Annotated in this window: 53 protein-coding genes; 19 read left to right on the forward strand and 34 right to left on the reverse strand. The window is 67.8% G+C overall.

Annotation, left to right across the window (positions count from 1 at the left end):
- The coding region (locus VNE60_11370; protein ID HVB32117.1) for a carboxypeptidase-like regulatory domain-containing protein at positions 1-1,821 on the reverse strand (1,821 nt) is incomplete at its 3' end.
- Between the two features lie 68 nt (positions 1,822-1,889).
- Positions 1,890-2,933, reverse strand: a complete 1,044-nt coding sequence (locus VNE60_11375) for an acetamidase/formamidase family protein (protein ID HVB32118.1) — start codon at positions 2,931-2,933, stop codon at positions 1,890-1,892.
- Positions 2,934-3,029: 96 nt separating this feature from the next.
- Here VNE60_11375 and VNE60_11380 point away from each other — a divergent pair, with 96 nt between their 5' ends.
- Positions 3,030-3,257: a DUF2007 domain-containing protein gene (locus tag VNE60_11380; GenBank protein ID HVB32119.1), complete on the forward strand. Its 228-nt coding sequence runs from the start codon at positions 3,030-3,032 to the stop codon at positions 3,255-3,257.
- Between the two features lie 73 nt (positions 3,258-3,330).
- Here the strand turns inward: VNE60_11380 and VNE60_11385 are convergent, their stop codons facing one another.
- Complete coding sequence (locus VNE60_11385; protein ID HVB32120.1) at positions 3,331-3,831, reverse strand: c-type cytochrome; 501 nt, start codon at positions 3,829-3,831, stop codon at positions 3,331-3,333.
- Between the two features lie 210 nt (positions 3,832-4,041).
- Entirely contained in the window at positions 4,042-7,326 is a 3,285-nt protein-coding gene (locus VNE60_11390; GenBank protein HVB32121.1) for a hypothetical protein, read from the reverse strand.
- A 184-nt stretch (positions 7,327-7,510) separates the two neighbouring features.
- Here VNE60_11390 and VNE60_11395 point away from each other — a divergent pair, with 184 nt between their 5' ends.
- The 4 genes from VNE60_11395 (at position 7,511) to VNE60_11410 (ending at position 11,717) form a co-directional block, all read left to right on the forward strand.
- Positions 7,511-8,491: an SPFH domain-containing protein gene (locus VNE60_11395; protein ID HVB32122.1), complete on the forward strand. Its 981-nt coding sequence runs from the start codon at positions 7,511-7,513 to the stop codon at positions 8,489-8,491.
- Positions 8,492-8,497: 6 nt separating this feature from the next.
- The gene (locus tag VNE60_11400; protein HVB32123.1) at positions 8,498-9,142 is read left to right on the forward strand and encodes a DUF4178 domain-containing protein; all 645 of its coding nucleotides are present in this window, start codon (positions 8,498-8,500) and stop codon (positions 9,140-9,142) included.
- The gene (locus tag VNE60_11405) at positions 9,124-10,053 is read left to right on the forward strand and encodes a DUF4178 domain-containing protein (GenBank protein HVB32124.1); all 930 of its coding nucleotides are present in this window, start codon (positions 9,124-9,126) and stop codon (positions 10,051-10,053) included. The genes VNE60_11400 and VNE60_11405 overlap by 19 nt, the downstream gene beginning before the upstream one ends.
- Before the next feature lie 293 nt (positions 10,054-10,346).
- On the forward strand, positions 10,347-11,717 hold the full coding sequence (locus tag VNE60_11410) for an amino acid permease (GenBank protein ID HVB32125.1): 1,371 nt from the start codon (positions 10,347-10,349) through the stop codon (positions 11,715-11,717).
- Here VNE60_11410 and VNE60_11415 read toward each other — a convergent pair.
- From VNE60_11415 to VNE60_11425, 3 genes are all read right to left on the reverse strand, one after another.
- The gene (locus VNE60_11415; GenBank protein ID HVB32126.1) at positions 11,656-12,408 is read right to left on the reverse strand and encodes a TerC family protein; all 753 of its coding nucleotides are present in this window, start codon (positions 12,406-12,408) and stop codon (positions 11,656-11,658) included. The two genes, VNE60_11410 and VNE60_11415, sit on opposite strands and share 62 nt — an antisense overlap.
- Positions 12,409-12,509: 101 nt before the next feature.
- Entirely contained in the window at positions 12,510-14,003 is a 1,494-nt protein-coding gene (gene ahcY, locus VNE60_11420) for an adenosylhomocysteinase (GenBank protein HVB32127.1), read from the reverse strand.
- A 36-nt stretch (positions 14,004-14,039) separates the two neighbouring features.
- Complete coding sequence (locus tag VNE60_11425; GenBank protein HVB32128.1) at positions 14,040-14,987, reverse strand: metalloregulator ArsR/SmtB family transcription factor; 948 nt, start codon at positions 14,985-14,987, stop codon at positions 14,040-14,042.
- Between the two features lie 102 nt (positions 14,988-15,089).
- On the opposite strand from VNE60_11425, the gene VNE60_11430 reads away from it, so the two are divergent.
- The gene (locus VNE60_11430) at positions 15,090-17,183 is read left to right on the forward strand and encodes a family 20 glycosylhydrolase (GenBank protein HVB32129.1); all 2,094 of its coding nucleotides are present in this window, start codon (positions 15,090-15,092) and stop codon (positions 17,181-17,183) included.
- A gap of 74 nt (positions 17,184-17,257) precedes the next feature.
- On the opposite strand, the gene VNE60_11435 is transcribed toward VNE60_11430, so the two are convergent.
- Positions 17,258-19,309: a M13 family metallopeptidase gene (locus VNE60_11435; protein HVB32130.1), complete on the reverse strand. Its 2,052-nt coding sequence runs from the start codon at positions 19,307-19,309 to the stop codon at positions 17,258-17,260.
- Positions 19,310-19,768: 459 nt separating this feature from the next.
- Here VNE60_11435 and VNE60_11440 point away from each other — a divergent pair, with 459 nt between their 5' ends.
- Entirely contained in the window at positions 19,769-20,374 is a 606-nt protein-coding gene (locus tag VNE60_11440; protein HVB32131.1) for a YceI family protein, read from the forward strand.
- Between the two features lie 83 nt (positions 20,375-20,457).
- Here the strand turns inward: VNE60_11440 and VNE60_11445 are convergent, their stop codons facing one another.
- Positions 20,458-22,035, reverse strand: a complete 1,578-nt coding sequence (locus VNE60_11445; GenBank protein ID HVB32132.1) for an ATP-binding protein — start codon at positions 22,033-22,035, stop codon at positions 20,458-20,460.
- Between the two features lie 316 nt (positions 22,036-22,351).
- On the opposite strand from VNE60_11445, the gene VNE60_11450 reads away from it, so the two are divergent.
- The 4 genes from VNE60_11450 (at position 22,352) to VNE60_11465 (ending at position 27,730) form a co-directional block, all read left to right on the forward strand.
- Positions 22,352-23,398, forward strand: coding sequence for an ATP-binding protein (locus VNE60_11450; protein ID HVB32133.1), 1,047 nt, complete (start codon positions 22,352-22,354; stop codon positions 23,396-23,398).
- Entirely contained in the window at positions 23,395-24,057 is a 663-nt protein-coding gene (locus VNE60_11455; protein ID HVB32134.1) for a response regulator transcription factor, read from the forward strand. The genes VNE60_11450 and VNE60_11455 overlap by 4 nt, the downstream gene beginning before the upstream one ends.
- Positions 24,058-24,182: 125 nt before the next feature.
- Positions 24,183-25,244 carry a deoxyribose-phosphate aldolase gene (gene deoC, locus VNE60_11460; GenBank protein HVB32135.1) on the forward strand — a complete coding sequence of 354 codons (1,062 nt, stop codon included), beginning with the start codon at positions 24,183-24,185 and terminating at the stop codon, positions 25,242-25,244.
- An 86-nt stretch (positions 25,245-25,330) separates the two neighbouring features.
- Complete coding sequence (locus VNE60_11465; protein HVB32136.1) at positions 25,331-27,730, forward strand: aldehyde dehydrogenase family protein; 2,400 nt, start codon at positions 25,331-25,333, stop codon at positions 27,728-27,730.
- A gap of 55 nt (positions 27,731-27,785) precedes the next feature.
- On the opposite strand, the gene VNE60_11470 is transcribed toward VNE60_11465, so the two are convergent.
- From VNE60_11470 to VNE60_11490, 5 genes are all read right to left on the reverse strand, one after another.
- Positions 27,786-28,799 (reverse strand): DUF72 domain-containing protein, encoded by a 1,014-nt coding sequence (locus tag VNE60_11470; GenBank protein HVB32137.1) that lies wholly within the window; start codon positions 28,797-28,799, stop codon positions 27,786-27,788.
- Positions 28,796-30,163 carry a cation:proton antiporter gene (locus VNE60_11475; protein HVB32138.1) on the reverse strand — a complete coding sequence of 456 codons (1,368 nt, stop codon included), beginning with the start codon at positions 30,161-30,163 and terminating at the stop codon, positions 28,796-28,798. The genes VNE60_11470 and VNE60_11475 overlap by 4 nt, the downstream gene beginning before the upstream one ends.
- The gene (locus tag VNE60_11480; protein HVB32139.1) at positions 30,160-31,410 is read right to left on the reverse strand and encodes a hypothetical protein; all 1,251 of its coding nucleotides are present in this window, start codon (positions 31,408-31,410) and stop codon (positions 30,160-30,162) included. The genes VNE60_11475 and VNE60_11480 overlap by 4 nt, the downstream gene beginning before the upstream one ends.
- A gap of 130 nt (positions 31,411-31,540) precedes the next feature.
- Positions 31,541-32,623, reverse strand: coding sequence for a bifunctional DNA-binding transcriptional regulator/O6-methylguanine-DNA methyltransferase Ada (gene ada / locus VNE60_11485; GenBank protein HVB32140.1), 1,083 nt, complete (start codon positions 32,621-32,623; stop codon positions 31,541-31,543).
- Between the two features lie 64 nt (positions 32,624-32,687).
- Positions 32,688-33,299 carry an NAD(P)(+) transhydrogenase (Re/Si-specific) subunit beta gene (locus VNE60_11490; GenBank protein ID HVB32141.1) on the reverse strand — a complete coding sequence of 204 codons (612 nt, stop codon included), beginning with the start codon at positions 33,297-33,299 and terminating at the stop codon, positions 32,688-32,690.
- Between the two features lie 426 nt (positions 33,300-33,725).
- Between VNE60_11490 and VNE60_11495 the strand changes: the two genes are divergently transcribed.
- From VNE60_11495 to VNE60_11505, 3 genes are read left to right on the forward strand one after another with little or no spacing between them, the layout of a single operon-like run.
- Positions 33,726-34,853, forward strand: coding sequence for an NAD(P) transhydrogenase subunit alpha (locus tag VNE60_11495; GenBank protein HVB32142.1), 1,128 nt, complete (start codon positions 33,726-33,728; stop codon positions 34,851-34,853).
- A gap of 17 nt (positions 34,854-34,870) precedes the next feature.
- Positions 34,871-35,179, forward strand: a complete 309-nt coding sequence (locus VNE60_11500) for an NAD(P) transhydrogenase subunit alpha (protein HVB32143.1) — start codon at positions 34,871-34,873, stop codon at positions 35,177-35,179.
- Positions 35,180-35,189: 10 nt separating this feature from the next.
- Positions 35,190-36,626, forward strand: coding sequence for an NAD(P)(+) transhydrogenase (Re/Si-specific) subunit beta (locus VNE60_11505; GenBank protein ID HVB32144.1), 1,437 nt, complete (start codon positions 35,190-35,192; stop codon positions 36,624-36,626).
- 25 nt (positions 36,627-36,651) lie between these two features.
- On the opposite strand, the gene VNE60_11510 is transcribed toward VNE60_11505, so the two are convergent.
- From VNE60_11510 to VNE60_11540, 7 genes are all read right to left on the reverse strand, one after another.
- Complete coding sequence (locus VNE60_11510; protein ID HVB32145.1) at positions 36,652-37,182, reverse strand: putative metal-dependent hydrolase; 531 nt, start codon at positions 37,180-37,182, stop codon at positions 36,652-36,654.
- An 8-nt stretch (positions 37,183-37,190) separates the two neighbouring features.
- Positions 37,191-37,931 carry a glycine zipper 2TM domain-containing protein gene (locus tag VNE60_11515; GenBank protein ID HVB32146.1) on the reverse strand — a complete coding sequence of 247 codons (741 nt, stop codon included), beginning with the start codon at positions 37,929-37,931 and terminating at the stop codon, positions 37,191-37,193.
- 197 nt (positions 37,932-38,128) lie between these two features.
- Complete coding sequence (locus VNE60_11520; protein HVB32147.1) at positions 38,129-38,815, reverse strand: deoxynucleoside kinase; 687 nt, start codon at positions 38,813-38,815, stop codon at positions 38,129-38,131.
- 66 nt (positions 38,816-38,881) lie between these two features.
- On the reverse strand, positions 38,882-39,409 hold the full coding sequence (locus VNE60_11525; protein HVB32148.1) for a Rieske (2Fe-2S) protein: 528 nt from the start codon (positions 39,407-39,409) through the stop codon (positions 38,882-38,884).
- 23 nt (positions 39,410-39,432) lie between these two features.
- The gene (locus VNE60_11530) at positions 39,433-39,936 is read right to left on the reverse strand and encodes a DUF6644 family protein (protein HVB32149.1); all 504 of its coding nucleotides are present in this window, start codon (positions 39,934-39,936) and stop codon (positions 39,433-39,435) included.
- Between the two features lie 138 nt (positions 39,937-40,074).
- On the reverse strand, positions 40,075-40,527 hold the full coding sequence (locus tag VNE60_11535) for a Rieske 2Fe-2S domain-containing protein (protein ID HVB32150.1): 453 nt from the start codon (positions 40,525-40,527) through the stop codon (positions 40,075-40,077).
- Between the two features lie 64 nt (positions 40,528-40,591).
- The gene (locus VNE60_11540; protein HVB32151.1) at positions 40,592-41,104 is read right to left on the reverse strand and encodes a hypothetical protein; all 513 of its coding nucleotides are present in this window, start codon (positions 41,102-41,104) and stop codon (positions 40,592-40,594) included.
- A 327-nt stretch (positions 41,105-41,431) separates the two neighbouring features.
- On the opposite strand from VNE60_11540, the gene VNE60_11545 reads away from it, so the two are divergent.
- Positions 41,432-42,328 carry a TIGR01777 family oxidoreductase gene (locus VNE60_11545; protein ID HVB32152.1) on the forward strand — a complete coding sequence of 299 codons (897 nt, stop codon included), beginning with the start codon at positions 41,432-41,434 and terminating at the stop codon, positions 42,326-42,328.
- Here the strand turns inward: VNE60_11545 and VNE60_11550 are convergent.
- The 4 genes from VNE60_11550 to VNE60_11565 form a co-directional block, all read right to left on the reverse strand.
- Positions 42,325-42,807: a LytTR family DNA-binding domain-containing protein gene (locus tag VNE60_11550; GenBank protein ID HVB32153.1), complete on the reverse strand. Its 483-nt coding sequence runs from the start codon at positions 42,805-42,807 to the stop codon at positions 42,325-42,327. The two genes, VNE60_11545 and VNE60_11550, sit on opposite strands and share 4 nt — an antisense overlap.
- Before the next feature lie 217 nt (positions 42,808-43,024).
- A complete protein-coding gene (locus tag VNE60_11555; GenBank protein HVB32154.1) occupies positions 43,025-44,977 on the reverse strand; it encodes a hypothetical protein in 1,953 nt (650 codons plus the stop codon).
- Between the two features lie 14 nt (positions 44,978-44,991).
- Positions 44,992-46,152 carry a prepilin-type N-terminal cleavage/methylation domain-containing protein gene (locus tag VNE60_11560; protein HVB32155.1) on the reverse strand — a complete coding sequence of 387 codons (1,161 nt, stop codon included), beginning with the start codon at positions 46,150-46,152 and terminating at the stop codon, positions 44,992-44,994.
- A gap of 9 nt (positions 46,153-46,161) precedes the next feature.
- Positions 46,162-46,512, reverse strand: a complete 351-nt coding sequence (locus tag VNE60_11565) for a hypothetical protein (protein HVB32156.1) — start codon at positions 46,510-46,512, stop codon at positions 46,162-46,164.
- 397 nt (positions 46,513-46,909) lie between these two features.
- On the opposite strand from VNE60_11565, the gene VNE60_11570 reads away from it, so the two are divergent.
- The 3 genes from VNE60_11570 to VNE60_11580 are packed head-to-tail and all read left to right on the forward strand — an operon-like array spanning position 46,910 to position 49,346.
- Positions 46,910-47,731 carry a helix-turn-helix domain-containing protein gene (locus VNE60_11570; GenBank protein ID HVB32157.1) on the forward strand — a complete coding sequence of 274 codons (822 nt, stop codon included), beginning with the start codon at positions 46,910-46,912 and terminating at the stop codon, positions 47,729-47,731.
- Between the two features lie 30 nt (positions 47,732-47,761).
- A complete protein-coding gene (locus VNE60_11575) occupies positions 47,762-48,316 on the forward strand; it encodes a hypothetical protein (GenBank protein ID HVB32158.1) in 555 nt (184 codons plus the stop codon).
- A 34-nt stretch (positions 48,317-48,350) separates the two neighbouring features.
- Entirely contained in the window at positions 48,351-49,346 is a 996-nt protein-coding gene (locus VNE60_11580) for a tetratricopeptide repeat protein (protein HVB32159.1), read from the forward strand.
- Between the two features lie 27 nt (positions 49,347-49,373).
- Here the strand turns inward: VNE60_11580 and VNE60_11585 are convergent, their stop codons facing one another.
- The 4 genes from VNE60_11585 to VNE60_11600 all read right to left on the reverse strand — a co-directional run bounded on the left by VNE60_11585 (position 49,374) and on the right by VNE60_11600 (position 53,710).
- Complete coding sequence (locus VNE60_11585; protein ID HVB32160.1) at positions 49,374-49,961, reverse strand: type II secretion system protein; 588 nt, start codon at positions 49,959-49,961, stop codon at positions 49,374-49,376.
- Positions 49,962-50,171: 210 nt separating this feature from the next.
- Positions 50,172-52,118: a pilus assembly PilX N-terminal domain-containing protein gene (locus VNE60_11590; GenBank protein ID HVB32161.1), complete on the reverse strand. Its 1,947-nt coding sequence runs from the start codon at positions 52,116-52,118 to the stop codon at positions 50,172-50,174.
- Between the two features lie 15 nt (positions 52,119-52,133).
- Positions 52,134-53,294: a prepilin-type N-terminal cleavage/methylation domain-containing protein gene (locus VNE60_11595; protein ID HVB32162.1), complete on the reverse strand. Its 1,161-nt coding sequence runs from the start codon at positions 53,292-53,294 to the stop codon at positions 52,134-52,136.
- Between the two features lie 5 nt (positions 53,295-53,299).
- Positions 53,300-53,710, reverse strand: a complete 411-nt coding sequence (locus VNE60_11600) for a prepilin-type N-terminal cleavage/methylation domain-containing protein (protein ID HVB32163.1) — start codon at positions 53,708-53,710, stop codon at positions 53,300-53,302.
- A 139-nt stretch (positions 53,711-53,849) separates the two neighbouring features.
- Here VNE60_11600 and VNE60_11605 point away from each other — a divergent pair, with 139 nt between their 5' ends.
- Positions 53,850-54,380 (forward strand): hypothetical protein, encoded by a 531-nt coding sequence (locus VNE60_11605; GenBank protein HVB32164.1) that lies wholly within the window; start codon positions 53,850-53,852, stop codon positions 54,378-54,380.
- Here the strand turns inward: VNE60_11605 and VNE60_11610 are convergent.
- From VNE60_11610 to VNE60_11630, 5 genes are read right to left on the reverse strand one after another with little or no spacing between them, the layout of a single operon-like run.
- A complete protein-coding gene (locus VNE60_11610) occupies positions 54,373-55,416 on the reverse strand; it encodes a dihydrodipicolinate synthase family protein (protein ID HVB32165.1) in 1,044 nt (347 codons plus the stop codon). The two genes, VNE60_11605 and VNE60_11610, sit on opposite strands and share 8 nt — an antisense overlap.
- Positions 55,416-56,456, reverse strand: coding sequence for an NAD(P)-dependent oxidoreductase (locus VNE60_11615; protein ID HVB32166.1), 1,041 nt, complete (start codon positions 56,454-56,456; stop codon positions 55,416-55,418). The genes VNE60_11610 and VNE60_11615 overlap by 1 nt, the downstream gene beginning before the upstream one ends.
- Entirely contained in the window at positions 56,453-56,692 is a 240-nt protein-coding gene (locus tag VNE60_11620; GenBank protein HVB32167.1) for a CDGSH iron-sulfur domain-containing protein, read from the reverse strand. Before VNE60_11620 ends, VNE60_11615 begins: the two co-directional genes overlap by 4 nt.
- An 8-nt stretch (positions 56,693-56,700) precedes the next feature.
- Entirely contained in the window at positions 56,701-57,138 is a 438-nt protein-coding gene (locus VNE60_11625) for a DUF6526 family protein (protein ID HVB32168.1), read from the reverse strand.
- A 32-nt stretch (positions 57,139-57,170) separates the two neighbouring features.
- On the reverse strand, positions 57,171-57,626 hold the full coding sequence (locus VNE60_11630; protein ID HVB32169.1) for a SufE family protein: 456 nt from the start codon (positions 57,624-57,626) through the stop codon (positions 57,171-57,173).
- Between the last annotated feature and the right edge of the window lie 45 nt (positions 57,627-57,671).

Below are 57,671 nucleotides of genomic sequence, written 5' to 3' on the forward strand. Positions count from 1 at the left end.
GCTGTTGGGCGCATGATCGGTGCGGGCGCCGAATGCGGAGGCCACGGCGGGGTTGTAGGCCGGCGCGTCAGTGAAGGCGTTGCCCTCGAGACGCGCGCCGTACATCACCTGGAGCGTCTGGTTGACGCGCCAGAGATCGCTGAGCGCGGCGAAGGCGTTCCACTCGCCGCCGGTGCGGGTGGGGGCGTTGAGGGTGCGCGAGAACGACGCCGGCCGGTTGGCGGCCAGGTCGGCGAGCGAATTGTACGCGAACGCCCCGAGTTGGTTGCCCAACATGTCCTGCGAGTAGGTGTCGAGGCGCGCGTCGGCGTCGAGCTTCACGCGGTGCGCCGCCAGGCCCTGCGGATAGAACTGCAGGTCGGTGGTCGTCTCCCAGGTGAGGTTGCGTGTATCGCTGTTCAGCGCGCTGTTGCCGCCGAATTGGAGGGCGCTCACCCCGCCGGTGCCGCCGGGGAAGGCGGACGACACCAACACCTGGCCGTTGGGAAGCTGCAGGTACGGATTGGACTGGTTGCGGTTGTATGACACGCTGCTGCGAACGTCGCCCAGGTAGTCGCGGCCGAAGTAGAACGAATACTCGCCCTGCAGCGATCCGATGGTCTGCTTGGAGTCGCCCGTATGCGCCGGCGTGCTGGTGGGGCCCATGGTGAGGGCCTGCGCGTGCGCGTACTTGGCGTAGCCGGTGATGCCCCAGGTGTTCTTGGCCTGGGTCAGGCTCACGGCGTCGAACGGCGCGTGGTCGATGCGACCGATGAACGCCACGTTGTCGTTGATCGAGGCCGACGGCACGTTGGCGGCGCTGACGGGGATGCCGGCGCCCTGCATCAACTGGAGAAAGTGCGCCACCGAGTCGGCGGCCACGCCGGAATGCGCGAGCAGATCGGGGTCGGCGGTCACCAGCGACGCGACGTCGGCCGAACGGCGGCTGCCCTGGAGCCCGTAGTTGTAATAGAAGGTGTTGTCCACGAGCTCGCCGTCGCCGCCCACGCTCGCCTGCGCATTGGTGAACCGCTGGCCGAGTCGCGACGAGATGGGGTCGGAATACTGGAGCGCCGGGGCATCGAGCGTGAGGTGCGACCGCCGGGAGCTGAAGATGTTGCCGGGGGCGAGTTCGACGTTGGTGCGAGCGCCGCTGAACCACCCCTGGGACGGATCGTACGACGATGCCGAAACGCGCACGCGGGTGTTGGCGTCGCGTGGAATGTCGGCGCCGGCGAATGCCATGCCGTTGAGCGTAGTGCTGTTCTGCCCGGGGCCGAGGCCGAGCACCGAGATGCCGCCGCTCGTGGGCATGACGCCGGGAATGGTGCTCGCGATCGAGGCGAGGTCGCCCGCCAGGTCGGGGGGCAGCGCGCCATCGACGCCCGACGCGATCTGTTCCGAGGCACCGACGCCGGCGCCGAATGGCGCGCCGCGGGTGGGCTTGGGATTGCTCGCGCGGGAAACCACGGTCTCGAGCTGCTGGGCCTTGAGTTGGGGGGCGAGCTTCACGTCCACCACGAACACCGAGTCGGCGCCGACGCGCGTCACGCGTTTGCGAAAGGTCTGGAAGCCGACGGCGGATACGTGGACCAGGTAGTCGCCCGTCCCCTGATCCCAGGTGATCGTGTACCGGCCCACGGAATCGGTATTCGTGGACTCATATGCGCGGTCCGGCGCGCGCGTCACGATGACCTCGGCGCCGGCAAGCGCCCGGCCGCTGTCGGAGGTCACGGTGCCCCGAATCACGTCGTGGTGCGTGGCCGGGGTCTGGGCCGCGATCGCCGCCGGCGCGATCGAGAGGGCGACGGCGAAGCCGAGCCGTCGGGAGAGGATCGACATGGAATGAGGGGATGGAGAGTGACGCCCCGTTCGACACGCCGGCGGGAAAGACCGTTGCCGCCGGCGGGTCAGTGCGTGAAGATCGCCTTGGGAATCATCACGTGGACGCCCACATTGCCATCCACCAATTCCGTGATATCGACGTCGGACGAGACGCTGACGAGCATATATGCCTCGTCGCGCGTGAGGCCCTTGGTGGTGACCAGGAAGTTGATGGCTTCGCGGATGGCGTTCTTGGTGGCGGTGACGAGATCCTTGTCGATCCCCATGGCGATGTAGTGCGTGGGCGTCTCGGCGCGGGGCCATTGGGCGTGGAGGTCCTTGCGCACGATCAGTTGGAACCGGCCTCGCAGCGACGTCTCCATGGCCGTGATGTCCACCTCGCCGTTGCCCTGGCCGGCGTGGCCGTCGCCGATCTCGAGCAGCGCGCCCTTGGTCCACACCGGGATGTAGAGCGTGGTGCCGGCCACGAGTTCCTTGTTGTCGAGATTGCCGGCGAAGATGCCCGGCGGCGCGCTGCTCACGCGGCCCATGGCGGCGGGTGGAGCGTCTCCGATGCTGCCGAAGAACGGGTGCAGCGGGATGTCGATGCCCGGCGCGAAATGGGCGACCATCTTGTCGCGGTCGAGGGGGATGATCTTCATTCGCGAATACGGGAAATCCTCGGGCAGGAAGCCGCTGCGCGGTCCGAAGGCGTTGTAGGCGTACGGGATGGCGAGGTCGATGGACTCGATGCGCACCTCGAGCACGTCGCCGGAATCGGCGCCCTCGACGTAGATCGGACCGGTGAGGATGTGCCCGCCGGGCCCGTGGTCCTTGACGTTGTCGACGATGTCGCGCAGGGACTGCTGCACGTCGGCGGAATCGACGCCGGCGCCCTCGAGACGCGACGGGGTGGAGGTGATGAGCGTGCCGACGTCCACCTCGTCTCCCGACTGGACGCGCAGCACCGGCTTGGCGGCGGCGTCGTAGTAGCCCCAGGCGACCGTGGTGGGCGTGGGCATCAGGTGATAGAGATGGCCCGGGCGCGGCGGCACCGCGGCGGTCTGTGCCGTGGCGGCGGTGGCCAGCAGGACGCAACTTGTGAGGGACCCGAGAATGAACCGATGCACGGCGAAAGCCCTGGGTTGAAGGTGGCCAGCGTTGAACCGGCGGTGCGTACCGAGCGCCCCGTATCTTGCAGTCTCGAACCCCGGCGGGCCAGTGGAATGGTGAGACCATCTGCGTGGGTGAAGCTCACGACGTACAGCTCGGCGCTCGACGCCGACGTGGCGGTATCGCAGCTGGAGGCCGCGGACATTCCGGCGCTGGCCCGGGGCAACGACATCGTCGGCCTCTTCGGGCCGGGGTTCCAGGGGGCCACGGCGCGGGGCGTGGACGTGCTCGTGCCGGAGGCGGCGCTCAAGGATGCGCGTGCCGTGCTCGAGCTGGACTAGCGCCGCCACATAGCCGACACGCCGGGCGCGGATGGCGCCCGGCGTGCGGCCTGTCGTGCAACGCACCAACCGACTACGGGGCGAGGAGCGCCTTGTTGGGCTCGTTGAACCCGCGGTGGCAGGTGACGCAATCGATGTGCGGCCACATGCCGCGCGGGTTCTTCAACTTCACCAGATAGGCGTCGTTGATCGAATCCGTCATCTGGATCATCATCCGCGCCGTCTGCTTCTCCTTGCGCTTGTCGCTGTCCCAGTGATCGGGAACGTGGCAGAAGTTGCAGTTCCGGCCGAGCGCCTTGCCGTAGTCGTTGTTCATGAGTTCGAGGAATTTTCCGGCCGGCATGTCCTTGAGCAGCTTGACGTTCTTGAAGACCTTGCCGGCGGGCTCGTTCTCACGCCCGGCGATCGTCTTCATGACTTCGTCCACGAGGCGCTGGCGATCGGCGGTAGCGGAGTCGCGCCGCGCGGCACGCTGCTCGGGGGTGAGGGGGACTCGGCGGAAGCGGAAGCGCTCGCCGGGCGGCAGCTCGCCGCGGCCACCCGGGGGACCTTCGTCTCCGCCGCGTTGAGCCACGGCCTGGTTTCCGGCGGCGGCCGGAGCGGGCGCCGGGGCCGGGGCGGGCGTTGCCGAGCGACAGGAGAGTCCGGTGGCCAGCAGGAACGGCACTATGAAACGAACACCTCGATGCATATGGGTCCTCGTGAAGGGAGCGATTAGAAAGAGCCCGCCGGCACGAACCGTGCCGGCGGGTTCCTTCGTGATTCACCTGGCCTGCGACGACAACTACGGATCGCGACGGTCGCCGGTGCCGAAATCGAAGCCCGCGGCCCCGCCGCCGCTCAGCCGGTCGACGCGAAGGATCTGCTTCTGCGTCTGGCCGTCGACGGTGATCGAGACCATGTAGTCGCCGGAGTCAACGATGTTCCCGCCGGCGCCGCGACCGAACCCGCCACGGCCGCGCATGCCGAACAGCTCCGACATCTGACGGAAGCCGCCCGGGAATGCCCCCATGACATCCACGGCAGCGCCGCCGCGTCCGCCGCGAGCGGGCGCACCGGGCACCGGACCTTCGGCCGGACGGGCCACGAATCCGGCTTCCCCGCCACGGCCGGCGCGTCCGCCGCCTCCACCGCCGCGGCCGAACAGGCTGGTCAGATTACCGCTCGTCACGGCAGTGCGCAGTCGACTGATCACCGCCGTGTCCATGCCCGCCTTCTCGAGGGAGTCGATCACGCGGACCGTTCGCTGCGCCTGCACCACGCTGTCGCGAAGTTCCGACGGCGAGAGCTTGGGTGCCGGGGCCCGCTTGGTAGACTGGAAGTTCCAGGTGACCGTGTGGAATCCGGCGCTACCCGGCCCGGTGAGCGAGTCGACGGTGTCGCCGGCGATGTCGGTGACGACGACGTGCACCGGTCCGTGCACGGCGCTGGCCAATCGATAGCCGATGACCGCTCCGTATTCCGGGCTGGGCGCTTCGAACACTTTCTGGCCCTGTCCGTTGGCGGACGCGCCCACGGCCGGACCCTGGCCGTACTCGTAGGCCGTGACCGGCTTGTAGAGGTGCGCGGCCGAGGCGAGCACCTTGGCGTCGGTCTGCTCCAGGGGCGCCACGTTCACGATCCAGATGCCGCGGCCGAACGTGGCCGCGATGAGATCGTGATCGCGCGGCTGGATCTTGAGGTCGTACACGGGCACCGTGGGCATGCCGGACATGAACCGCGTCCAGTGCGCGCCGCGATCGATGGAGGCGTACGCCGCGCGGGAGGTGCCGACGAACAGCAGGTTCTGGTTGAACGGATCCTCGCGGATCACGTGCACCCAGTCGGTGCCGCCCGTGGGCAGGTCGCTGGCGATGGAGTGGAAGGTCTTGCCGCCGTCGTTCGTGGCGTAGAGATACACGCCGAAGTCGTTGGTGCGGTGATTGTCGAACGCGATGTAGAACGTCAAGCTGTCGAAGTGCGACGGCTCGATGCGGCTGACGTAGGCGCCTTCGGGGAGCCCGGGGAAGCGGCCGTTGAGCTTGTCCCAGGTGGCGCCGTCGTTGCGCGTCATCCAGGCGTTGCCGTCGTCGGTGCCGGCGAACAGCCAGCCCGGCTTCATGTACGATTCGGCCAGCGACACGACGGTGCCGAAGTTCTCGGCGCCAGTGGCGTCGTTGGTGATGCCGCCCGTGGTGACGAGGCTGACGTGGATCTTGGCCTGGTCCTGCATGCTGAGGTCGGGCGAGATCGGGTAGAGATTGTCGCCGCGATCCATGGACTTGAGCACGCGGTTGCCGCCCATGTAGAACACGCGCGGGTTGAACGCCGAGATGATGAAGGGCGTCTCCCAGTTGAAGCGCATGTCGAGCGCCGCGGAGTCGGTCTTCTCGGCGGTGCGGAGTTGGGCGATCTGCTGTTTCTGCGCGGCCGTCTCGGGCTTGGTGGTGTCCCCGCGCACGGCGAGGATGGAATCCTCGTAGATGCGGCGGCTGTCGTGCCAGTCGGGCTTGCGCAGCGAGGTCCGCTCGCCCGTCTTGAGATTGGTGCGCACCACCCCGCCTTCCTGCGACTCGCCCCACACGATGTTGGGATCGTTGGGGTCCTGCGCGGTATAGAAACCGTCGCCGCCGGAGATGGTGAACCAGTAGGCGTTGGTGACCGGTCCCTGCTTGCGCCGGCTCGGACCGCACCAGCCGCCGTTGTCCTGAGCGCCGGCGCACACGTTGTACGGCGTGTCGAAATCGTAGCTCACGTCGTAGAACTGGGCGAGCGGGAGGATGTTGAGGTAGTCGAAGTTGCCCCCGCGGTCCCACGTCTGCGCCACACCGCCGTCATTGCCGATGAGCCAGTGCTGGCCGTCGGTGGGGTCGATCCAGATGGCGTGGTCGTCCACGTGCACGCTGCCGGTGGTGGTCCGCGCCGTCTTGCCGCCGTCGTCGGAGAAGAGGAACGGCGTGGAGGAGAAGTACACGCGGTTGGGGTTCTGCGGGTCGACATCGACGCGCGAGTAATAGAACGGGCGCGTGTCCTGGTCGTTCATCCACCGCCAGGTCTTGCCGCCGTCGTCGGAGCGGTAGAGGCCGCTCAGCAGCCGCTGCTTGACCGGGGCCTTGGGCTTCTCGCCGACCGAATCGCTGGCCGGCGCGAGGATGGCGTGGTCCTTGCCGCGCAACGAGTCGGCCTCGACCAGCGCGTACACGACGCTGGGGTTGCTGCGCGCGAACGCGAACGTCATCCGGCCCTTCTCGGTGGACGGGAATCCGCCGCCCTTCACTTCGGTCCAGCTGTTACCGCCGTCGGTGCTGTGCCAGAGGGCAGAGCCCGGTCCGCCGGATTTGAGGAAGTAGGGACCGCGAATGCGCTCCCAGCTCGCCGCGAAGATGTTGTTCGGGTTGGACGGGTCGATCTTCACGTCCACGAACCCGGCTTTGTCGCTGACGTACTTGACGCGCTTCCATGTGGCGCCGCCGTCGGTGGTCTTGTAGAGGCCGCGCTCGCCCTTGGTGTCCCAGGCGTGGCCGAGTTCGGCGACGAAGACCACGTTGGCGTTGGTCGGGTCGATGGCGATGTTGCCGATCATCTGCCCGTCCTTGAACCCCATCAGCTTCCAGGTCATTCCGCCATCGGTGGACTTGTACACCCCGTCGCCGGGCTCGATGGTGTTGCGGCTGTTGGGATCGCCCGTGCCCGCCCAGATCACGTTCGTGTCGGAGGGGGCGATGGCGAGGGCGCCGATGGACGCCACCGGCTCGTTGGTGAACAGCGGCCGGAAGGTGGTGCCGGCGTTGGTGGACTTCCAGACGCCGCCGGCGGCTGCGCCGACGTAGATGGTCTTGGAGGGGCCGGGGATGCCGGCGATGGCGTTGACGCGGCCGTCGAAGTTGGCCGGTCCGATCTCTCGCCAGCGCATGCCGGCGATGGTCGGGGAGTCCACGCTCTGGGCGGCCGCGAGGTGCGGCGCGGCAGCGAGCAGGGCTCCGGCGAGGAAGGGGAGAAGCCGGTAGCGATACATGGTAGGTCCTGTGAGGTGGCGGAACCGCTCGGTGAGGCCGAGCCGCGGCGACCCGGGCGGGTCGGCGCCTGACACGACAATACCGTATACGGCAGGCGGGGCGCGAGTGTTGGGCGCGCCGGCTCGCCCCGGCCGGGCGCGGCCCACGCCCATGGGCAACGTTGCTGTGACCCCAGCAATTCCTTAATGTGGAGCCACCGGGCGTCACTCCCGGCGGATCCCTCCCTCCCCCTCCCCCTCCGCCTCCGGAGGCTCCACGATGTCGTTGGGCGACTTCATTAAGAAACAATTCATAGACGTCATCCAGTGGACGGAAGACGCCGACGGCACCCTGGCGTACCGGTATCCGATGCGGGACATGGAGATCCAGTACGGCGCGCAGCTCACGGTGCGCGAGTCGCAGATGGCGCTGTTCGTGAACGAGGGCAAGGCGGCCGACACGTTCGGCGCCGGCCTCTACACGATCGAGACCCGCACCCTGCCGGTGCTCACGAACCTCATGAACTGGGACAAGCTGTTCAAGTCGCCGTTCAAGTCGGACGTGTACTTCTTCTCGACCCGCATCCAGACCGACCAGAAGTGGGGGACGCAGCAGCCGATCACCATCCGCGACAAGGATTTCGGGATGGTGCGTCTGCGGGGATTCGGCATCTACTCGTATCATCTCGTGGAGCCGCTGAAATTCCACCAGAAGCTGAGCGGCACGAGAGAGCTGTATGCCGTGTCCGACCTCGAAGGGCAGCTCCGCAACACGATCCTGGGCCAGTTCGCGGATGCATTCGCGACGAGCGGCGTGCCGTTCCTGGACATGGCCGCCAACCAGGGGATGCTGGCCGACAAGATGAAGCAGACGGCGGCGCCGGCATTCGGCGAATACGGCCTGATGCTCGACTCGTTCGTGGTCGAGAACCTCTCGCTGCCCGACGAACTGCAGCAGAAGCTCGACGAGCGGATCGGCATGAACATGGTGGGCAACATGCAGCAGTACACCCAGTACCAGGTGGCCCAGTCGATGCCGATCGCGGCCGCCAACCAGGGCGGCGGCGCGGGGCTCGGTGCGGGGCTGGGTGCCGGCATGGCTATGGGCAAGGCCATGGTCGACGCGGTGAGCGGAGGCGGGGCGCCGCCGCCGGCCGCCGCCGCCGGCGATGCGACGGCGACCAAGTTCTGCATCGCGTGCGGCAAGGCGATTCCCAGGAGTTCCAAGTTCTGTCCGGAGTGCGGCGGCACGCAGGGCTGACCTGGCATGCCAGCGCCCACTGCCAACTGCCCGAATTGCGGGGCCGCCATTCGCTTCGAGTGGTCGCGCGCCGTGCAGACCACCTGCCCCTACTGCGGGTCGGTTCTGGTGCGCGGCGACGTGGATCTGAAGACGGTGGGCAAGGTGGGGGACTTTCCGGCCACGAGTTCTCCGCTCCAGCTCGGGGCCACCGGTGTCGTGCACCATCACCGGTTCACCGTCGTGGGGCGCGTGGTCTACGAGTACGAGCGGGGCTCGTGGAACGCGTGGCATGTCCACCTGGACGACGAGAGCGGCGGATGGCTGAGCGACGCGGGGGGGGAGTACGCGTTCTCCCAGGAAGCCCCGAGCCACGACATCCCGGCGCCCGACCATCTGCATCCGGGCGCGAACTTTCCGTGGGAGAAGCGCATCTACAAGGTCATGTCGGTGACCACCGCGCGCTATGGCGCGGCGGAGGGTGAGCTGCCGTTCACCACGTGGGATCGCCGGGAGGCCACGCACGCCATGCTCGACGCGAACGACGGTCATTTCGCGACGATCGACTACCGCGAGTCACCGCCCACGCTGTACCTGGGCGAATGGACGTCGTTCGAGGCGCTGCAATTGGATGGCCTGCGCGAGGTGGCCGGATGGCCGCGCCCAGCCTAGCCGGCCTCAATTGCCCGAACTGCGGCGCCGCGATCACGATCCGCGCGCTCCAGCAGACGCAGACCGTGGTGTGCGCCGCCTGCCACGCCGTGCTCGACGCCAAGGACCAGCAGTTGAGCGTGCTGCAGGCGTATCAAGCGCAGATGACGTTTTCCCCGGACATCCCGCTGGGCACGCGCGGCACGCTGCGGGGGGACGCGTACGAGGTGAGCGGCTTCCAGGTGCGGAGCGTCCGCCACAACGAGGTCGAGTACTTCTGGCGCGAGTACACGCTGTGGAATCCGTACAAGGGCTACCGGTACCTCATGGAGTACAACGGCCACTGGTGCGATTTCGCCGCGTCGCGTATCGCGCCGTCGGAGATGGTGAGCGGCCGCCAACCGTACGTGACCTACCAGGGCGAGCTCTTCCGCCACTTCCGCACGACCACGGTGACCACCGTGTTCATTCTCGGAGAATTTCCCTGGCAGATCCGGAGCGGGGACCGCGTCACGTCGCGCGATTTCGTAGCGCCGCCGCGCATGCTCTCGGAAGAGGTCTCACCCGACGCCACGGGGTGGTGGGTGGGCGCGTATCTGCCGGCCGCGGTGGTCTGGCATGCGTTCGCGCTGCCGGGAGCGGCACCGCAGGCCACGGGGATCTTTCCCTGCGAGCCCAATACCGACGCGCCGCGTGCGCGCGCCGGCCGCGTACGCGCGCTCTGGTTGGCGGTGCCGGTGGCGGCGGCACTGTTGGCGCGCGCGCTGTTCGCTGCGCCGAACACGGTGTTGGGACAGCGCTGGCCATACCTCGTCCTGCTCGCATTGCTCGCACTGTTCGCGGTGCCGGCGATCGTCGACGGCATGCGGGCGTCGGCGTTCGAGCGCGCGCGGTGGTCGGACAGCGATTACGCGGCCGACAACACGGACTGAATCGCATCTTGTGTTCTCGCGCAGAAACGACAATTGTTCTGGCGTGTGACGCGCGTTTGCACATCACGCGCGGTGCGTCGTCATCCTGGGATCGTCATGCTTCCGGGAGCATGATGCGTAGACGGATCGGCTGCGGGGGCCGGCTCGCTCTGCGCGAGATCCGCAAGCAGCCCCGCGGCAACGCGACATCGCTTGCGGATCTCGACCCAGTGATGCGCGCCCCCTGACAGGCCCTCGAAGCGGGTGCATCTTTGGGCGCGCCGGCGGGCACACAGGGCGCGTGGAGGCATGGCGTGACCGAATCAGACGCGGCGCCCGGCACGGCAGGGCCAGCCCTGGCCCGCCGGTTGGGCGTGTTCGACGCGACGATGATCGTGATGGGCGGAATCGTCGGCGCCGGGATCTTCATCAATCCGTACGTCGTCGCACGCCAGGTGCACACGCCGGCGCTCATCCTCGGCGCGTGGGCCGCGGGCGGGTTGATCGCGCTCGCCGGCGCGTTCGTGTACGCCGAGCTGGCGCAGCTCCGGCCGCAGGTGGGCGGACAATACGCCTATCTGCGCGACGCCTTCCATCCGATGGTGGCGTTCCTGTACGGATGGGGGCTGTTGCTCGTGACGCAGACCGGCGGCATGGCCGCCGTGGCCGTCACGTTCGCGAACTACTTCCGCGAACTGACCGGCACGGGCGTCTCGCCGGCAACACTCGCCGTGCTGGCGCTGGCCGCGCTGACGATCGTGAACTGTCTGGGCGTGCGCTCCGGCAGCAACGTGCAGAGCGCCCTGATGGTGACCAAGATCGTCGCCGTGCTGGTGCTGGTGACGATCGGGTGGCTGGCGGTGGGCGCGCCGCCGAGCGTTGCGGCGCCCGTGGCGCCGGGTGGCGACAAGCCGGTGCCGATCGCGTTCGCGGCGGCGATGGTGCCGGTGTTGTTCGCATACGGCGGCTGGCAGACGTCGAGCTTCGTGAGCGGGGAGTTGAAGAACCCCACGCGCGACCTGCCGCGGGGCCTGCTGATCGGCGTCGCGGGCGTGATCCTGCTTTATCTCGCCGTGAATGTGGTCTGCCTGCATGCGCTCGGGCCAGACGGGCTGGCAGCCACGACGACCCCGGCGTCGGAGGTGATGCGGCGCGCGCTCGGCGCGCCGGGCGCGAAGTTGATCGCCGCCGGCATCGCGATCTCGACGGTGGGATTCCTGAGCCAGGGGATGCTCACCGCGCCGCGCGTGTACTACGCCATGGCGCGCGACGGCGTGTTCTTTCGCGCCGTGGGGTGGCTGGACCCGCGCTCGCGCGTGCCGACCGTGGCCATCGTGCTGCAGGGGGTGTGGGCCGCGGTGATCGCCCTCTCGGGGCGGTACGAGCAGATCCTCAACTATGTGGTGTCGATGGACGCGGTGTTCTTCGGGCTCACCGGCGCGGCGCTGCTCGTGCTCCGGCGGCGCGAGCGGCGCGACGGCGCGGCCAACTCGGGGATGGGCGCCGTGGGCCTGCGCATGCCGGGCCATCCGTGGACCACGTTGGCCTTCGTGGCCGCGTTCTGGGCGCTCGCCGCGAGCACGATGATCCAGTTCCCGAAAGCCTCGGGCGTCGGCGTGCTGATCATGCTGGCCGGGGTGCCGGTGTACTGGGTGTGGGCGCGGCGCCAGCGGGCCCCTTTCTGATGCGGAGATTGAGCATCTCCACGCCCACCGAGAAGGCCATCGCGAAGTAGGTGTACCCCTTGGGGATGTGCTGCCCCAGCCCCTCGGCCACGAGATTGGTGCCGATCAGCACCAGGAACGACAGGGCGAGCATCTTGACCGTGGGATGGCGCTCGACGAAGTCGCCGACCGGAGCTGCTGCGACGAGCATGAAGCCGAGCGCGAGGAGCGTGGCGGCGACCATGATCCAGATGCTGTCCACCATGCCGACCGCGGTGATCACCGAGTCGAGCGAGAACACGATGTCGATGAGCATGATCTGGAGCACCACGGCCATGAGGGGCTTCACGATGGGCTTCACCCCTTGGGGGCGGCCGGATTCCTCGAGCTTGCCGTGGATCTCGAACGTCGCTTTGGCGATCAGGAACAGTCCGCCCGCGACGAGGATGATGCTCCGCCCGCTGATCGCCACGCCGAGGACGGTGAACAACGGGCGCGTGAGCCGGACGATCCAGACGATGCTCGCCAGCAGCAGCATGCGGGTGAAGAACGCCCCGATCAATCCCAGCCGCCGGGCGCGCAGTTGATGGTCGGGCTCCACCTGTCCGGCAAGGATCGTGATGAACACGATGTTGTCGACGCCGAGGACGACCTCGAGCGCGGTGAGCGTGAGCAGTCCGATCCAGGCATTGGGGTCGGTGAGAAAGGACATGGCGAAGGGGGTTCGGGGTCCGATTCACGCTTCGGGGTCGATCCATGCAACGCGGGCCGGTCGGTTGGACCGGCCCGCGTGGATCAGATGCCGCGCAGGGCCTAATACCGGTAGTGATCCGGCTTGTAGGGACCCTGGGGGTTCACGCCGATATAGCCCGCCTGCGCGGGAGTCAACCTGGTGAGTTGCACGCCCAGCTTGTCGAGGTGCAGGCGCGCCACCTTCTCATCGAGGTGCTTGGGGAGCGTATAGACCTTCTTCTCGTAGCTGGCCGCGTTGGTGTGCAGTTCGATCTGCGCCATCACCTGGTTGGTGAAGCTGGCCGACATCACGAAGCTCGGATGGCCGGTAGCGCATCCCAGGTTGAGCAGGCGGCCCTCGGCCAGGATCATCACGCTGTGGCCGTCGGGAAAGCGGTACTCGTCGTACTGCGGCTTGATGTTGATGCGCTTCAGCCCCTTGATCTTCTTCAGGCCGGCCATGTCGATCTCGTTGTCGAAGTGGCCGATGTTGCCGACGATCGCCTTGTCCTTCATGCGGGCCATGTGGGCCGCGGTGATGATGTCGCGGTTGCCGGTGGCGGTGATGAAGATGTCGGCCGTCGGGACCATGTGCTCCACCGTATTCACCTCGAATCCTTCCATGGCGGCCTGGAGCGCGCAGATGGGATCGATCTCGGTGATGATCACGCGCGCGCCCTGGCCCCGCAGCGCCTGTGCACACCCCTTGCCCACTTCGCCGTAGCCGCACACCACGGCCATCTTGCCGGCGAGCATCACGTCGGTGGCGCGGTTGAGGCCATCGATGACCGAGTGCCGGCAGCCGTAGATGTTGTCGAACTTGGACTTGGTGACGGAGTCGTTGACGTTGATGGCCGGGAACAACAGGGTGCCGTTCTGCATCATCTCGTACAGACGGTGCACGCCCGTCGTCGTTTCCTCGGACACGCCACGAAGGGCCGCGGCGACCCGCGTCCAGCGGCCGGGACGCTTCTTCTGCTCGACGCGGAGCAGGTCGAGGATCACGCCCCATTCCTCGGGATCGTTGGCCGCATCGAACGCCGGCACCCTAGCCTTCTTCTCGAACTCGGCGCCCTTGTGCACGAGGAGCGTGGCGTCGCCGCCGTCGTCGAGCAGGAGGTTGGGGCCGGCGCCGTCGGGCCACATGAGCGCCTGTTCGGTGCACCACCAGTACTCCTCGAGCGTCTCGCCCTTCCATGCGAACACCGGCGTGCCCTTCGGTTTGTCGGGGGTGCCGGTGCGCCCCACCGCCACGGCGGCTGCGGCGTGATCCTGCGTGGAGAAGATGTTGCACGACACCCAACGCACGTCGGCGCCCAGATCGACCAGCGTCTCGATGAGCACCGCCGTCTGCACGGTCATGTGCAGCGAGCCCATGATGCGGGCGCCCTTGAGCGGGCGCTTGCCCTTGTACTCCTCGCGGAGCGCCATGAGGCCCGGCATCTCCTGTTCGGCCAGGCGGATCTCCTTGCGGCCGAATTCGGCGAGCGCGAGATCGGCCACCTTGAACGGTGGGCGATCGTCCTGGGCTGGGGCGGACTTGGCGGACTTTCGGACTTTGACGGCGGTGCTCATGGGTATGGCCTCGACAGGGTCAGGAATGGACAGTAGTCACTTGCGCCCGCGTCGCGCGAGGGCCGAGAAGAGCGTCGGTCCCTGGGCGGCGGGGTCTGCGGGGAGATGCCGGTAGCGCACATCGGGGAATCCGGCGTCGTGCAACCAGGCGCCGAGCTGCGACTCGTCGAACCCCTGCCACACGTGTCCCATCTCGACCGTGTAGTTCTCCCGCTCGTGGGGCGTGAGGTCGATGATGAGCAGGCGGCCCCGGGGCTTGAGGGCGCGCCGCACTTCGCGAAAGACCCGCGCCGGATCGAGCACGAAGTGCAGCACGAGGCACATGACGGCCACGTCCAGCTCGCCGCGGGCGACCGGCAACGCCTCGAGCGATCCGGCGCGCACGTCGATGTGGTCCGTGGCGGCCAGGCGGCGGCGCGCCGCCGTCAGCATGGCGGCCGACTCGTCCACGGCGATGACGCGGGCCACGGCGGGGGCGAGCGCCTCGGCGATCTGGCCGGTGCCGCAGCCCAGGTCGCCCACCACGAGGTCGGGATCGAGCAGGTCGAGCAGCGCCAGCAGATCGGTGCGGGCGCCGATGAGGTCGGCGCGCACGCGATTCCAGTCGCCGGCCGCCGTGGTGAAGTAGCGCTTGGACTTCTCGCGGCGGTCGCGCAGCACGCTCTCCAGCCGGCGGGCGTCCTGGCGCACGGGCGCGGTGTCGGCCACCTGGCCGCGCACGACCGTCCAGAGCTTGTGCGGAAACGGATCGAGACGCGCCGGCGCCATGCGGTAGAAGCGGCTGGTGCCGGCGTCGCGGACCGCCACCCAGCCGTCGTCGCTCAGGATCTTGAGGTGGCGGCTGACCGTGGACTGCGGCAACTGCACCACGGCGCACAGTTCGCGCACCGTGAGCTCGTGGGCTTCGAGCACGGCAAGGAGGCGTGTACGCGTGGAGTCGGCGAGGGCCGACAGGCGGTCGAAGACGGGCGCGGCGGAATTCATCGCTATATCCGGATTAACGGATTGAATTTGGCGGCGGAAGGCCCGCCCGGCAAGGCCGGCCGGGCGCATTGCCAGCCGACCGCCGTCCCTGCATCGTTCGGCATGCGATTCTCCATCCTTCCGGTCCTGCTCGCGGCCTCGGTGGCCGGCGCCCAGACCACCGACAGCACGCTCGCTCTCATTCCGCAGCCTCGGCACCTCAGCCGCGTGCACGACGTCCCGCTCCGGCACGGCGTCTCGATCGATCTCCCCCGGGACGCCGCCGATCGGTTCGCGGCCCGCGACCTCGGCGACGCGCTCAAGGCGCTCGGCCTCCGCGTGGTGTACGGCGGATCGGCGTCGGCGCGCGTGGAGTTCGTGCGGAGCGGCACGGCCCGGGCACGCGAACTCCTGCGCTCGGCCAAGCTCGAATGGTCGGCGCCGATGGATGACGAGGGCTACGCGATCGTGTCGGCCGGCGCGCATCTCACCGTGATCGCGAAGACGCCGTCGGGGATCTTCTACGGGGCGCAGACGGTGAAGCAGCTCGTGGACGGCGAGCGGACGAGCGCCGTCCTGCATCTGGTGGACGTGCGCGACTGGCCGGCCATGCGATATCGCGGATTCCACGCCGATCTGTCGCGCGGCCCGATGCCCACGCTGGACTTCCAGAAGCTGCAGATCCGGACGCTGGCGGCGTACAAGGTCAACGTCTACTCGCCCTACTTCGAGAACACGCTGTACTACGCGTCCAATCCGTTGCCGGCGCCGCCTGGCGGCGCGATGACCCCGGACCAGGTGAAGGAGCTGGTCGCCTACGCCGCCCGCTACCACATCGATGTGATCCCGGAGCAGGAAGCGTTCGGCCACCTGCACCACATCCTGAAGTACGACCTCTATTCCGGTCTGGCCGAGACGCCCCATGGCCACGTGCTCGCGCCGGGCCAGCCCGGCTCGATGGCCCTGATCAAGCAGATGTTCTGGGAGATCGACTCGCTCTTCCCGAGCCGGTTCGTGCATCTGGGCGCCGACGAGACCGTGGAGTTGGGCAAGGGCCAGACGCGCGATCTCGTGAAGTCGGAGGGCTTGGGGCAGGTATACATCGACTTCCTCAAGTCCATCGATTCGACCCTCCAGCCGCTGCACAAGCGCCTGCTGTTCTGGGGTGACATTGCGAGCGGCAGTCCGGAGTTGGTGAAGACGCTGCCCAAGGACATGGTCGCCGTGGCCTGGGGATACGGCCCGTCGAAGCACTTCGACGACGCCATCAATCCCTTCCGGCAGGCGGGCATGGAAACCTGGGTGGCGCCCGGGGTGAGCAACTGGAGCCGGGTCTATCCCGACAACGACGTGGCGCTGCGCAACATCCAGGGCTTCGTGCGCGACGGCCAGCGTCTGGGCGCCACCGGCGTGCTCAACACGAGTTGGGACGACGATGGCGAGGCGATCTTCAACCAGACCTGGTACGGCGTGCTGTTCGGCGCTGCGGCGGGTTGGCAGGCGGGTGAGTCGAGCATTCCCGCCTTCGAGCACGCGTATGGGCGCGTGTTCAACGGCGATACCACCGGCAAGATCGACGACGCGCAGATGAAGCTGTCCGAGGCGCACGCCCTGCTCAGCAAGGCGGGGCTGGGCGATGCGAGCGACAACCTGTTCTGGGTGGATCCGTGGTCGAGCGAAGGGCAGCGCACGGCGCAGCAGATCCGGCCCGTCGTGCACGATCTGCGCATCCTGGCCGAGTCGTCGCTGGTGCTGATCGACCAGGCCCGTCCGTTCGTGCACCGCAATCAGGACGCGGTGGATGCGATGGCGCTCGGGGCGCGCAAGATGGACTTCATCGGGATGAAGTTCGAATTCGCCGATGAAATGGTGCAGATGTACGCGCGCGCCGCCGATACCACGACGCCGCCCGCTCAGCGCGTGCAGTCGCCGGCCGCCGAGCTGATCGACATGTCGAGCATGAACGGCCGGGCGCAGGATCTGCGCGACGGCTACTCGCTGATTCGCGACCTGTACGAGCAGGCGTGGCTCAGGGAGAACCGCCCGTACTGGCTGCACAACGTGCTGGCGCGGTATGACATGGCGACCCAGCTCTGGATCAGCCGGGGAGACCGGATCACCGACGCGCGGGCCGTGTTGGGTCGCACCCACCACTTGCCGCCGGCTGATGTGGTTGGCATTCCTGCGAGTATGCCGGGGTTGGGAGTAGGACGGTAGGACGGTAGGGGAGTAGGACGGATAACTGCGGAACGCCGTTTACCCACGACCGTCCTACCGTCCTACCGTCACTCTTACCAGATCTTCGGCCTGAGACTGTCCGGACGGACCATCGGATCGCCGTCCTTGCAGCCCCAGGCCTTCCTGAATTCCGGCATGTTGCTGAGCGGCCCGTTCACGCGCCATCGGGACGGCGAGTGCACGTCGGCGCTCACGAGCATGCGCGCGTACGCCGGCCGGTCGAGTTCCCGCCACACCTGGGCCCAGGCCAGGAAGAAGCGTTGCTCGGGCGTGAAGCCGTCGATCGTGGGGCGCGGTCCGTTGCCGAGCGCCTTCTCCATGGCCGCGTAGGCCACCGTGAGTCCGCCGAAGTCGGCGATGTTCTCGCCCAGGGTGAGTTGGCCGTTCACGTGCGTCGTGGAGTCGAGCACGGTGTAGCCGTCGAACTGCTTGACCACTTTCTCGGCCTGCGCGTTGTAGCGTTCGGCGTCGCCCTTGGTCCACCAGTCCCTGAGGTTCCCGTTCTTGTCGTACAGGCGGCCCTGGTCGTCGAACCCGTGGGTCATCTCATGGCCGATCACGGCCCCCATGGCGCCGTAGTTCACGGCGTCGTCGGCGGTGGGGTTGTAGAAGGGCGGCTGGAGAATGCCCGCCGGGAACACGATCTCGTTCATGAGCGGATTGTAATAAGCATTCACCGTGGGCGGGGTCATCCCCCACTCGGTGCGATCCACCGGTTTGCCGATCTTGGCCCAGTCGCGGGCGCTCCCGAACTGGTCGGCGGCCATGACGTCGGCCAGATAGCGGCCCGGGGTGACGTCGAGCCTGGAGTAGTCGATCCAGTGGTCGGGGTATCCGATCTTCTTCGTGTACGCCGCGAGTTTGGCCAGGGCGCGCTGCTTGGTGGTGTCGCTCATCCAGGTGAGCTGCTCGATCCGGTCGTGGAGCGCATCCACCAGATTGTCGACGATCTTCACGGCGCGGGCCTTGGCCGCGGGCGGGAACGCTTCCTTCACGTACTCCTGGCCGAGCAGTTCACCCAATCGCTGGTCGGTGGAGTTGGAGCAGCGCTTCCAGCGCGGGAGGTTCTCCCTGGCGCCGGTGAACAGCTGGTTGAACTTGAAGTTCTCGGCTACGAACGGGGAACTGAGCGCGAATGCGGTGGCGTGCACGGCCCGCCAACGGAGGAGCACCTTCCAGTCGGCCACGGGGACGGTGGAGAACATGCCGTCCACCGCCTTGAAGAATTCGGGCTGGCCGACGTCGATCGCGGGCACGCGGGGGGCGCCCTGCGCGATGAAGAACGCGTCCCAATTGAAGTGTGGGGTGAGGCTGTCGAGTTGGGCCAGCGTCATCTTGTGGTAGTTGGCGTTGGGGTCGCGCAGTTCCACCGGCGGCTTGGAGGCGAGGGCGAGCCGGGTCTCGATGGCCAGCACCGTTCGGGCTTCGGCGGCCGCGGTGTCCGCGGGATCACCCATCAACTGGAACATCCGCGTCACGTGGGCCACGAACTCGTCGCGAATCTTCTTCGAGGCATCGTCGGTCTTGACGTAGTAGTCGCGGGTAGGCAGCGAGAGTCCGCCCTGCGAGAGACTGGCGATGACCGCGGTGGCGTCCTTGGCGTCCTGTACGGAGCCGTCACTCCAGGGGGCGAGGCCCGCGGTGTGCTCGAGACTGCCGAGGGCCCGCTCGAGGTCGGCGGGTGTCTTGATGGCGGCGATGCGATCGAGCACCGGCTGGAGCGGCGTGATTCCCTGCCGGTCGATCGCGACCGTGTCCATGCAAGCCGCGAAATAGGTACCGACTTTCCACGCGGCCGAACCGGCGGCGAGCTTGCCGCCAGTTGCCTCGTTGGCGTCGCGGTCGAGGATGGTGTGCAGGACGTCCCAGTTGTGATCCTGGACCGCGTAGAACGCGCCCCACGAGGGGTAAGCCGAGGGGATGGTGTCGTGCTTGAGCCATCCGCCGTTGGCAAACTGGTAGAAGTCGGTGCAGGGGGCGCACGTGGTATCGAGGTTGGCGCGATCGAGCGGTCGCGGGGTCTGGGCGCGTGCTGGCGAGAGACCGGCCGTTGCAAGGGCGAGCACGACCGCGAGGGCGGCGGAGAGTCGGCGCGTGATGGTCATGGCTGGTGGGTGTGTCGGGTGAGAGCGGTGTGTCGATTCGGGAGAAACTACGGTGTGGCGTGCCGGCTGGTGTCCGGGAAATGCTGGGGGGTCGGGCGGGGTGATGTGAGGATTATTGGAGTCCAGCGATTGCCCCACACGTGAGCCAGAATTAGTAGCCATCTGCATATATTTAATTGATCGGAAGTATCTGTCGTATATGATCTTACGACATTGCACGCGTTCTGGGCCCCCATTGGTTGCGAGCCATATTGTAGGCAATTGCCCTACACTCTCGTGAGATTTGCGACTAAAAAGATACGGTTATTCCGTGCATGGCCGGGGCATATCACCCGACGCCGGGCCCGTTCGGTGTTTCCTAGGTTAAGCACACGATCTCAGTAGTTCCTTCAGTCCTGGTTGCAGGAGCTCTCCATGAAACGGCTTTCCCTGACTCTCGGTTTCGCTGCCCTGACCCTGATGGGCGCGACCGCCAAGGCACAGGATGGGCGGGGTACCCGCCTCGTCCTGCGCGATTCGAGCACGCTCTCGCTGGACGGCACGTCGACGATGCACGGCTTCACCTGTCGTACCCAGAACATCGAAGCGCTCGTCGAGGTGGATTCGAGCTACTCCATCGTACCATTGAACACTCTGGCGCATCCCATGGATCGGGTCGAAGTGACGATTCCCGTGAAGTCGCTCAAGTGCGGGCATGGCCAGATGGATGACAACATGTACGGCACTCTGCGCGCCAAGGACTACCCGAACATCACCTACGTGCTGCGCGGCTACGACCTGGTGTCGGCGGAAGCCGCGGCCGACAGCTTCGTGGCGAAGACGCACGGCGTGCTCACGATCGCCGGAAAGGCGAATCAGGTGGACATGACGGTGGTCGGCGGGCGGAGCCCCAACGGAGTGGCCCGCGCGACCGGCAGCCTGGAGCTCAAGATGTCGGATTTCGGCATCAAGCCCCCGTCGTTCTTCTTCGGGACGCTGCGGGTGGGCGACAAGATCGTGATCAAGTTCGACCTGTCGGCTGATCAGGCGGCCGCGGTGGCTGCCGGGATCCTGCAGCAGCAATGAGGACCTCCGGGTGTCGGGAGCGGCGGATCCCCGTGGGGGATCCGCCGCTCTTTCTTTGGCTACGCCGGTCCGAGGGAGTGCGCCTACCGTGGCAGGGTGAAGCGGAACGTCGCGCCCTCGCCCGGAACGCTCTCGGCCCAGACCTGGCCGAGATGAGCTTCCACGATCGTCTTGGCGATCGGCAAGCCCAGGCCGGCACCCCGATTGCGCCGGCTCGATTGCCAGTAGCGATCGAAGATGTGCGCCAGGTGCTCGGCGGGGATTCCCGGACCGGTATCGATCACCGACACGAGCACGCTGGCCAGGTCGGCGGACGCGGTGACGCGAATGCAGCCGCCGGACGGCGTGAACTTGATCGCGTTGCCGACGATGTTGGAGATCACCTGGGTGATCCGCTCGGGATCGACCTGGACGTCGGGCAGCGGTTCCTGCCACTCCGTGACGAGCGCCACGCCCTTGTTCGCGGCCAGCGGCGCGAGCGTCCGCAGCGCATCACGGAGCAGGGTGGCGCAGGGCACGCTCCGGAGATCGACGGCGAATCGCCCGGCTTCGGCGCGGCTCATGTCGAGGAGGTCCTGGATGAGCGTGTCCATCTGCTGGGCCGCGCTCTGGATGACGCTCACCTGCTCGGTGATCTCGGCGGGAAGGCCCGCGCGATCGGCCGCCTGCAACACGGCGCCGGCGAGCATCTTGACGGCATTCACCGGATTGCGCAGGTCGTGCGACACCACGCTGATGGTATCGTCCCGCGCGCGCACGGCGCGGTGGAGCTGCTCGTGCAGCCGCGCGTTCTCGAGAGCGACGGCGGACCGGTGCGCGAGGTCCTCGGCGAGAATGAGATCATCGCCGGCGAGCGGGCCGGCACGATCCGCGAAGAGCGTGATTCGGCCGAGCAGCCCGTCACGATGATGCAGCGACACCACCATGGCCGTGCGCGGGGCGAGCGCTTCGACGGCGGCCCGATGCGGCGGGGCCACCGCTGCCAGCGCGACGTCCACCGGCACGCCGCCTACCGGCTGCGTTCGCGAGCCGTCGACGCCCTCGATGGCGGAGAATCGTCTTCCGGCGAGCGTCACGATGTCCGAGTGCTCGACGGTGCCGTCGGCGGACCGTGCCGCCCGCAGATGGTAGAACTCGCCGCGGTGCACCATCTCGACGACGGCGAGATCGGCGAACGACGGGATCCACAGCCGGGCAAGCAGCTGGAGCGTTTCGTTCAACTCGAGCGACGCCGCCAGCAGCGTCGATGTCTCGAGCAGGAAGCGCTGCCGGGCTTCGGCCCGCTTCTGATCGGTGACGTCGCGGAGCACGACCGAGGAGAGGATGTCGTCGCCGTACGCCAGTTTGGCGATGGCTGCTTCAGCCGGGAACTCCTCGCCGTTCTTGCGTCGGCCTGCGATCGGGCGGCGCTCTCCCATGCGACGGGAGTGGACCGGGGAGTTGGCGAATTGTTCGACGTGGTGGTGGTGCGTGGCTCGGGCGCTGGCCGGGAGCAGCATCTCGAGGGGCTGCCCGAGCACCTCACCGGACGTGTAGCCGAAGATCCGTTCGGCACCTTCATTGAAGAACGTCACCCGCTGGTCACGACCGACGCAAATGATCGCATCGGCGGAGATTCCGATGATTTCAGCTAGCAGTGAGCCGGGAAGCGGTGCGGTCATCGAGGGCCGGAGAGTGTCTTGCAGGAATCTTAATCCAACGCACGCTCTCGTAGGGGCTTGGGTCGTCAGGCATTTCCCTACAATGTTCCTGAAAACCCCTGAGCACAAGCCCGTTCATTCCCGACAGTTTGACACCACTCCAAAAACTACGTTCGAGTCGGACCCACCTCCAGCCGGCAGACCGCATGACCCACATGGGGATCACCCACTGCAGCTCCGCATCGCGAGCTCTGAGCCACGGCGCCCATCAGCGCCGCCGGGCCCGGGCGTTGTTCGCGACCACGGTGGGGCTTCTGTGACGCCGGTTCCAGTCCTGATGTTGGCGAGCAAACCGTTGGCGGACGCGGCCTCGGAGGTCTCGGGGCGGCACGCGCTGGGGCGGCGGCTGCTTCGCGTGCCATTGATCGGCAAGCTGTTGGGCGCGAACATGCTGATCGCGGTCGCGGCGATGAGTGCGGCGGCGGTATTCGGACATCCGGGACTGTTCGCCCTGGTCTGTCTCGCGTTGACGATCAGCTTCGTGGCCAATGCCCTGTTGGTGCGGCTGGCTCTGCTGCCGCTGGACGGGCTTCAGGACGCGGCTCAGCGGGTGTCCGAAGGGGACTTCTCGGCGCGGGTGCCGGGGTCGGCGATCGCCGACCGGCAGATTGCACGGCTCGGCGAAACGTTCAACCGGCTGCTGAGCCGGGTGGAGAGCGACCGGGCGCGGATCCGGCATCTGGTGCGGCAGAGTCTGCGGGTGCGCGAGGCGGAGCGGGCGGGGATCGCCGACGAACTGCGGGAAGCCACCGCGCAACAACTGTCGGCGCTGACGATGCATCTGGCGGCCGCGATGCGCGAATGCCGCGACCCCGACGTGGCGCCGATGCTGTCGGCGGCGCGAGACATCGCCTCGCACATGGTGGAAGAGGTGCAGGGCGTGGCCGAGTCGGTGTATCCCGGGTTGCTCGGGGAATTCGGGCTGCCGGCGGCGCTGGAGGCGCTGGGGCGCCGCGTGTCGCGGCGCACGAATCTCGACGTCAGCGTGACGTCGGATGGGGTGGACACGCCGTTGCCGCTGGCGCTGGTGACGGCGCTGTATCGGGTGGCGGAAGAGGCGGTACGGAACGTGGAGGCGCATGCGCATGCAGGATCCGTGTGGCTCAGCCTTTCGCGTGAGGACCATACGATCCGGCTGCAAATCGAGGACGACGGGCGGGGGTTTGACGTCGCGGCGGCGGATCGGACATCGACGGGGATCGGGATCTTCCGGGCGCGGGAGTTGCTCGCACATGCGGGCGGCGATCTGCAGATTTCAAGTGCCCCCGGAAGCGGAACCAGCGTGGTCGCGACGACCACCGTGCAAGAGGGATTGAATCAGTGACAAACGACATCATTCGCGTCGTCCTGGCGGACGATCACACGGTGGTCCGCGCCGGGTTGAAGGCGGTGCTCGGCGGAGCGAAGGACATCCAGGTGGTGGGAGAGGTGGCCAACGGCACCGATGCGGTGGCGATGACCGAGAAGCTCGATCCGGACGTCTTGGTGATGGACCTGTCGATGCCGCAGATGGACGGAGCGGAGGCGACCAAGACGCTCTCGGCGGCCGGCACGCGGACGAAGATCCTGATCCTCACGATGCACTCGCCCGACGAAGCGTTGGTGCCGCTGCTGGAGAGCGGGGCGAGCGGATTTCTGCAGAAGAGCGCGGCGGACCGGGAGTTGGTGGACGCGGTGCGGGCCGTGGCGCACGGCGACACGTATCTGCAGCCGTCGGCGGCCCGGGTGCTGGCGGGCGGCTTGCGGAAGAAGGCCGAGCACATCGACGAACGCACGAAGTACGAGCGGCTCACGCAGCGGGAGCGTGACGTGTTGCGGTTGGTGGCGCAGGGCTATTCGGCGCCGGAGATCGGCGAGCGCCTGTTCATCAGCCCGAAGACCGTGGACACGTACAAGCAGCGGATCCAGGAGAAGCTGGGACTCCAGCACCGGTCGGAATACGTGCAGTTCGCGTTGCATCTGGGCCTGCTGACCGAGGAGTAACCTGGCCCGCAGCCGGGGCCATCCGGCGCGTCGGTTCCCGGGGCGGCGGGTGCGGAAGCGGTTTGCCGACATTAGTATAAGGGTCCATCCGGGCATGGCGTCCGCGATGTAGCCGAGCTGCTTCAATGACCGCCAATCGCAACCTCGAGCCGGCGTCCCGCGTATCGACGGAGCACGCCGGCCACGGATCACGGCCCGTGCTGGTCACGTCCGATCGCCCCAAGCCACCGTCGGGGCACGTGGACCGGAATCCGGGCGTGCCGCTCGATCTGGACGTCGTCCGCTCGATCCGGGTGAACCGGAGCGCGGTGGAGCGTCGTGCGGCGACGATTCCCACGCGCCGCACCGTGAAGAAGGAATGGCAGGCGGGGTGGCTGGTGCGGGCGATCACGCTCATCGATCTGACGACGCTGTCGGGCGACGATACGCCGGGCAACGTGCGCCGCCTCTGCGCCAAGGCGGCGCACCCGCTGCGCGAGGAGATCGCGCGTGGGCTGGGGGTGGAGCATCTGGGGATCACGGTGGGCGCGGTGTGCGTGTACCACGCGATGGTGAAGACCGCGGTGGACGCGCTGCGCGGCACGAACATTCCGGTGGCGGCGGTGTCCACGGGGTTTCCGGCCGGCCTCAGTCCTCTGGAGCAGCGGATCGAGGAGATCCATGCGTCGGTGGCGGCGGGGGCGCGGGAGATCGACATCGTGATCACGCGTGGCCATGTGCTCACGGGCAACTACGAGGCGCTCTACGACGAGGTGAAGGCGTTTCGGGCCGCCTGCGGCGATGCACACATGAAGGCAATTCTCGCCACGGGCGAGTTGGCCACGCTGGGCAATGTGGCGCGGGCGAGCATGGTGGCGATGCAGGCCGGCGCGGATTTCATCAAGACCTCCACGGGCAAGGAGGGGGTGAACGCGACGTTGCCGTTTGCCCTGGTGATGAGCCGCATGATCCGCGAGTACTTCGACGCGACGGGGTACGCCGTGGGATTCAAGCCGGCGGGTGGCGTGCGCACGTCCAAGCAGGCGTTGGAGTTCCTCTATCTCATGAAGGAAGAGCTGGGCAGCCGGTGGTTGCGGGCTGATCTGTTCCGGTTCGGAGCCAGCGGGTTGCTCACCGACATCGAACGGCAGTTGGAGATGTTCCTCACGGGGCGGTACGCCGCGGGGTACCGGCAGCCGATGGGGTGAGCCATATGGTAGGACGGTAGGAGGGTAGGACGGTAGGACGGACACAGCGTTCACGCGTTCACACGGCGCTCCAGCAATCCCCGACCATGGCGACAGTTTCCTCGATTTTCGAGACGATGGAGTATGGGCCGGCGCCCGAGAGCAGCGCGGAAGCGACGGCCTGGCTCGGCCGGCACGGCCGGGCGTTCGGGCATTTCATCGGCGGCAAGTGGACCAAGCCCGGCAAGACGTTCGACGTGATCGATCCGTCCACGGCCGAAGTGCTGGCCGGGGTGTCGCAGGGCAGCGCCCGTGATGTGGACGCCGCGGTGGCCGCCGCGCGGCGGGCGCTGCCGGCGTGGCAGGGACTGAGCGGTCATGCCCGGGCCCGGTTCCTGTACGCGCTGGCGCGCGAGGTACAGAAGAACTCGCGGTTGTTCGCGGTGCTCGAGAGCATGGACAACGGCAAGTCCATCCGGGAGACGCGCGACATCGACATCCCGCTGGTAGCGCGGCATTTCTACCATCATGCGGGCTGGGCGCAGTTGATGGAAACGGAGTTCGCCGGCTACGGCGCGGTGGGCGTGGTGGGGCAGATCATCCCGTGGAACTTTCCACTGCTCATGCTGGCGTGGAAGATCGCGCCGGCGATCGCTGCGGGAAACACCGTGGTGCTGAAGCCCGCGGAGTTCACGCCGCTCTCGGCGCTGCTGTTCGCCGAGGTGGCGGAGCAGGCGGGCATTCCGGCCGGCGTGATCAACGTCGTCACCGGCGACGGTGACACGGGGCGCGCGATCGTGGAGCATCCGGAGGTGGACAAGATCGCCTTCACGGGCTCCACCGAGGTGGGGCGGATCATCCGGCGTGCCACGGCCGGGAGCGGCAAGAAGCTGAGCCTCGAGTTGGGCGGGAAGAGTCCGTTCCTGGTGTACGAAGACGCCGACCTGGACAGTGTGGTGGAGGGCGTGGTGGACGCGATCTGGTTCAACCAGGGCCAGGTCTGCTGCGCGGGGTCGCGTCTGCTGGTGCAGGAGGGGATCGCCGACCGCCTGATCGCCAAGTTGCGGGCGCGGATGGAGACGCTGCGCCTGGGGTCGTCGTTGGACAAGGCGGTGGACATGGGGGCGATCGTCGCGCCGGTGCAATTGAAGCGGATTCGCCAACTCGTGGACCAGGGAATTGCCGAAGGGGCCACGATGTGGCAGCCATCGTGGGCGTGTCCCACGGAGGGTTACTTCTATCCGCCCACGCTGTTCACCGACGTGGAGCCGGCATCGACGATCGCGCAGGTGGAGATCTTCGGCCCCGTGCTCGTGGAGATGACGTTCCGGACGCCCGACGAGAGCGTGGCGCTGGCCAACAACACGCCCTACGGGTTGGCGGCGAGTGTCTGGACGGAGAACATCAACCTCGCGTTGGACATCGCGCCGAAGATCAAGGCGGGTGTCGTGTGGATCAACTCCACGAACATGTTCGACGCGTCGGCCGGGTTCGGCGGGTATCGCGAGAGCGGATTCGGCCGGGAGGGCGGGCGCGAGGGGATGTGGGAGTATCTCAAGGCCGAGTGGGAGCACCATGCGCCCGCGAAGGGCTCGGTGCGCAGGCGTGCCGCGTCGAGCGCGGGGCAGAGCGCCGAGACGCCGGCGCGCGGCGCGCTGCCGGCGATCGACCGGACGCCCAAACTGTTCATCGGCGGCAAGCAGGCGCGGCCGGATGCGGCCTACACGCGCCGGATCGTGGGCGCCGGTGGGCGCGTGGTGGGCGAAGTGGGAGAGGGCAACCGCAAGGACATCCGCAACGCGGTGGAGGCGGCCCACAAGGCGTGGACGGGCTGGGGCAAGGCCACGGGGCACCTGCGGGCGCAGGTCCTGTACTACATCGCCGAGAATCTCGCCGTGCGGGCCGACGAATTCGCGGCGCGCATCGACGCCATGACTGGCGTGGGCAAGCGCGCGGCGGGGCAGGAGGTGGAGGCCTCGATCTCGCGGCTGTTCACCTATGCGGCGTGGGCCGACAAGTACGACGGCGCGGTGCACAACGTGCCGATTCGCGGCGTGGCGCTGGCGATGAACGAGCCGATCGGCGTGATCGGCATGGCCTGTCCGGAGCCGCACCCGCTCCTCGGCCTCGTGTCGCTGGTGGCGCCGGCGGTCGCGACGGGGAACGCGGTGGTCGCGATCCCGTCGGAGCGCTTTCCGCTCTCGGCCACCGATTTCTACAGCGTGCTGGAAACGTCGGATGTGCCGGCGGGCGTGGTGAACATCGTCACCGGCGGCGCGCTGGCGCTGGCCAAGGTGCTGGCCGAGCACGACGATGTGGAAGCCATGTGGTATTTCGGTTCACGGGAAGGCGTGCAGACGGTGGAGCATGCCTCGGCGTCGAACATGAAGCGCACCTGGTGTTCATGGCGCGAGCGTGATTGGACCGACGGGAGCCAGGGCGAGGGACGCGAATTTCTGCGGGCGGCGACGCAGGTGAAGAACATCTGGATTCCGTATGGGGAGTAGGACGGTAGGGGCGTAGGACGGTAGGACGGATAACTGCGGAACGCGGTTATCTGTCCTACTCTCCTACCGTCCTACCGTCAATCAGCATTCCCGCCAGCTCCGCGGCATTCGTGGTGCCATAATTGGCATAGCAATTATTGAATACCAGGTGGATCTCCTCGGCGCGGTCGGCAAGCTCGGCGATGCGGGGAAGCCATTCGTCCAACTGCGCGGCGTCGTAGAGGTAGCGGAAGCGTTCGCTGACCTTGGCCACCGGACCTTCCCAGAATGCGGCGCGGCGGCCGTGGAAGCGCACGATGGCGAGGCGGTTGGTGACGGCGGTCGCCGGCGGCACGCTGCTCTCGAGTCCCTGCGGCTCGTCCACGCACACGTATGCCAAGCCGTTCCGCTGGAGCAGGGCGAGCGTGCGGTCGCGCGTGCCGTCGGCGAGCCAGTCGCGATGGCGGAACTCGACGGCCGCCGGGCGATCGCCGAGCCGGCGTCGGGCATCCTCGATGAGCGCGGCGCTGGCGCGCGAGGGGCGCACCCAGCGCGGATACTGCAGCAGGATGGCCCCCAACTTTCCGGCGGACCGGAGGGGCTCGAGGGCATCCAGAAACATGGTCCACGCCAGGTCGAGCAATTCGGGTGGAAGATCCTTGGCGTACAGGCGCGATTTCTCGCGTACCGAACCGGGCAGCGCCTCGCGGATCGCGTTGGGCAGGCGCGACGTCTCGGTGGGCTGGCCGGTCATGAGGGCGTGCGCCTTGATATTGAACAGGAAATGCTCGGGGGTGCGCTCGGCCCAGATGGCGCCCATGCGCCGGGCGGGGATCGCGTAGTAGGTGGAATCGACTTCGACGAGCGGGAAGCGCGAGGCGTAGTAGCGGAGCCGCGCTTCGGGCGTGGCGACGCCGTCGGGATAGAAGACGCCGGGCGCGACCATGGTGGGGTCGGTCCAACTGGCGGTGCCGATGCGGATGTGGGCGTCGTGCGCGGCGCGCAGCACCGGAATCTCGCCGGCGCCGGCGGCCTCACTCCGGCGCATCGCTTCGGCCGCGCCGGGATCGTGCGACGGTTCGTCGCTCATTCCGACGTGGCGCTGCTCGCTGTGGCTACGGCGGGCACGGCGAGTGGCGCATCGGGAGCATTCGCCGCGTCGGCGCGGGGCTCCATCTCGCCGGCGCGGCTCAGCGCCCGCCGGAAGAGGATCGGTCCCAGCGTCTCATTCACGGCGATGACCCCGATCACGGTGGACTGCATCGCGAGACCGACGTCCGGGAAGCGGTCGGCGACCAGCGTCGCCAGTCCGAGCGCCACGCCGGCCTGCGACACCAGCCCCATCCAGCCGTAGCGCCGCACCGGCTCCTCGGCCCCGGCCCACTGGGCGCCCAGTCCGGCGCCGATCACGATCCCGACGAGCCGTACCGCCGAGAGCACGAGAATGACGACGGCGAGCGGTGCCGCTTCACGAAGCTGCAGGTCGGCGCCGGCGAGCGCGAAGAAGATCACGAACACGGGATTGGCGGTCTGATGGAGGGCGTGCACGAGCGGTTCGGCGCGAACCGGCGCGACGTTCTCGATCAGGAAGCCGGCCACGACCAGGGTGAGCAGCAGCTCGAAGTCGAGCGCGCTGACGAGCGCGGCGGTGGCGAAGACCATCACCACGGCGAAGACCACGATCTCCCGCTTCACAAAACGCAGATAGAGCGTGAACAGCACACTGATCAACGCGCCGACGAGGAACGACCCGCTGATTTCCCAGACCAGGCCGCGGAGGATCGTCCACGCGTGGACCTGGCCGGCGGTGAAGCCGGCCTGGGCGAGACTGAGCGCGATGGTGAACAGGAAGATCACCACGACGTCGGCCACGAGCACCACCCCGAGCGTGGTCCGGGCGACGGGGCCGTTGGCCCTGGTCTCTCGCAACAGGGCGATGGTGACGATGGGGGAGTTGACGGTGAGCAGCGTGGCGAAGAGGAACGCGATGAGGAGCGTCTGGCGCGTGTCCAGGCCCGCGACGAACGGAACGAAGTCGCGACCGATCACCACCGCGGCGACGATCAACCCGAGCACGACCACGGTCTGCGTGCCCAGGATGGCGAGGATCTGTTTCCAGCGGTCGCGGATGTCGCTGAGCCGGAGTTCCGCGCCGGCGAGCAGACCGATGAGCCCGAGCGCCAGCCGGTTGGTCATCGAGAGGTCGCTCACCACCGAGGCGGGCACGAGCCCGCCGACCGACGGGCCGAGGGCCACGCCCGCCAGGAGGTACCCCAGGATTCTGGGCAGCCCCATCTCGTGCGCGAGGAGCCCGAGAGAATCGGCGGTGAGCAGCAGGAGGCCGAACATGAACAGCGAACGCGGCGCGATCACGCCCTCGGTGGGCACGCGGAGCGGTTCCATGAGCACCGCCCCGCCGATCAGCAGCAGGATGACCAGGATGCGGCGGATCACGTGACGGGCTCGTTGTCGGGCACGGGCTGGGCGGGCGTGGCGAATGGCGGACGTTCGATGAACCGGGCCGTCTCACTGGCGGCGATTCCCTCGAACACCAGCACGGACAGCAGCGCCGCGGTGAGCACCAGATTGGGGCGGAACGAGGGATATACCTGGCCGTAATTGAGCGCCAGAGCGACGCCGATGGCCCCCTGCGCGAGCAGCGCCCTGCCGAGCGCCGGGGCGCGGACGGCGCGATCGGCGGCCCACCGTCCCGCCACCCATCCGCCGACGTAGCGGGCCACCAGACGCACGCCGATGAACGCCGGGGCGAGGAACAACAGTCGCGGATCGGGCGCGGTCCACATGGCGCCGGCGAAGATGAGCAATGCGAGATACACCGGGCGTTCCGTGCTGAGCAGCAGTTGGCGCACATCCTCGTGGGCGCGTCCCGTATTGACGAGCACGAACCCGAGGATCATGCTCGTGTAGATCGGCGACAGATTCAGATAGTACGACGCACCGCTCGCGATCACGATCACCGCCGAGAGCGCGACGAACAGCTGGCTGCGATCGTCGGGGTTGCCGGTGGAGGGCGCCCGCCCCAGGAACAGGTGAAACAGGACGCCGCTCACGACGCCGACGGCGATGTTGATGACGGCCCATTCGGTGGCGGTCGGCGGACGGATGTAGGGGGCCACCGCGCCCTGGTGAAATACCGCCAGCACGAGTCCGAACGTGACGATGCCTACCAGGCCGTCGATTCGCGCCGTGAATTGCAGGACGGGCATCAGCGGATGGCCGGCCCACCTGGGTTGACTGGCGAACGCATCGATGGCCGCGGGCGCGCTGAGCGCGGCGATGGCGCTGAGGGTGGAGGCCAGCAGGGCCGCGGGTGCGATGGGCAGTCCCGCCAGATAGTGCAGCGCGGTGTACAGGAGTCCGAACGCGATCGCCAACGTGGTGATCGCCTCCGCGAACGCCGTGCGCGGCACGCCTTCCTCGAGCTTCATCAACTCCGGCAGCCGGAAGTAGGTGCCGAGCGACATGCCGAGCCAGCCCATGGCCAGACTGGCGATCGGGGTCAGACTCCGAACGGCCGTATCGCTGAGCAGTCCGGAGACCTTGGGTCCGAGCAGGAATCCGAGGATGACGTACTCCGCACCACCGGCGTATCCGAAGCGGACGCGCAGACGGTCGAACACGAAATACGCCAGGACGTATCCGACGCTCAGGACGGCGAGCGCGGCCAGCGTTGTTTGCACGCGGACGCCTCCGATTCATCGTGCACGGATTTTGTCAGACTAACCCCCGCCAAGTCCGGCGGCAACCGGCTCGCCGGGGGCCGCGAGCGGATCAGGCGTGGCGAGCGCGGCGAATACTCTCGAGAACCGGCTACTTGCGCGCCGCCAGCCGCTCGCGTTCGAGCAGCTTGGCCTTCACGTCGGCGCCCCAACGATAGCCGCCCAGTTCGCCGGAACTCTTCACCACGCGGTGGCACGGTACGGCGACCGCGACGGGATTCCGCGCGCATGCGCTGGCCACGGCGCGCACCGCGTTGGGGTTGCCGATGCTGCGCGCCACCTGGGCGTATGACCGGGTCTCGCCGAGTGGGATGCGCTGCAGGGCCTTCCATACCTTCCATTGAAACGCAGTGCCCTGAACGTCGAGTGGAACCGCGTGTGCGGCCGGCCGGCCGCGAGCCTGGTCGACGATCGTCGTCACCCACGCGTTGGCGCCGGCATGGATTCGCGCGATGACGGCGTTCGAGAAGTCGGCGCGCAGCACGCGTTCGAGCGCGTCGTCACTGGCGCCCAGCTCCACGGCGCACACGCCTTCGTCGGTGAAGGCGACGAGCAGCCGTCCCAGTGGCACGGCGACCGTGGTGAATCGGATCTGGCGGCCGGTGGCCTTGCGCCGGAACACGGCGGGGGTCATGCCAGCGCGGACTTCACGGCGGCCGTACACGCGGCTGCTCGATCCATAACCGGCTTCATAGGTGGCGCGACTCACGGTATCTCCGGCGCGGAGCCGCTCCACGAAGCGGCGTTTGCGCAACGCGTCCTGGTATTCGCGCGGCGAGATGCCGACGGTCTGTTTGAAGCCGCGTTGCAGGTGAGAAGGACTGAGCGCGGTCTCCACGGCGAGTTCGCCGAGCGTGACGCGGCGATCGGCGTGGGCCTCGAGGTATGCGATGGCGCGCGCGATCGCGGCCTGCATGCGCGATGGCTGCTCCGAGCCAGGCCGGCAGCGCTTGCAGGGACGAAAGCCGGCGGTGCGCGCGGACTCGGCGTCGGCGAAGAACCGCACGCGATCTCGCCGCGGCTGCCGCGATGGGCACGACGGCCGGCAGAACACGCCGGTGGACGAGACGCCGTACACGAAACGGCCGTCGAAGCGCGTGTCGCGCTCGACGACGGCGCGCCACGCGGTGGCGGCGGATGGGATGCGGGGGGCGGAGGGCGGCGTTCTGGTCACGCGACTGAAACTAGGGCGCCGGGCGGGGCGCGCTATCCGAAGCTTGCGCGCCAATCGAATCGTCCTACGGTCTGCGCACGAGCAGCCACACGATGAACCCCGACAATCCGGCGAGCAAGCCGACGAGGATCAGGATGCCGTCGGTGATCGCGAATCCGGCGGCGCACGCGGCGAGCCCGGAACATGCGTTGAGCAGCGCTACGGCTCCCGGCGCTTCCGCGCGGTCGATCGGGATCAGGAGCAGGATGCCGAATACGAAGGCGAGGGCAATGGTCGTGTAGAACACCCACGCGGTGGGCGGATAGACGATCAGGTATACGAGCATCCCGAGGATGAACGCGCCGAGCGACCCGGTGATGAACTCCCGGCGGCGGTACGCGACGGGTCCCGACGTGACCCGTGCGCGGAGTTTCCCGATGGCGACGAGGGTGCCTGCGACGGTCACGGTGCCGAGCAGGACCTCGAAGCCGATGGCGGCCATCTCGACGCGCGAGATGAACTGGCCCGACGTGATGTCGGCGTGGTATCCGATGAGGCCGTCGAGCGCCCTGGCAAAGGCGATCAACGTGAGCGCGAGGGCGATTCGCCGCGGTGTGGACGTCATCGATGTCGCATGAGCTGAAGGAGACGGGCGGAAGGAATCCCACGGCGAGTCGCACCGCTGCAAACTCGACACACGCGATGTCGGGCGCCAGATCCGCGCGATGCTGGGCGCGCCGCGGTATGTGGCGCGCGGATCGGACGCAAGCAGGGAATCGGAGGAATTCCGTCGTCTTCGGTCCGACGATTTCTTCGGTTTTCGCCGACAGTGGGTGGCGGGATGTGCTGCTTGATCAGGAACTCCCTATTGGCGGGTGCATCATGTTATAGTTCGTGCGCCTACCCGTCCTGCCGCCGGTACCCTCGGCGGTGCTCAACGCGAGATGACGGTGGTCTGTCGCCGGCTCCGGCCGGTTGTGCCCGGAGCCGATCCAGGTCCGGGGCTCTGCCGACGGGCGTGGGCAGTCGGTGTCTTCCAGCCTGGTTGGCGGGGGACGAGGCGAGCGGCGCGGCCGGCGAAGGACCGGCCATGCCCACCAGCACCGGATCGATGGAGCGTTTGATGTCACTGAAAGTCGCGGTACTGAAAGAGACCCGGGCCGGCGAGCGGCGTGTGGCCATGGTGCCGGCCGTCGTCGACAAGCTGGTGAAGCTCGGCGCCGAGGTTCGGTTGCAGGCCGACGCGGGCGCGGCGGTGAGCCTGCCGGACAACGCCTACCGGAACGTCACCATCGCCACGGATGTGTCGAGCCTGGTCGGTGATGCGGACCTCGTGCTGGCCGTGCAGCCGCCGTCGCTCGAGGTCGCGCGCGCGATGAAGGAAGGCGCCGTCCTGATCTCGTTCGTGTACGCCCACCGGGAGCCCGAGCTCGTGAAGCTGCTCCGCGACCGGCGGATCACCTGCTTCGCCATGGAGCTGGTGCCGCGGATCACGCGCGCGCAGGCGATGGACGCGCTGTCGAGCCAGGCGGCGCTGGCCGGATATTACGCCGTGCTCCTGGCCGGCACCGAACTTCCGCGCATTTTGCCGCGAATGACGACGGCCACCGGCGCGTTGCGGCCGGCGACCGTGCTCGTGATCGGGCTGGGCGTGGCCGGGCTGCAGTCGATCGCGACCGCGCGGCGCCTGGGCGCGGTGGTCGAGGGGTACGACGTGCGGCCCGAGACGCGCGAAGAGGCGGCGTCGCTGGGCGCGAAGTTCGTGGACACCGGCGTGGACGCGCGCGGCGAAGGCGGCTATGCGCGCGAGCTGACGGCGGAGGAGAAGGAGAAGGTGGCGGCGGCGCTGACGCGGCACATCCAGCAAGCGGACGTGGTGATCACCACCGCCGCGGTGCCGGGCCGGCCCGCGCCGAAGCTCATCAGCAAGGCGCAGGTGGACGGCATGAAGAACGGCGCGGTGATCATCGATCTGGCGGCCGAGGGTGGCGGAAACTGCGAATACACGAAACCGGGCGAGACGATCCGGATCGGACAGATCACGATCGCCGCACCGCTGAACGTGCCGTCGCTGCTCGGGGAACACGCGAGCGAACTCTACGCCAAGAACGTGCTGAACCTCCTGGAGTTGCTGGTCAAGGACCAGGCGCTCGCGCCGGATTGGGAGGATGAGGTCGTGGCGAAGACGGCGTTGACGCATGCGGGCAAGATCACGAACGAAGCGGCCCGAGCGGCCGTGGAATCGGCTTAGCGCACGGAGACAGCTTCATGAACGTGGAAACGGGGATCGTCGGGTTCGTCGCGCTGTACATCTTCATGCTCGCGGCATTCACCGGCTACGAGGTGATCGGGAAGGTGCCGGCCATCCTGCACACGCCGCTGATGTCGGGTTCCAACTTCGTGCACGGCATCGTCGTGGTGGGCGCGATGTATGCCCTGCTCAACGCCAGTTCGACGCCAGAACAGGTGATCGGATTCATCGGCGTGTTCCTCGGAGCGGCCAACGCGGCCGGGGGCTACGTGGTGACGGAGCGCATGCTGGAGATGTTCAAGTCCAGCGGTCCCGCCAAACACTAAGGACGCGACCATGAACCCAGTCTGGATCATCCAAGCGACCGACTTCCTGGCCGCGTTCCTGTTCATCTACGGCCTCAAGCGGATGTCGTCGCCGGTGACGGCGCGATCGGGCATTCGCGTGGCCGGCTACGGCATGCTGCTCGCGACGCTGGCCGGCTTCCTCTACGTGTTCGGCATCAGCGACGCGGCGGCGCCGCACCTGGCGGCGAACCTCGGGCTGACGCTGCTGGCGCTGCTGGTGGGCGTGGGTTGGGCATGGCGCAGCGGCAAGCGCGTGGCCCTCACGGACATGCCGCAGATGGTGGCGCTCTACAACGGCATGGGCGGCGGCGCGGCGGGCGCGATCGCGGCCGTGGAACTGCTCCGCGGCAGACCCGACAGCGCCACGCACCTGGCGGTCACGCTCGTGGGCGCCGTGATCGGGTCGGTGTCGTTCTCGGGGTCGCTCGTGGCATGGGCCAAGCTCGACGGACGCATCAACAAGCCGTGGCGCGTGAACGGCCAGCACCTGTACAACGCCTTCGCACTGCTGGTCACGCTGGGCGTGGGCATCGCGGTGGCCGTCGGCGTGGCGGGTGTGCCGACGCACGTGCTGATCGCCGTCTTCTTCGGCCTGGCGCTGCTCTACGGGGTGATGGCGACGATGCCGATCGGCGGCGCCGACATGCCGGTGGTGATCTCACTCTACAACGCGCTGACGGGCCTGGCCGTGGGGCTCGACGGCTTCGTGCTGCAGAGCCCCGCGCTGATGATCGCCGGCATGGTGGTGGGATCGGCCGGCACGCTGCTGACGCTGCTGATGGCGCGGGCGATGAACCGCTCGGTGAGCAACGTGCTGTTCAGCAACTTCGGCGACGTCAGCCTGGAGCATCACGGCGAGATCAAGGGGCGGATGAAGCCGGTGGAAGCGAGCGACGCCGGCGTGGCCATGCGGTACGCGGGCAAGGTGATCATCGTGCCGGGCTATGGCCTGGCGGCGGCGCAGGCGCAACAGAAGTTGTATGAGTTCGTGAAGGCGCTGCAGGCCGCCGGCGTCGAGGTGAAGTTCGCCATCCACCCGGTGGCGGGCCGCATGCCGGGCCACATGGACGTTCTGCTGGCCGAGGCGGGCGTGCCGTATGATCTCATCGCCGAGCTCGACGAAGTGAACGATGAGTTCTCCAGCACGGATGTGGCGTTGGTCATCGGCGCGAACGACGTCGTGAATCCGGCGGCGCGCACGGACAAGACGTCGCCCATCTACGGGATGCCGATCCTCAACGTCGATTACGCCCACCAGGTCTACGTGATCAAGCGCGGCCAGGGCAAGGGCTACGCCGGGGTGGAGAACGAACTGTTCTACGCCGATAACTGCAACATGATCTATGGCGACGCCCGCGCGGTGCTGGTGAAGATGCTCCAGGCGGTGAAGGATCTGGGCGAGGAAGGCGCGGAGTCGGCGGCGTAGCAGCGCCGCCCGCGCGGCACTGACCTCAGGCCCAGCCCATCCGCTCGCGGAGAGCGGTGATGTGCGCCACGTGATGGCGCCCGTGCCAGGCGTAGAGCGCGACCATCGTGTCGAGGGACATCGGCGCACCCGGACGTTCGGGGTGCACGAGCGTGCGCGCGAACTCGGCCGGCGTCATGGCGCGCAGCAGCGACACCCACCGCGCATGCAGCGCCTCGAGCAGCGCCAGCGACTCGGCGACGAGTGGTCCCTTGGCATCGGGCAACTCGGCCCAGCGAGCCTCGTCGTACGGCTTGATGGTGGGCTGCTCCTCGGTGAGCGCCAGCCGGAACCGCACGTACGAGTTGAGATGGCTGTCCGGGACGTGGTGCACGACCTGCCGCACCGTCCAGCCTTCGGGGCGATACGGTGTATCGAGCTGGGTGCCGGACAGGCCTCGGACGGCGGCGCGGAGGGCGGCCGGCGTCGCGGCGATGGTGTCGATCAGCGCGCTGCGCTCCGGCGGGGTGAGTTGCGCGGGGCGTTCGAACCGTCCAATCGGGTAGCGGAGATCCATGGAATGCCTCAGTTCATGGTCACGGGGGAGCTCAGCGTGAGCGTGAGCGCGGAACCCTCCGGCAGGCAGGCCTGATAGCTCTGCTGCGCCTTGGCCACGACCGCACCGGTGGCCGCGCCGGCCGCGGCGCCAATCACCGTGGACTTGGTGTTGCGGCCGAAGATCTGGCCGAGAATGGCGCCGGCAATCGCGCCGCCCACGACCTTTTCCTTGTCCGAAGGGCCGGTGGATGGCGCCTCGACCCGCTGCGGCGGCGTGGTGGATACGATGTCCCCGGTGGCGGGATAGGCGACGCCGCCGACGTAGATGGCGGCGGGCTTGAACACGATCCCGCCGCCGTCGGGCGAGTCTGCCGGTCCCACCTGCGCCACCTCGAGCACGACACGCGATCCGGCGGGAACCATCGCGCCGCCGGACCCGGTGACAGGACTGGTCACCGTGGCCACCAGCTTGTCGCCCACCTTGTTGGTGCCCGTGCAGACGCGCATTCCCGAAGTGAGCGCGAGTTGCGTGCCGGTGTCGATGACTCTGGCGATGGGGGCCGGCGCCGGCGCCGCGCCAACGATGACCGTCGAATCCGGCTGTTGGGCCGGCTGCGTGTCTGGCGGCGGCGCCGCGACGGTGGCCGCCGGCTGTGGTGCCGAGGCCGGCGTGCTCGCGGATGCCGGCGGTGGGGCGGGCTGCGGCTGCGCCTGGTTGGCTACGGCGGTGTCCTGGAGGGCCGGCTGGCCATTCATCTGCCCAGCCAAGGCTAGATCGTGCGAGAGGTCCGAATCGGCACGTTCGGCGGTTCGGCGATCGGAGCAGGCCGTGGCAGTCATCACTGCGCCGGCCAAGGCTATCGCGCGAAAAAGGCTGGAAGATGGCATGGGCATGGGGCGGTCCTCGATGACGCGGGCGATGCAGGCTGTGGAATGATACACATCCCGTGGCTCGGCGTTCTCCGTCAGGAGGCGCGGCGGTCCGACCGGTGGTGGTGCGCGGGCCAGAGCTCGGTTTGCGGGAGCTCTTCATCGAGGCGGCTGCGCACACGCGCCGCGACGTCGTCGATCGCGTCCGGATCGGCGACGAGGTCGTACTCGCGCACGTCGAGGCGCAGCACCGGACAGTGGTGGAACCCGGCGATCCACCGCTCGTAGCGGCCGTGGAGGGCGCGCCAGTATTCCGGATCCGTGTCTCGCTCCTTGGGACGGCCGCGGGTGGCGATGCGCTCGACGATCGTCTCGAGCGGTCCGTGCAGGTAAAGGAGGAGGCGGGGTGGGCGCGCGGCGGGTGCGTGCAGCAGTTCGGCGTAGAGCTGCTGGTAGAGCCGCCATTCGTCGGGGCTCATGAGGTCCTGCTCGAACAGGCCGCGGGCGAACACCTCGGCGTCCTCATACCAGGTGCGGTCGAGCACCCAGCTGCCGCCGGTACCGACGATGCGGCGCATGGCGGCGAATCGCGTGGCGAGAAAGTGGAGCTGGAGGTGCATGCCATAGGCACGCATGCCGTCGGGGCCCGCGTAGAACCGGTCGAGCCAGGGGTTCTCGTCATCCACGCTCTCGAGGGCCAATTGCAGGCCGAAGCGGGACGCGAGGGCGCGCGCGAGGGTCGTCTTGCCGGACCCCACCATGCCTGCTACACCGAGCAACATGGAGGAAAGGTAGTGAGCGCCGGCGACGGGCGGAGGGGGCGCGACCAGCGACCCCTCCGCCGCGCGTTACAGCGTGAGGAAGGCGGCCTTCCAGAGGTCGGGATCCGAATCTTCCTGATACAGCTTGTCCAGATCCACCGTGACGTTGCCGCCGTTCTTCTGCACGGCGAAGCGGTCCATGCTGCGCGTGGCGCGCCCGTCGATGAACACGCCGTCGGCCGTGTATTCGGAGTGGTGCTTGGGACAATGGAATTCCTGGTCCGCCGGGTCCCACCGCAGGGCGGTGTTCTGGTGCGGACAGGCCAGCGAGAACGCGAACAGCTTGCCTTGGGTGCGCGCGATGATGACCGATTGGTCCTGATCGATGTTGACGCTGTCGGTGCCGGGGATGGCGTAGCTCTTGAGCTGGTCGCCGCTGTGCACGGCGCGGATGAACCGCGTCTCGAGCGCGGCGGCGTTGGCGGGCAATGCGCCCAGCGCGACGAGGGTGCCGGCCACCATGACCGCGGCGTCGCGCAGGAACTGCCGGCGTCCTCCCACCGCGCAGCCTGCACACGCGTCGTCGACGCCGCCGGGAACGTGCTTCGTATCCATCACTCCATTCTCCAGAATGCGCATTACATGTTCGCCAGGATGATGCCGGCGAGTGAGATGGTGAACCAGAGGCCGATGCTCGCGAGCGCGGTGCGCCGCAGCGTGGCCCAACGCTCGACGCCATTGGCCGTGCCCTCGCGCAACCCGCGTTCGGTGCGCTGCATGACGTAGCCGTTGACGAGGAGCGCGACGATCAGCGCCATCTTGGTCCAGAACACCCAGGAACCGAAAAACGTCTTGACGTCGGCGGCGAACAGCAGCAGTCCCGAGATTGCCGAAACGGCGAGCCCGCCGATCACCCACGCGTGCACGGTACCCATGTCCTCGAGGTGCAGGGCGCGCACCGAGTCGCCGGCCTTGATGGCGCGGAACGTGTCACGGTCGGTGGACAGGGCGAAGCCGCCGGCCAGCACGAGCGCGCCAACGTGGAGGAAGGTGACCACCGTGGGCACCACCTTGGAACGGTCGTAGAACTCGGCCCAGGGCTTCAGCAGGTGTACCACCAACTCGGGTGCGGCGAGAATCATAGGGAGAGGTGTTGGGTCCGGGTCTGCACTGAGGCGCCGGGTGGATGGAGCGGCACGAGCCGGGCGGCTCGCGCGACGTTGGATAACGCGTGGAGGTCCGGAATCGTTCGCGGGTCGTGCGCGTGGCGTGTCACGACGTCACGACCCGATGGTCAGCAGGTCGGTGGTCGCGTCATAGGAGGTGCTGTACTGCGTGAGGGCCCGGTTGGCGGGCCCGCGCGTGACCTGGCCACTGCTGTTGAACGACGCCCCGTGGCAGGGGCAGTAGAACGCGTTGCTCTGCAGGACGGTGAGGCAGCCCTGGTGGGTGCAGACCATGGAGTAGGCGGCGAAGGTGGCGGCTCCGGTTCGTTTGACGGCGCGGTAGCTGTCCACCTGGACGAGTCGGCCGACGGTGGCGAGCCCGGCGTAGTTGCCGACCTTGAAGCCCGGTGCCGTATTGCCGCCCGATGAGCCGTTGCCGTTGGGAACCGTCACGGCCGTGGGCCCGATCTGCCCGTTGCCGCATCCGACGACGACCGCGGCGGCCGCGGCGGCGAGCGCCGATTTGGCGAGAAACTCCCGCCGGCTCACGCAATCCTCACATCCCATGGGTGCTCCCGGTGTCATGCATCATGTGTGACGTCCACGCGGCGGCCGCCGAGCGGACCGCGCGTCAATGATTGAAGAAGGTCATCATCAGACTGCTGGCGAGGGTGAGGCCCATCGCCGAGATCGTGATCGTGCGGTGCAACTGGCGTTTGGCGAGGCTGTTCTGGGCCTGCGTGGCCACCGTGCTCCCGGCGTAGCTGAACGCCCCGTCGGCGATCAGCATCGTGAGCGTGTGCACGATACGCATGGTCCGGTGATCGGGAACGTTTCGCGAGTCCCAGAGGTTCCAGAGACCGGTGACCGTATTGACGGCGAACACGCCGACGAGCGCCGTGGCGAACACGCGATGTCCGGTGATCGCCCAGGTGGGCGCGTTGCGCGACTCGGCCCACAGGCGCCGGCCAAAGACGTACTCGCCGGCGAACAGCGGGTAGATGGCGTAGCTCATGTCGCGGTGGATCGCGAGGCGCGAGTAGTACGCGTCGCTGAGTTCGATGGCGCGGGGACGCGGCCTCCGGCGCACCGTGTCGCGCGGCGCCGGGACGACGAACGGCGCCGCGGGCTGCGAGTCTCTCACCGGGACCGGGTTCGGCGGCGTGGTGTCGGCGAACGCGCCCGTGGATAACGTCAGTGCGAGGACGGCGTGAACGAGCATCGGAGCCCAGGACGGAGGGATGTCAGCGGCCGCGCAGCGCGCGCGCGACCGACGCCATGACGAGGGTGCGGGACAGTACCCCCCACCCGGAATGTTTGATCCATCACCTAATCTATGCCCCGGCCGCCGTTCGGGTTCCCGGGAGGGGACGCGAACGGCCCGCCGGCGGGGCTGCGATGCCGGGACGGGTGGGCGCGCGGCCTGGGCAGGCCGTGGACAATGCGGTACCGACACCGTAATTCGCAGCGTATGCAGATCGCACTGTCGGGGTCGTCGGGATTTCTGGGGCGCCATCTCGAGCGCCGTCTGGAGGATGCCGGGCACGTGGTGCGGCGCCTGGTGCGCACGGCCGATGCGCGCGACGGCATCGTGTGGAACCCCGAGGCCGGCGGGCTCGATCCGGCGGCCCTGTCGGGCATCGACGTGGTGGTTCATCTGGCCGGCGAGCCGATCGCGCAGCGGTGGACGCGGGAGCGCAAGCGTCGCATTCGCGAGAGCCGGGTGCGGGGCACGGAGACGATCGCGCGGGCGATGGTCGGCGCGCGCGATCGTCCGCGCGTGCTGTTGTCGGGCTCGGCGGTGGGGATCTACGGTGATCGCGGGGACGAGGTGCTGGACGAGCGCAGCGGGCGGGGCAAGGACTTCCTGGCCGCAGTGGCCACGGAGTGGGAGCGGGCCACCGATCCGGCGCGCGACGTGGGCGTGCGCGTGGTGCAGCTTCGGACCGGGTTGGTGCTGGCGGAGGATGGCGGCGCGCTGGCCAAGATGCTGCCGCTGTTCCGGGCCGGCGTGGGGGGGCCGATCGGGACGGGGCGGCAGTGGATGAGTTGGATCACGCGGGAGGATTTCGTGCGGGCGGTGCTGTTCCTGCTCGGCGCGGAGGAGGCGGCAGGGCCGGTGAACGTGGTGGGGCCGCATCCGGCGCGCAACGCGGAATTCGCGCGGCTCCTGGGGCGCGCATTGCACCGGCCGGCGGTGCTGCCGGTGCCGGCCGTGGCCCTGAGGCTGGCATTCGGGGAGATGGCGCAGAGCACGCTGCTCGCCAGCCAGCGGGCGCTGCCGCGGCGTCTGGGAGAGCTGGGGTTCCAGTTCCGGTTCCCGCTGCTCGCCGACGGGCTGGCGTTCGAATTGGGGCGGACGGTCTAGCCGATCAGCGCGTCGAGGCGGTCGCTGAACACGCGGCTGGCCGAGAGCCGCGTGCCGTCGTCGAGGATCACCACGTATTCCCCGTGCAGCCAGGGCTGCAGCTCGCGGATGCGGTCGACGTTGACGATGGCCGATCGGTGGATGCGGACGAAGACGGCGGGGTCGAGCCGCGTCTCCATGTTCTTCATGCTCTGGCGGAGCACGTGCGCGCTGCCGCGGACGTGCAGCCGCACGTAGTTGCCGGCGGCCTCCACCCATTCGATCTCCTCCTGGCGGAGGAAGAGCAGGCGGCGTTCGGAGCGCACGACGATGCGAGAGCGCTGGCGTTCGGCGCGCAGCAGTTCGAACACCGTGCGGGCGATGGAATCGACGCGGGACGGCGCGGTGCCGGCCCGGTCGCGGTTTGAAACGTCGGGACGGAGCGCGTCGCCGTGTGGATCATCCTCGGCAAGGCTCAGCAGTCGGGTGGATTCCGTCATGGGACAGTTCCGCAAGGGTGAAGGGATGCGGGGCGCGAGACACGGGCCTCAGGCACTTAGACACCGTTCCCTACGGATTGGTAGCCGTTCTGGTGTCCGTAATCTGTAAAGACATGGTGAACGATACCCGGCGTTGGTCGGAGGCCGCGGTGCGGAACGACGAACGCCCGCGACGCGAGGTCGCGGGCGTTCCACGTGCATCTGGACCGAGGTGCGCTCAGGGGCCCGGGGTGAGGCTCTGGAACAGCGAGACAACGTTGAAGCCCACGGGATTGAGCTCGAAGTACCGGTTATCCTGGAACCTGCCCGTGGTGGGGAAGTACGGGGGCGGGTTCACCGCGGCGCAGCGGTCATAGCTGTATTGTTTGATGTACCCCTGGCCGGAACTGTAACCCACGGGGCCGCGGTCCTGCTGGATCAGCCCGCCGGTCAGGTATAGGCAGCCGCGGCCGTCGGAGTTGCCGGCACACGTCTGGCCGCTGCTCGGACCGGTGGTGTAGTTCTGCACCATGAACGACGTGTTGAGCGCCATGAGCACGCCCTGGATGTACAGGTCATGCGAATCGTCGAACGACTTGTACGACCCCGTGAAGCTCTGCGGGGTGTTGATGGCGTTGTCGGCCACGACGATGTTGTTGTCGGCGAGCAGACCGAGGATGTCGGCGCAGGTGCCGAGGGCTGGATCGTCGGCGTCTCGCATGTCGTCGAGGATCACGATCGTGCCGCCCTTGGCATACATGGTTTCCCGCCCGCGGAGCGTGCCGCTGACGCCTACCGTGCCGGCGAAGGTGACGACGCCCTTGACGTTGATGTTGTATCCGCGGTAGAGCGGGAACAGATACTTGGCGTCGACGCGCCTGGCGGAGACGGCCGCGTTGGGCGAGTTGGAATAGAGCGACCATGCGCCATACTGGTCTTTGGGCGTGAACGTCGTATCGCTGCCGCCCTTCTGGATGGCGTTGGTGGTGTAGTTGGATCCGGTGCCGGGGTCGAGGATGCTCGTGGTGCGCGCCACGGCCACGAGGTGCGGATCGCCGCCGAGATAGCAGCGGGCATTGGCATGCCCCATGATCGTGGAGGCGGACGCCGAGCCTTCGCTGTTGGCCTGCGTGGAGTTCATCGTGCCGCCGTTCGCAGTCAACATCGCGCTCTTGAACCAGGTGGTGTTGTGCACGGAGATCGGGAAGAACACGCTCACGCCGTTGACCACATGCCAGTCGCCGCAGTTCTTGGTCTCGTTGGCAGCGTCACCGCGCAGCCACGCGGTCTGGCCAGAGTTCGCGGTGTACACGCGGAAGAAGCCATCCTGGATGGCCAGTGAATCGCCGGTGCCCATGATGTCGGTGGCCACGAACTCGACGCGCTGTCGGACCGTGGTCTCATCGCCGCTGGTGGGTGGAGTGAACGCATACCCGGCAAGGCCGGCGTATCCCGTGAGGCTGGCGAGATTGGCCGTGGAAGGCAGCGAGATCTTTGGGGCGTTCTGGTGATACCCCATGAGGAACGTGCCGTAGCCGATGCCGCTGATGGTCTGGGCCGTGCTGACGTCGCTATGGAACTTGGCGCCGCCGCTTCCGATGTGGATGACGTCGTTGGAATAGACGGGTCCCCAGAGTTCGTCGCCGCTGTTGAAGTAGATGGTCACTCCGCCGCAGCAGGTCTCGGAGTTGGTGTAGTAGGCGAACTTGGCGAAGCTCTCCTGATCCAATTCGAGTCGCCGGACGAACCCCGAGCCGCGGTTGTCCACGGCCTGGGCAACCACGCTGGCGAACCGGCCGAACTGGCCGGTGGTGGATCCCGTGGGGCCCACCCAGACGTTGACGCTCACGTTGGGCAGCGTCGTGCCGTCGGCCGCGTACACCGGCTGGTTGGTGATGATCTGAGTCTCTCCGCTGTCGGGGAGCGAGGCGGGATCGTAGTTGAGCCGGCTCTTGCCAATCTGCAGCGCGGCTTCGGCCGCGTACCGCATCTCCGTTTGCCGGTCGGTGGCCTTGGCCATGAGCGTGGCGTTGGACGAGAGCACGATGGCCGAGGTGGCGAGCGCCCCGATGGCCAGCGTGAACATGAGCGCCAGGCCCAGCGCGAAGCCGGGCCGATTCCGGGCGCCATGTGAGGGGCGGAGCCGGGTGTGCGCCAACCGGGCGCGCGAGGTGGTACGATGTGAGCGCATAGGATTCCTTCCTCTCATGGCACGACGATCGTGCCGGTCGCGCCGATGGGCGAGCTGGATGGCGTGCAGTCCTGCGCCGACACGCCGTAGACCCAATTGTCGCCGGAGGCCACGTTGTTGTCGGTCCACGAATACGTCGCCGACCCGGCCGGAACACTGGCCACGGGTTGGTTGAACGTCGGAATGCCAGGGGGGCGTCGGTAGATCGCGTAGCTCTCCACGTCCTTCTCGCCGCCGCCGTCGTCGCCCGACGCCGGCCACGTGAGGGTGATGAAGGGCGTGGACGCGCCGGCCGTCGAGGTGGTGTAGCTGACGGTCACGCCGAGCGGGGGATTGCCGCACGTGGTGGCATTCACGAGGCCGGCGTTGAGAATGCGGAGCGTGCTGCGGATGGTCCGCGTCACGATGCTGGTTGGCTGTTTCGGGTCATGATACACGGCGACGAGCTTCAGCTTCACCATCGTGACGCTGTCCACCAGCGCGAACTTGCCGGTGTCGGAGATGGCCCCGTGAATCGTGGCCTTGTGGTACAGCGGGAGCGACGACATGGGAATCGCCGTGAGCTTGCCCGTGGTGTCTTCCTTGAAGAACTGGAAGACCGTGTCCCCGGCCGTGTATTGGATGCCCCGGGCGATGATCTGCGGCGCCGTGGCGTTCACCCGCCGGTACAGGTTGTACTGGTTGCTGTAGCTCGAGGTGGTGTCCTTTCCGAGGTAGTAGGCGATCGTTTCGGCGCCGCTCACCGTGCCGCTCGGCTGCACGTACGTGGAGTTGGGGTAGAAGACCGACATGCCCGGGAGGAGGAGCTTGTTGACGGACTTCATGGCGGACACCGAATTGGAATCGGCATTGGTGTCCACGTACACGGCGCCGACGTCGCCCAGTGTGCGCGAGATGAGGTCGACGTTGAACACGATGGCGGTGGTGTCGGCTTCCACGAGCAGTGGTTGGCCGGCCACCGTACCCACGCCGGCGACCCGCAGGTCACGGTCCAGGGTGGTGACCGCGAAGCGGGCGTTCTGCTGCGCCTCGAGGCGTCCGCCCTGGGCGCCGAGCAGATTCGAACTCTTGCGGAAGGTCTGCACCGTGGTGGCCATGATGACCATCAGCAGCATCATGGCGACGATGACTTCGACCAGGGTGAAGCCGCGGCGGGCCTGGAGTCGGGGCGACATATGGGTTCCCTAGAAGGCCGCGATGGCGGTGGTCTTTTTCACCGGCGCCGACATCACCGGATCGGTGACGATGACGGTGACGATGCGGTAGTCCACGGAATCGGCAACGCCGCCACCGACGTGCTTGACCAGTGTCTGGCGCTTGAAGCCGACATAGTCCGGGGATCCGGCGATCGTGGACTCGGTGATCGCGCAGGTGTCGATGGACGCGTAGTTGGTGATCGACTTGATGCTCTCGATCCGATTGGTGACGAGTTCGGTGGCGGTGCCGAGGAGTCGCGAGTCACTCGTGGCGTGCGCCATCCGGGACACGAACAGGGCGAGACCGAGGAGCGCGGCCGTGAGGATGACGAGGGCCACGAGGACCTCGGCGAGCGAGAAGCCCGCGCGAGCCCGGAGGGCGCGTGAATTACGTGCAGGCTGACGGGACAACATGACGCGTGAGGCGTGATCGTCGTCTCCCAACAGGGAGACTACGTGTGTACGGTTGCGCGTCGCGTTGAAGAGAGCCATAACGAAAGGTCGAAATGAGGAGCCAATACTTCGAGCGGTTCGGACCGCGGGTCATTGGTGCTACGAAGATCTGATCACGAGGGTAACGCCTCAGGTGATCCTGGCCATCACGACACAGGCATAGACCATCACATTGTGTGATATTCGGCCTTGCTGGTGATGGTCATCTGCCCCTACCGTAGAGGCGAACTCCGGGCGAACGGCCCGGGGGATGCCGATTCAACCACGCCGATGTGGGGGTCGTTTGGGCGTAATTGCCACGCTGTTGCCGCAGGCGGGACATCTGCAACGCCTGCGCGCCGCCATTCGCGACCGACACGAACTGGTGCCGTGCGCGACATGGGACGCGTTGGCGGAGGCGTGCGAGATGCAGCCGGTGCGTATTGCGGTGGTGGATTTGTACGCGACCGGCGAGGCGAACTTCGAGCGCATCCGGCAGCTCAAGCAGCGATGGCCAGGGCTGTCGCTGCTCACGTATTCCACGATCACGCTCGACCGAATCCACGACGTATTCGATGCCGGTCGTCTGGGCATGGATGCGCTCATCGTCGCGGACCACGACGACACCCCTCGGCAGATCCTATCACGGGTCGAGCGGGCGGAGTCCCGGAGCCTGGGCGGGGAGGTACGCCTGGCGCTGGGCGAAGTGGACGTGAGCGTACGTGATGCCGTGCTTTTGGTGATCACGCGGGCTCATGAACGTTTGTCGCCGGAGGGGTTGGCGCGGTTCCTGGCGCTTCCGCGGCGGACGATGAGCCACCGTCTGGCAGCGGCCGGCTACCCGCCGCCGCGGCGGCTACTCACCTGGGGGCGGCTGATCGTTGCGGCGAGAATGCTCGAGGACCCGCATCGGACGGCCGATCGGGTGGCGGCCAGCCTGGGGTTCCCGTCGGGAAGCGCGTTTCGAAACGTATGTCAACGGTATCTGCATTCCACCCCCGGGGACATCCGTCGCCGGGGCGGCGCGGCGTTCGTGCTGCGCGCCATGCTGCGCCAGGTGCGTCAGGCCAACGCGTCGCCGCAGGTGTCGCGCAGCGGCCTGCGGTCGCCGGCGCTGGCGCTCTGAATGGCTCCTCGCATAGTACAGACTCTTCATATGGAGAAGTTCCGCATGTTGCCACGCGTTCGACTCTTCGTTCTCACGCTTTCCGGTATGGCGGTTGTCCTGGCGGCCGGGTGCCGCGATCTGACGCTTCCGGCGGGCGGACCGGCATCTGCCTCGAGGGGTATCCATAGCGATGTGGGATCCTCGGGCGGGGATGACGGCAATGTTCCGGACCTGCTCACGTGCAGCGCGCACGGCACCGCGACCGCGAGCGCGATGGCTGGACCGACCGGAGCGGTGATCGTCGTGGGCCTCGACCGGCTGGTCATTCCGGCGGGCGCGGTGGCCGAGCCGACGCTGATCACGGCGACGATCCCGGCCGACACGCTGGCCGACATCCACTTCGAGCCGCAGGGGCTGCAGTTCGCGAAGCGGGCGACCCTGGTGCTGACCACCGCCGGTTGCAATGTGGGGGACAGGACGCCAAGTCACGTGGTGTACCTTGATGACGCAGGCAACGTGCTCGAGACGCTCGGCGCGACGTTCGATGGGCACGCCGTGGCCACGACCATCGGACATTTCTCATCGTACTCGATCGCATTCTGATGACACCCGCTGTTGGCCCGGTCTCTCAATGTCGATGACGGCATTCAACAAGCGTCCCGGTCTCGAATCCGCACTCGCCGCCGGCGAGGCGGCCGAGGAACGGGGCGACTATGTGCAGGCCGCGGCGGCGTATGCCCAGGTGGCTGGCGAGGCCGACCCCGGGTACGCGGCGGAAGGGTATTTCCGGCTGGGCCGCGTGGACTGGAGGCAGGGGCGATACGATCATGCGCTGACGCTGTACGAGCGGGCGCGGACTGCTGCCCGGGCGGCGGAACGCCGCGATCTGGAGGCGCGCGCTGAAAATGGAATTGGCGCCGTGCACTACGCGCGCGGCGAGTATGCCCAGGCGCGGGCGTCGTACCAGGTGGCCATGGAGCGGACGGACGACCCGGTGCTGATCGGGCGGTTTCTGCTGAACCTGGGCGTGATCGCGAACATCGAGGGCGATCTCGAGAGCGCGCTATGGCACTATCTCCGGGCGCGCTCGCTGTTTCGTGATCACAACGATCGGGCAAGTGAAGCGCTGGCGCTGAAGAACCTGGGCATGATCTACGCCGACCGCGAGGAGTGGGAAGCGGCGGGGGACGCCTACGAGCAGTGCCTCGGGCTGTCCGAGTTGCTCGGCCACCGACCGATGGTCGCCAATGTGCTCCTGAATCAGGCCGAGGTCCTCGTGGCGCGGCAGGAATACGAGAGAGCCGTGCGGAACTGTGAGTTGTCGATATCGATTTCCATCGACATCGGCGACGAGGTGGAGCGTGGGGAGGCGTATCGCTGGCAGGGCTATGCCTACCGCATGGCGGGAAACGCGGAAGCCGCCGAAGCGGCGCTCACCGAAGCGTTACAGGTGGCCCAGCGGTTTCGCGTGAGGTTGCTCGAAGCCGAGGCGTGCCGCGAGCTGTGGGAGCTGAAGCGGGCGACGCGAGCTCCGGACGCCATGCGGTGGCGTGATCAGGCGCTGGCGCTGTTTCGTGACCTGGGCGCGAAACGGGAAGTGGCGACGCTGGAAGGGCAATCCACGCGTCAGTAAGCCCGGCGTTTGCAGCAACGGTGGACGCTAGTTCAGCCCGCCGAGCTTCCAGGTGTTGGCCTGGGCGTTGTACAGATACCAATCGGTGCGTCCGGTACCCTGGGTGAGCCGCACGGCGCGATAGGTGTGCGTGGGGTTGGCGGGGCCGGCGATGTAGAGCTGCAGGTCGGTGGTGGCCGCCCCGTCCCGGTGGAACGTGATGGTGGGCAGCCCGTTCATGGTGCCGAGGTGCGCACCGACCACGGCCGAACTCACCGCGCTGTCGAGACCCGTGGGCGGCACCATGAACACCACGCCGTCGTTGAGCGGGTACGACCGCTTGTGTTCCGTGGACTGGATGGTGCCGTCGTTATTCGCGTCCTCGGCCCAGAGCAGCGCGTTGTGAACCGTATCGATGCTGATCACCACGTCGTACTGTCGAACGAGGGCGGTACGCTGGGCCTGCATCAGCACGCTGCGCACGCCCTGGACGGCGGCATCGGTGCGATACCGGGCGAGATCGAGGCGAGGACCGACCAGCGCGAGAAGCGCACCGATCATGACGAGCACGATCAGGATCTCGATCAGGGTGAACCCGATCGCCCGACGGACCCTGTGCAGGGTGGCAACGGTCATGGCGGTGTACTCGCGAAAGGAGCGGATTCCGATGGACCGTGTGTGGGGCTGGTCCACCAAACCATACGAATCATGGCTCTGGACAGTAACTGAGATGGTGACCCGTGGCATCACGAGGCGGGCAGATTATATCACATTGTGCGGGGTATGGTCGGCCGTGTAATGGTAGGGTTTCCGGTGAAGCGAGCGCGCCGGTGGAGCGAGTCGTGGTCAGCTCCCGCTGGTGATGCCCTTGAACAGCGTCAGGACGTTGAATCCGATCGGGTTCACGTCGTAGAACTTGTTGTTGGTGAAGCGCCCGGTGGTGGGGAAGTACGGCGGTGGGTAGTTGCCGGCGCATTGATCGTAGCCGTAGCGCTTGACATATCCCGATCCGTTTCCGTATCCAACGATGCCGCGGACCAGCTGTATGATCCCGCCGGTGACATACAGACAACCGCGGCCATCCACACTGCCCTGGCAACTGAGGGCATTGGTGGGGCCGGCGGAGGCATTCTGCACCCGGAATGAGCTGTTGAGCGCCATAACGACGCCCTGGAGGTAGAGGTCCTGCGTGTTGTCGAGTGATCGCCAGATCGTGAACCCGCCGGGGTTCACGTTCTGCGGGGTGTTGATGGCGTTGTCGGACACAACGACATCGTTGTCGGCGATGAGCCCCAACACGTCGGCGCAGGTGTTGAACGAAGGGTCGGTGGCGTAGCGGAGGTCGTCGAGAAGGACGAGGTCGCCTCCGTGGGCGTAGACGGTGGTGCGGCCGCGCACCATCCCACTCACCCCCACCGTTCCGTTGAAGTAGACCACTCCCTTGGTGTTCAGGTTGAGGGTACGGGAGAGGGGGAAGAGGTACTTGGCGTCGACTCGCTTGCTGGCGACCGTCACGCTGGGGGTGTTGCTGTAGAGCACCCAGGAGCCGTAGGCGTCGACCGGTGTGAATGTGGTGTCATCGCCGCCCTTCTGGCGGCTCGAGAGCAAGGGATAGAGCGTGGCGGTGCGGGCGACCGCGACGAGGTGCGGATCGCCGCCCAGGTAGCACCGTGCGTTGGTGTGCTGCATGATCGTGGTGATGGTCGCGGAGCTCTCGGCGGCGGCGGCCGAGTAGCTGAGGCCGGCGGACTGCATGAGGGCGCGGAACCAAGTGGTTGGGTGCACCGCAGCCGGGAAGAACTTGAGGTCGGGGGCGCCGGGCACCGCGTGCCAGTCACCGCAGTTGGTGTAGCTGCTGACGTTCGTGACCCCGGGCCATTGCGACTGCAGCCATGCCTGCTGGCCGCCGTTTGCCTTGTAGATGCGGAACAGGCCCTCGTTCTCATCCGTCGAATCTCCGTCGCCGTTGAGGTCCGTGGCCACGAACTCGATCCGCTCCAGGGCCGTGGTCTCGTCGCCGTTGGTCGGGGCGGTGAAGTTGTAGCCGGCCGAGGAAGCATACGTGCTCAATTTGCCGAGTTTGGCCGAGGACGGGAGGGCGACGGTCTTCTGATATTGGAGATATCCCTTGAGGAAGGTGCCGTAGTTTGCGCCGCTCACCGTCTGCGCCGTGGCGACGCTGTCGTGGAAGGTGGCGCCGCCGCTGCCGATGTGGAGGACGTCGTTGGAGAACACGGGACCCCAGAGCTGGTCGCCGTTGTTGAAGTAGAGCGTGCCGTAGGGGCCGGTCTCGGAGTTGGTCCAGTAGCCGTACTTCGCGAAACTCTCCTGAATGACGTCGAGGCGGCGGACGAACGCCACGCCATTGTTGTCCACGGCCTGGGCGACGATGCTGGCGAAGTTGCCGTACTGGCCGGACAGGGAGCCCGACGGGCCCACCCACACGTTGACCGTGACGCCGGGCAGGGTGTCGTAATCGGCGCTGATGATTGGGGCGTTGGTCATCACCTGGCGCACGCCGCTATCCGGGAGGAGGGCGGCGTTCAGGTCGAGACGGCTCAGCGTCATCTGCAAGCCGGACTCGGCGGAGTACTTGATGTCGCGCTGATGCGCCACGGACTTGGCGAGGAGCGTGGCGTTGGACGAGAGGATGATCGCGGCCGTGGCGAGGGCGCCGATCACGAGCGTGAAGATGAGGGCCACGCCCAGCGCGAAGCCGGCGCGGCGGCGGCCGGATGGCAGCCGGAGATTGCGTGGGGTGCCGGCGGGGCTCGGGATGGGCGGGAGTGGCATGTGCGGCGCGAGGTCCTATGGCACGATGACGGTGGGCGTGACGCCGAGCGCGGAGCGGCTCGGTGTACAATCTTGCGCGACCACGCCGTAAATCCAGCGGCTGCCGTGGGTGACCTGGTTGTCGGTGAATGTGTAACTGGACGAGCCGGCGGGGATGCTGGTGAGCGGCTGGGTGAACACCGACAGGCTGTCGGGGCGGCGGTAGATCACGTAGAGGTCGACGTCGTTCTCGCCGCCGCCGTCATCGGCCGAGGCGTTCCAGGTGAGTTTGACCCACGGGGACGCGGCGCCGAGCAGGGACGTGGTGGCCGTGACCGAGACGCCGACCGGCGCCTGGCCGCAGCTGGTCTGGCTGGCGAGGCCGGCGTTGAGCAGGCGGATGGTGGTCTGCAGGGGACGCAGGACATCGCCCGATTTGGGATCGTGATACACGGCCTTGATGGAGACCCGCACGCTGCGAATGCTGTCGAGGACCGCGGAGGAGCCGGTGTCGGCGGCCGATCCCTGCGCGGCGGCGTAGTGGTAGAGCGGGAGCTGGGCACTCGGGACGGCGGCGAGAGTGTCCGGGCCGGTGACGCGGAAGTACTGAAAGACGGTATCGGTGGGGTTGAACTGGATGCCGCGCGCGATGACGCGTGGCGTGGTGCCGTTCACGCGGCGCCAGAGGATGTATTCGTTGGACAGCGCGGTGGTGGAGTCCTTGGCCAGGTAGTACGAGATCGTCTCGGCGCCGCCGATGAGGCCCGTGGCCTGGTAGTACGTACTCTCCGGATAGGTGAACGACGAATTGGGGAGCGTGATCGGGGCGGACTTGCGCATGGCCGAGGTGGCGTTGCTGTCGGCGCTCTGGTCGATGTATACGGCAAAGACGTCGGTGGGGTCTCTGGACACCAGGTCCACGTTGAAGGTGATGGCGGTGTTCGACGCCTGGACGAGCGTGGGCTGGGCGGGCATGGTGCCGATGCCGGCGACGCGCAGATCGCGATCGAGGCTGGTGATGGCGAAGCGGGCATTGGCCTCCGCTTCGAGGCTGCCGGCCTGGCTGGCCAGCAGATCGGAACTGCGGCGGAACGTCTGCACGGTGACAGCCATGATCACCATCATGAGAAGCATGGAGATCAGCAGTTCGATGAGCGTGAAGCCGCGGCGCGCGGGACGCGTGTGCACGATTGGCATGGCCGCTAGAACGCCGCGATGACCGTGGTCTTGCGGATGGTGTCGGTCATCGCCGGGTTGGTCACGATCACGGTGACGATGCGGTAGTCCAAGGTGTCGGACGTTCCGCCGCCGACGTGGCGGATGATGGTCTGGCGCGTGAATCCCGCGTTGCCAAGGCCGGAGATGGCGGTTTCGGTGCCGGCGTACCTGGAATCGAGCGTCGAGTAGGTGGTGGCGCTCTTGATGGTCTCGATGCGATCGGCGGCGAGCTCGTTGGCGGTGCCGAGCAGGTGCGAGAAGGTAGCCGCGTGGGCCATGCGGGAGACGAAGAGGGCGAGCCCGAGCAATGCCATTCCGAGGATGAGCAACGCGATGACGACCTCGATCAGCGTGAACCCATCCCGCGCACGCCAGCGGCGACGGCGCAGCAGCATCACATCCCTCCAGGCATGCAGGCGAATCCCTCGTTCAAACGATCTTGATAGTGGACCATTCTACCACAAATCGGGCCGCCCCGGGCGGGGGCTGGTGGCAGGCAGGCAGGCCTCACCGCGATGGCGTTACATTTCCTCCATGGACCTTGCCAAGCTCTCCACGTCCGTCCAGATGCCTCTCGCTGCATTTTCCTCGCTTCCCGACAGCGCGCGGGTGTGGGTGTTCGCGTGCGACCGGAACCTGACCGGCGAACAAACACGGCCGCTGCTGGCCCAGGTGGACGCCTATCTGGCGCAGTGGAAGGCGCACGGCGCGCCGCTCCGTTGCGCGCGGGAGTGGCAGCACGACCGATTCCTGGCGGTGGGCATCGATCCGACGGTGGAGCAGGCATCGGGGTGCTCCATCGACGATCTGTTCCGACACCTCCGGGAGATTGGCGTCTCGGTGGGCGTCCAGATGTTGTCGGGGGGCCGGGTGTTCTTCCGAGACGCCGACGGGAACACGCAGTCCGCGACCCGCGGTGAATTTTCCGCGATGGCGGCGCGGCGCGATGTGACGGCGGACACGACGATCTTCGACACCAGCCTGATCTCGGCCCGCGACTGGCGGGAGCGGTTCGAGCGACGCGCCGGCGACGCGTGGACGGCGGAGCTGCTGCCGGCTAGCTGAGCCAGCGCTCGAGGTTGTCGCGGACGAAGGCATCGTCGCCGAGCGTGGGGTAGGCGCGCCGGACGCGAGCGATGGCGTGCCGCTGGCCGGGGGAGAGCGTCTCGCGGGGATCGAGGCACCAGACGCCGCGCACCAGGCCCTGCGCGCGGAGCACTTCGTGGATGCCGGGAATGCTGCCGGCGAATCCGTGCGCGGCGTCGAAGATGGCGGCGTTGGCGATCGTCAGGGCCGACCCCATGGCGAGTAGCGACGCGGGGACGACGCGCCGCGCGCGGGCACGTTTGGCGTCGCGCAGCAGGGCAACGGCGTGTTGTGTCCACACCGCCCATTGCCCGAGCAGGCCGCCGTCCATCCACCGCTCGCGCATCGTGCCGCCCACCGCGATGCGGAACGGCGTGACGAGATCGGCCACGATATTGTCATCGTTGCCGGTGTAGAGCGCGACGTCATCGCGTCCCGATTCGACCACGGCGCGCACCACGTCGTGCGTGGCGTACCGGTTGAAGGGCGCCACCTTGACGGCCCACAGGCCCGGCAGTTCGCAGAGTTCTCGCCAGAAGGCGTGCGACAGCACGGGGCCGCCGACGGCGGGTTGCAGGTAGAACCCGAACAGCGGCATGACTTCGGAGACGGCTCGGCAGTGGTGCACGAGCGCGCGGTGGTTGCCGGAATCGAGGCCGGCCAGACTCACGAGGGCGAGGTCGTAGCCCAGGGCGCGGGCGATGGAGGCCTCGGCCACGGCTTGCCGGACGGGACCGCACACGCCGGCGACCAATGCGAACGCGCGGCGCGAGGGCGGGAGCGCGGCGCGCGCTGTTTCTGCGGCCAGCTCGAGTACGGGGCGGAACATGCCGTGGCGGCGGATGGCGAACTGCGTGGTGTGCACGCCGACGGCGATCCCGCCGGCGCCGGCGTCCACATAGTAGCGGGTGAGCGCGCGCTGGTGGCGCTCGTCGAGGGTGCGCCGCGGCGTGAGGGCGAGCGGATGGGCCGGGATCACCTGGCCTTCGCGCAGATGGGCGCGCAGGCCGCTCATCAGAACGCTCCGTCGCGCACGTCGAACCGCGTGGGCTTGCCGAGCAGCGGGCGCCCGGCGCGGACCCAGTCTGCCACCCAGTCGATCATGGTGGCGAGCGGCATCGCCGGCGGCGCGAGCAGGTCCCGCATGCGGACGGTGTCGCTGAGCAGCGCGTCGGGCTGCTCGGCGTCGGCGAATCGCGGGGGACGACCGAGGCGGGCCCCGAGTTGCTCGGCCAGGGCGCGCACGGACAGCGCGTGGTGGCCGGTGACGTTGACCACGAACGCGGGGGAGGCGGCGAACGGCAGCAACTCGAGCGCGGCGCGGTTGGCGTCGCCCTGCCAGATCACGTTCACGAACGTCATGGCCCGCGACACGGGCTCGTCGCGGGAGATGCGGACGGCGAGATCGGTGAGCACGCCGTAGCGGAGGTCGATGGCGTAGTTGAGCCGCATGACGGCGACGCGGGCGCCGAGGCCGGCGGCGTGCTCGAACACGCGTTCGCGGCCGAGGCACGACCAGGCGTACTCGCCGACCGGCGCCGGGGGGTCGGTCTCGCGGGCGCCGGGCCCGTGGATGGACGAGAGCGAATACACGTTGCCCGTGGAGAAGACGACGAAGCGCGAGGCGGCAAACCGCGCGGCGCACACGGCGGGCGCGACGACGTTCATCATCCACGTGCGTGACGGCGCGTCGTGGGTGCCGAACTTCTGGCCGGCCATGAAGATCACGTTGGGCGCGTCGGGGAGGGCGGCCACCGCGTCGCGGTCGAGCAGATCGCACCGGATGGTGTGCATGCCGGCGTCGCGGAGGGTCTGTTCGGCGGCGGTGGACGAGAAGCGCGATACGGCGATCACGCGGCGCGGCCGGGCGCCGTCGGCTTGGCGGGCGGCGGCGAGGGCCATGCGAGCGAGCGTCGGTCCCATCTTGCCTCCCGCGCCGAGCACGACGACGTCGCCCGGGCATGCGGCGAGGGCGGCCACCGTTTCGTCGCGCGGCTCGGCGAGCCGGTCATCCAGCTCGCGTTCATCGCGGGGGCAAGCGGGCGCCGTGGTCACCCGGCGGTGGGGGCCGGCGGCGGCGGCGGGGGTGCGTGCTCGTCGAAGTTGAGCGTCTTGTGGGTGCCGTCGCAGAACGGCTTGCGTCTGGACGCGCCGCAGCGGCAGAGCGTGACCCCGGGTTTGCCCTGGGGGATGTCGATGGGCTTGCCGTCGCCGTCCAGGAGCTGGACGTCGCCGGTGGTGAGGTCGAGGAAGTAGGGACCGTTGTGTCGAACCTTGATGACGAGCGGCATGAGTGTCCTCAGGCGCGGACGAAGTCGGGGCGCCAGTCCTTGACCCGGCGTTTGACGTCGTCTGCAGTGGTGAGCTCACCGGCCAGACAGCGCCGGACGAGGTCGGGGAGTTCGGGGTCGCTCGCGAAGCGCAGACCGACGATCTGGCGCAGGGTGAGATCGCCGATCCGGGGGCGGAGCTCGGGTGGCAGAATGGCCGTGAGACGCAGGCGCATCTCGAGGCCGACCAGGCGATTCTGGACGATGAGGGTGGACGCGCGGGAGGCGAGGAGTCCCGCGGCGAGGGCCATGGCGACGAGGAGCCACCAGGTGTTGGCGATGGAGGGCGCGCCGACGAGCCGGGCCACCGCCACGATCACGTTGATGGCGAGGATAGGAAAGGCGAACAGGTGGTACAGCGGAAAGATGCGTCGATGGTTCGCGTACGCTTGGGGCGTGGCGGACATGCGGGCCTCCGGGGGGCGGGTGAGCTCGGCGGTTACGACGCGTGCGCGAGCGCGCGGCGGGCGTGGGTCTTGAGGTGGGCGACCATGGCCGACAGGCCGACTTCGCGGCCGGCGAGCCCGATCCCGTCCATCATCTGCCGGACGAAATCGGCGGGCACGGCCAGGGTGGTTTCCGGGGGCTGATCGTTGACGGCGGAGAACAGGATAGCGAGAAAGGCGGCAACGGTGGGCGACTGGCGCACGTCCACGTCGGCGTAGAAGTGCATGGTGCCGTTACGGAATTCGGGGAACAGATCGACGCGGGTCTGGCACTCGGGTACGGTGAAATTGCCGCGGTCGAGGTTCCGGAACCGGTCGGGGAGGGGTTCCAGTTTCTTGGAGTAATGCAGCAAAGTCTGCATCTTTTCTTCACGCCCGAGCGCCGCGAACTGGCGGAGCACGCGGGCGACGGATGGCGGCAGGCTCGGCGATGCGTCGTTGTCGGGCATGCCGGAGATAAACCCGGGAGCCGACGGTGCGTCAAGCGCCGGCGG

It is taken from the genome of Gemmatimonadaceae bacterium (assembly GCA_035533755.1).
Lineage (GTDB): Bacteria > Gemmatimonadota > Gemmatimonadetes > Gemmatimonadales > Gemmatimonadaceae > JAGWRI01.

Coding starts and splice junctions, on each gene's coding strand:
- VNE60_11380 (HVB32119.1), top strand. CDS start 3,030: ATGGTGAGACCATCTGCGTGGGTGAAGCTCACGACGTACAGCTCGGCG.
- VNE60_11395 (HVB32122.1), top strand. CDS start 7,511: ATGTCGTTGGGCGACTTCATTAAGAAACAATTCATAGACGTCATCCAG.
- VNE60_11400 (HVB32123.1), top strand. CDS start 8,498: ATGCCAGCGCCCACTGCCAACTGCCCGAATTGCGGGGCCGCCATTCGC.
- VNE60_11405 (HVB32124.1), top strand. CDS start 9,124: ATGGCCGCGCCCAGCCTAGCCGGCCTCAATTGCCCGAACTGCGGCGCC.
- VNE60_11415 (HVB32126.1), bottom strand. CDS start 12,408: ATGTCCTTTCTCACCGACCCCAATGCCTGGATCGGACTGCTCACGCTC.
- ahcY (HVB32127.1), bottom strand. CDS start 14,003: ATGAGCACCGCCGTCAAAGTCCGAAAGTCCGCCAAGTCCGCCCCAGCC.
- VNE60_11425 (HVB32128.1), bottom strand. CDS start 14,987: ATGAATTCCGCCGCGCCCGTCTTCGACCGCCTGTCGGCCCTCGCCGAC.
- VNE60_11430 (HVB32129.1), top strand. CDS start 15,090: ATGCGATTCTCCATCCTTCCGGTCCTGCTCGCGGCCTCGGTGGCCGGC.
- VNE60_11435 (HVB32130.1), bottom strand. CDS start 19,309: ATGACCATCACGCGCCGACTCTCCGCCGCCCTCGCGGTCGTGCTCGCC.
- VNE60_11440 (HVB32131.1), top strand. CDS start 19,769: ATGGGCGCGACCGCCAAGGCACAGGATGGGCGGGGTACCCGCCTCGTC.
- VNE60_11445 (HVB32132.1), bottom strand. CDS start 22,035: ATGACCGCACCGCTTCCCGGCTCACTGCTAGCTGAAATCATCGGAATC.
- VNE60_11450 (HVB32133.1), top strand. CDS start 22,352: ATGTTGGCGAGCAAACCGTTGGCGGACGCGGCCTCGGAGGTCTCGGGG.
- deoC (HVB32135.1), top strand. CDS start 24,183: ATGACCGCCAATCGCAACCTCGAGCCGGCGTCCCGCGTATCGACGGAG.
- VNE60_11465 (HVB32136.1), top strand. CDS start 25,331: ATGGCGACAGTTTCCTCGATTTTCGAGACGATGGAGTATGGGCCGGCG.
- VNE60_11470 (HVB32137.1), bottom strand. CDS start 28,799: ATGAGCGACGAACCGTCGCACGATCCCGGCGCGGCCGAAGCGATGCGC.
- VNE60_11495 (HVB32142.1), top strand. CDS start 33,726: ATGTCACTGAAAGTCGCGGTACTGAAAGAGACCCGGGCCGGCGAGCGG.
- VNE60_11500 (HVB32143.1), top strand. CDS start 34,871: ATGAACGTGGAAACGGGGATCGTCGGGTTCGTCGCGCTGTACATCTTC.
- VNE60_11505 (HVB32144.1), top strand. CDS start 35,190: ATGAACCCAGTCTGGATCATCCAAGCGACCGACTTCCTGGCCGCGTTC.
- VNE60_11510 (HVB32145.1), bottom strand. CDS start 37,182: ATGGATCTCCGCTACCCGATTGGACGGTTCGAACGCCCCGCGCAACTC.
- VNE60_11520 (HVB32147.1), bottom strand. CDS start 38,815: ATGTTGCTCGGTGTAGCAGGCATGGTGGGGTCCGGCAAGACGACCCTC.
- VNE60_11525 (HVB32148.1), bottom strand. CDS start 39,409: ATGGATACGAAGCACGTTCCCGGCGGCGTCGACGACGCGTGTGCAGGC.
- VNE60_11530 (HVB32149.1), bottom strand. CDS start 39,936: ATGATTCTCGCCGCACCCGAGTTGGTGGTACACCTGCTGAAGCCCTGG.
- VNE60_11535 (HVB32150.1), bottom strand. CDS start 40,527: ATGGGATGTGAGGATTGCGTGAGCCGGCGGGAGTTTCTCGCCAAATCG.
- VNE60_11545 (HVB32152.1), top strand. CDS start 41,432: ATGCAGATCGCACTGTCGGGGTCGTCGGGATTTCTGGGGCGCCATCTC.
- VNE60_11550 (HVB32153.1), bottom strand. CDS start 42,807: ATGACGGAATCCACCCGACTGCTGAGCCTTGCCGAGGATGATCCACAC.
- VNE60_11555 (HVB32154.1), bottom strand. CDS start 44,977: ATGCGCTCACATCGTACCACCTCGCGCGCCCGGTTGGCGCACACCCGG.
- VNE60_11560 (HVB32155.1), bottom strand. CDS start 46,152: ATGTCGCCCCGACTCCAGGCCCGCCGCGGCTTCACCCTGGTCGAAGTC.
- VNE60_11575 (HVB32158.1), top strand. CDS start 47,762: ATGGAGAAGTTCCGCATGTTGCCACGCGTTCGACTCTTCGTTCTCACG.
- VNE60_11580 (HVB32159.1), top strand. CDS start 48,351: ATGACGGCATTCAACAAGCGTCCCGGTCTCGAATCCGCACTCGCCGCC.
- VNE60_11585 (HVB32160.1), bottom strand. CDS start 49,961: ATGACCGTTGCCACCCTGCACAGGGTCCGTCGGGCGATCGGGTTCACC.
- VNE60_11590 (HVB32161.1), bottom strand. CDS start 52,118: ATGCCACTCCCGCCCATCCCGAGCCCCGCCGGCACCCCACGCAATCTC.
- VNE60_11595 (HVB32162.1), bottom strand. CDS start 53,294: ATGCCAATCGTGCACACGCGTCCCGCGCGCCGCGGCTTCACGCTCATC.
- VNE60_11600 (HVB32163.1), bottom strand. CDS start 53,710: ATGCTGCTGCGCCGTCGCCGCTGGCGTGCGCGGGATGGGTTCACGCTG.
- VNE60_11605 (HVB32164.1), top strand. CDS start 53,850: ATGGACCTTGCCAAGCTCTCCACGTCCGTCCAGATGCCTCTCGCTGCA.
- VNE60_11610 (HVB32165.1), bottom strand. CDS start 55,416: ATGAGCGGCCTGCGCGCCCATCTGCGCGAAGGCCAGGTGATCCCGGCC.
- VNE60_11620 (HVB32167.1), bottom strand. CDS start 56,692: ATGCCGCTCGTCATCAAGGTTCGACACAACGGTCCCTACTTCCTCGAC.
- VNE60_11625 (HVB32168.1), bottom strand. CDS start 57,138: ATGTCCGCCACGCCCCAAGCGTACGCGAACCATCGACGCATCTTTCCG.
- VNE60_11630 (HVB32169.1), bottom strand. CDS start 57,626: ATGCCCGACAACGACGCATCGCCGAGCCTGCCGCCATCCGTCGCCCGC.